The organism is Kitasatospora sp. NPDC043949 (assembly GCF_056435365.1).
Genome location: NZ_JBWKEQ010000018.1, coordinates 115457 through 155837, shown reverse-complemented (window position 1 = coordinate 155837; position 40381 = coordinate 115457). Strand labels below are relative to the sequence as shown.

The following is a 40381-nucleotide window of genomic DNA, read 5'->3' as shown; positions in this document are numbered from 1 at the left end:
CCCCTCAAACGCTCCCAACACCGCAACTGGCCGCAACCAGAACCGGCGACAGTCACCATCACCCAGCCAGGAGCAACCTAAAGTCACCGGCATTGCTCCTAGGCCAGGAACTGCTCGGTCCAGGGGAGGTCCAGCCGCTTTCGGACGCGCTGCCAGACCTGTCGCTCCTCCTGGTCCCCGATGAGGGCGGGCACCCGTCCCGCGTGTTCGGCGAGCGTCCGGTGCGCGAGGGCGTTCACGGTAGTCACATCGACCCGGGCGAGCTGCTCGTCATCGCCGTCGAGGAGGAACGCCAGGTTCTCCCGCAGGGCCGCGGCCAGCGCGTTGGTGTAGGTGGTGAGTAGGACGCGGGTGTCCGGGGAACGGGACAACAGGTGCTTGACGCGGTGCAGGGCCACCACCGTCTTGCCCGTTCCGGGGCCGCCGGTGACCTGGACGGAGCCGCGGTAGGAGGTCCGGTAGGCGACCCGCCGCTGCGAGGGATGTAGGAAGACCCGCCAGGCCGCGAACGGCTTCTCCAGGATGTCGGCCAGCTCGTCCGGGCCGGAGACGAGCGTGATCCGGCTGGTGCTGTTGGCGATGGCCGTGGCCAGGCTCTGCTCGGACTCCGGGAGCGGAGACACCGGGCGCCGTTCGACCACGACGTCCTGGTACACATCCTCTGGTGTGAAGCCCTCCGCCAGGAACTGCAGGACCTCGAACTGGTCTTCCGGCAGGAGCGTACCGAACGCCTCCAGCTGCGGCCGGTCGACCACAGTACGCACGGCCCGCAGCACCTGGTCGTCGATGCCGAGGTCGCGCAGCACCGTGTCGGAGTACTCAGCGAACAACAGCGTCGGCGCGATCGTCGCCGCCTTCTCAAGAGCCGGGGTCAGCTGCTCGATGGCGACGACGTTGCGGACCTCCAAAGCACGGGTGGCCGTGTTGACGGTGTAAAGCCGCTTGGCCGCCCAGGTGTACGCGTCGTCGTGCGGCACGACGTTGATGAGCAGGAAGACGTCACTGCCGTCATCGGGGGCGAGAACAACGCCGCGCCAGAAGTCGTTGATCCTGATCGTGCGCATCCGCGGGTCGCGTGCCTTGTCCACGGACTCCAGGTGCAGGCCCTTGTCCGCGTGCAGCTCGGGCACGGTGAGCTGATGGAACTTTGTCATCGCCTTCCGGACACCGGCTTTGACGGGCTTCTCCAGGACGTCGTAGCTCTCCCAGAAGCTGTTCGCGAACGCGAGCTGCGGCACCGATGGACTCCCTACCCCCTGGCGGCTGTTCCGATCGTGATCATAGCGTCGCACCTGGCGCCATCTGCCAGGCCAGTGAACGGATTTCACCGAGCAGATCGGCTGGCCCCCGGTCGAGGTCCAGCGCGTGCTGGTGGATGACGATGCCGGCGTGCCGCACCCGGTGGGCGGCGTGCGGGGAGTTGCCCTTGGCGTAGACGAGGTGCCCCGCCCGCAGGCCCAGGGCGGTGCAGTAGGCCAGCATCTGGTAGAGGTCGCCGTCGGGGTACCCACCGGACTTCTCGACCTTGTACTTGGCGTCGGCCACGGCCTGCGGCGCCCCCTCTGGGCCGTAAAGTACGAAGTCGGGCTTCATCCGAATCTCACCGGCCTCGTCGAGGTGGTGCGGGACCTGGAGCCGGCACGTTCGGTCCGTGCCCCGGAACGCCTCGCGAAGGGCGACCGTCACGAAGTCCTCGAAGAGCTTGTTCATGTTGAACAGGAAGCCGTCGATGCGCAGTTCACCAGCGGTGTGCTCGGGTGACGATCCGTCGAGGACCACGCGGGCCAGGTAGAGTGCGCGCTGGTAGCGGGCGTTGAGGCGAGTGGCGTGCCAGATGGGGAGTACCTGGCCACGTATGAGCGGGGAGACGTCCGCGAGACGTACACGCTGGTGCAGCAGGCGGCGGCGTACCTCCTGGGGAACGCCCGGTAGGCGGAGCAGGCGTTCGACGGCGGCGCGCAGGATGCGGTTCTCCGCGATGTCGGTAGTGAACTCGTCGTACGCGATCTCCACGGGCAGGGCGGCGCCGAACCGGCGGCGAATCTGCTCGGCTTCGCGGATCCGGCCTCGGACCACAAGCGCGGACTCCTCGACCGTGCGGTAGCCCTGGAGGAGACCTTGGCGCAGTGCCCGGTCCACCTGACGCTCCACGGCGTGAGCGAGGGCCGGCAGGAGTTCGTCGTGGTCGCCGACCTCGGCGTCCCCGTCCCGCCAGCCGCGCGGGTCGAGGCTGTACCCGATGAGGAAGAAGAGGCGGGCGATCGGCACCTTGGGAGTGATCCGCATGGTCACGGGATCGCCGCCCGGCACCGCCAGGCTCACCGCGCCGACCTTGCTACCGGCCCGCAGCGTCCAGTGGCCCGTCCGGTACGGATCGGGGGCCACGGTGTCGAGGATGCGGGAAGCGGCGATGGCCCGACCGGCGGCGTCCGGGAGGGGAAGGGACACCGCCGGAGCGTGCTCGGTCAGTTGGACGACAGTCACGAATCGGCCTGGGCCTGGTCGTCCCACACGATGTCGCCCGGCTGCACCACGAACCTTGAGCGCTTCGCAGCCACCTCGGCCTGCAGCGCTTCGAGGCTGTAGCGCTTCTCTATGTCGACGCCCTCGCCGTAGTGGTGCTCCTCCAGCAGCGGAAGAATCTTCGTCCGCCAGGTACGGTCCAAGCCGCCCACCCGGTAGACACCCGGCTTCATCAGGTACGAGGGGCCGATCCGGAAATCCGCGTCGTCGATCCGGGCGTTGAGGGTGTCTAGAAGATCGGCCGGCTCGCTGTCGCGCTCCTGCGCCGCGAGCCAGCGCCGCAGCAGGCCGCTAGTCGGCTCGATGCGCGGCGACAGCTCGACGAACGCGAACCGGCGCCGCATCGCCGCGTCGACCAGGGCGATGGAACGGTCGGCGGTGTTCATGGTGCCGATGATGAAGAGGTTCGGCGGGAGGGCGAAGTCGTCGCCGGAGTAGGTGAGCCGGACGGCCTTGTTGCGGTACTCCAGGAGGAAGTACAGCTCGCCGAAGACCTTCGCCAGGTTGGCCCGGTTGATCTCGTCGATGATCAGGAAGTGCGGCACGTGCCGGTTGCCCTCGCGGGAGGCGAGGTCGGCGAGTTCGCGCAGCGGGCCGGCGGTGAGGCGGAAGGCGACCTCGCGGGTCTCCAGGTCCTCCTTGGGGCGGAAGCCCTCGAAGAAGTCCTCGTAGGCGTAGGAGGGGTGGAACTGGACGAGCTTGACCTGCTCGGGGCCGCTGCCCAGGAACTCCGCGAGCTTCTGCGCGAGGTACGTCTTGCCCGTGCCGGGCGGCCCGTAGAGCACCAACTGACGCTCGTCCCAGAGGAGATCGTGGACCTCCTGAAGCCACTCCACGTCGTGGACGAGCAGTTCCTCGGCAAGCTCGGGGGTCGGCTCGGGCAGGGCCAGTTCGCGCCGGGCGATGAGGATCTCCGTACTCGGGTCACGCTCTATGGCCTCGGCTTCCTCCTCCAGCTCCTGGTCGCTCACCCCGAGCCCCTTGATCAGGGCCTGCACGGACGTGAGGTCGACGACGTCGTGCTGCACGGAGAACTTCTGCTGGAGCTCCTCGGGCAGGTCGGAGTACGGGTACCCCTCGCTCTGCCACTCGACGGGCCGGCGCAGGTTGGACCGGTCATCGTCCGAGGCCGTCTGCTCCGCCGGCCCGGTCACCTCGCCCACGTAGAGCCGGCCACCGGAGATGGTGCACACGGTGTCGCCGGGCTTGATCCGGGAGAGGAAGGCGTGCAGCGCCTCGACGAGATCCTGCTTCTGGCTGTACGTCGCCGTGGACTCGTAGTCCTCCTGGACGAACGCGCGCAGCTGCTCCTTGCTCGTGCCCTGCCCGACACCCTGCCGCAGCCGTGACGCCGCGAGGGTGACCAGGCTCTCCGGCAGCCAGAGCCGCTGGACGAGGTCGAGGCCGGAGACGTTGGAGCCGCGAACCAGCCAGGCGCGATTGGGGCCGACCCAGACGCCCGGCATGAACTCCGACAGCGGTCTGTCGTCCTTCGTCCGCCACCGCGACCACCCGTTGGCCGCGCGGCCCATCAGGATCTCGGCAGCGGCGGACGGCGAGCCGCACTCCACGTCCTCGACCAGCTCGAGGTGCCCGGGCCAGCGTTCGGAGGGCCGCAGCCTCCCGTCGTTGATCAGTTGTGTCCGAAGGCGATTCGAGGACACGTTCCGTACCGAGAAGGATGGAACCACGCTCCCCCGGGCCGGCGACCCCGCGTACACGAGGAACTTCTGGCTCCCGTTACTGCCCCGCTCCGACAGGAGCCGACCTCGCGCCACAGGCCCGCCATTGGGCAAACGCAGCCGAAACTCCTGGTACTCATCCTGCACGGACCGCTCCTGCCCCTCGTTCTCAGAGATCCTGTACGCACAATAGGTCCTGCCTCTGACAAACAGGCCTGTGGGCCAGGAGGTCGGACGACTTCCGCCCTCACCACGGCTGGTCGCCCAGCAAGCCTCGCGCCGGGCTCCAGCTCGACGTGTCGAGGATGACCTCCCTGGCGAGGTCGTTGCAGGAGTGGAGACCGCGCCCCTCGGGATCGATCGTGAAGATGAAGGCGTTCGCCTGGTCCGCGAAGGCGCAAGCAGGCTTCGTGGCAGAGCTCTCCGACAGCACCATCAGGCGTCGACCCTGGACGGCGGCCGCGCCGTACAGCCGCTGCACGTCCCCGAGGCCCATGCTCTTCGAACGGCTCCACCACTCGATGTGGAAGGTTTCCGACTCAAGTCGGCTGCACGTGTCGTCGGGTATGACGTCCGCGAATCCCATCCGGACCAACTCCCGTGCCGCACCTTCGACCAGAATCGAACTCGCCGACCGGTCGGCCACCATCGGCCGCTGCCCGGGCAGGCCGTGCCGACTGACGGACCGCTCGGCCACGGTGGGGACATGGGGAAGGCGGGCCAGCTCCGCGACGAGCCCCGCGAGCTTCGCCCGGTCGATGCGGCCGGACTCCACACCCGGGACGACGGACGGCTCACCGAACAGGAGACCGCCCAAGTCGAGCCGCTGCCAGACCCCTCCCTCGTCGGCCCGGACGCTGGCACTCCACCCCGACAACGGCTTGCTGGACACCCTGATCAAGCATCCCAGGCCCTGAACGACGACGAAGTCTCCCTGGTCGCTCCCGAAGTACTCGGCCTTCGTGCCTCGCTCCGCCTCCACCGCGCGACACCTGTTCTGCGCCACGGCCATGAGCACATCCACTCCGTGGGACGCCAGGTCGTCCGCCAGCGCCGCGATCTCACCGATCGCGGGCTCGTCCCACCTCCACGGGGTCTGCTCTTGGCCGCGTTCGAGCTCGGCGACGGCCCTGGCGTGGAGAGCGTCCACGAGGACATTGGTGTCCGTGGTGCCGTACCAGATGCGAGGCAGCTCGGAGATCTTCGGCCCAACGACCGCCCAGACCGGGAAGTAGTCGTACGGCTTGGCGAACCGCAGCTGGAAGAGGCCCACTGAACGCTCTCCGGCCAGCGACACCGACAGGTGCAACGTCGGCGATTGCGGCACCTCAAGACGCCCGGCGAGATCGGGATGCCGTGTACGGAACCTCTCGCCGAGTGCCTCGTACATGAGGAGATTCCCCATCGCTGCAAGCATGTCACTCGAAGGGAAGCCCACAGCGGCCCCACTTTCCTGATGTAGCGCCAGTATTGCTCCTGCCGAACCGGATGCTATCGCCGTCCACCGACGAACGAGGTCCATGGCAACGATCCCTGGCGGGCAGTGCCGACGCGCTCCGGCGCCGGGTCAGGCCGCTTCGGCCCGGTCGAGTACGGCGGCATCCGGCTGCGCCAACCAGACCAGCCGCGCGGTGATCCCCGGCTGCCCGCCGAAGTACCGAAGGGCACGCTCGGGCGACGTGAGGGTCATCCGGGTCCGCCCATCGACGCACATGACGTGCGCCAGCCCGTCACCATCGGCGAACCTCCACGCCACAACCCACCCGTCGGCGTCCTCGCGGCCGGCGCCGCACACCTGGACGACGGCGAACAGCCGGGGTGCGGTGTGTCGAGCACGAGCCCGCGCAGCTCCTGGTCGAAGGGCCTGGGAGCCGCCGCGAGCCCAACCTGGCGGGAGCTTTGCGAGGGCGCAGCGGTCATGGAAGTCTCCTACGTGAAGGGGAGTTGGACGCGGCGCTGCCACCATTGCGGGCAGCGAGCGGTCCTGACGCAGGATCAAAGCCAGCCAGTCAGTAGTATGTAGTCCACCGTCTTTGAGGAATCCATAGCACCGTCACCCCAAAGGGTGAACGACGCCGGCCATGGCGATCGAGGGAAGGAAACAGCGGATGCCGCCCAACAAGATCCCGCCGAGCATCCGGCAGCGGCGACTCGGCTCAGAGTTGCGCAGACTGCGCGAGCAGGCAGGGCTGTCAGTCACCCGGGCCGGGGAACTACACGGCACCACACAGTCCCGGATCAGCAACATCGAGTCCGGGGGATACCCGGTGAGCGCGGACCGGGTGCGGACCTTGGCGCATCTCTACGGTTGCGCGGACGAAGCCCTGATCGACGCGCTGACCCGCATGACTGGCGGCCGCACTCGGGGCTGGTGGGAGGAGTACCGCGAGGTCCTTCCGGCCGGAGCTCTCGACCTGGCCGAACTCGAGCACCACGCGCAATCGATGCGCATCGCCTCCGCGATTCACATCCCTGGGCTCCTCCAGACCCCTGAACACGCTCGCGCGCTTTTTCGCGACGTCGTCCCGCCCTTCTCGCCACCGGAGGTGGAACACCTCGTCTCCCATCGCATCAAACGGCAAGCGGTTCTCTACCGCGAGCAGCCGATCCCGCTCTCTGCCGTTGTCCACGAGGCCGCCTTGCGAATTGACTTCGGCGGTCCGAAGGTTGCGCGCGAGCAGCTGGAATATTTGCTGACCGCAAGCGATCACCCACACATCGACCTGCGGGTGATCCCGTTCGGCACTGGCAGCTACCCCAGCTCCGGCGCCGGGATTGTGTACTTCAGCGCCGAGGTCACACGATTGGACAGCGTTCAGGTTGACGGAGACAGGTCCGAGTTCATCGACACCAAGCCGCAGCTGATCAAATACAGGGCTGTGATGGATTGGCTGGCAAAGAACGCACTCAACCCCGACGCATCCCGTGACCTCATCCGCCGTATCGCGCAGAGCATCTGAGAGAGAGCCAAGTATGGCTGTCCACTGGCAGAAGTCCTCATTCAGCGGCGACGCCGCCAACTGCATCTATGTCACAATGGCCACCGACGGCACCATCAAGATCCGCGAGAGCGACGCCCCCGTCACCATCATCACCACCATGCCCGACAAACTCCGTGCCTTCATACGCGGTGTCAAGGCAGGAGAGTTCGACCACCTCATCACGTGACTCACCCGCTCGCGGGCATCAGTCCTGCCGCCGGCCGAGGCCCATGAGCAATAAGACCGCCGAGAGGACAGCCCCGAACCAGCCGATGCCAGAACCGACACCGGCCGGGTCGAGGAACCCTCGGAACGCGACCAGGGCCACGAACACGCCCCAGGTCGTCAGAGCAGAGCCAGGTGGCATGGGCTGTGCCGTACCCGCCCGCCGCCGGGGAACCCAGAGACGCAACAGCCAGACCACCATCGCCAAGGCCATCAGCCGAACGGCGACCTCCGCCCACAGCGGGCCCGCGGTCCTCCGGCCGAACCCCAGGAAGACCGTCAGCGCGAACCAGCCGACCGGCAGCAGCCAGACCAACCGGGCCCGCGGCTCCGGAGCCGCGTCTCCCGCAGCGGCAGCCGATCCGAGGTCCTGCGGCGCCGAGGACATCGGGGCACGCTGAGGCGGGACGAACGGGCGCTCCGCAGCACTCGGGTGCTGCAGCACCGGCCGCAGCACCCGAGCCTGTGCGCGGCGAAGCCGGAAGCCCGGCCGGACGCTGTCGTGCTGGTCCATGTGAAGCCGGAGTTCCGCTTGGAGGACGAGAAGACGCTCCGCCATCTCGTCGAACTCGGAACGTCGGAGAACCGCAGCCGCCTCCGCCTCCACCTCGGCTGCAGCAAGGCGGGATGTGGCCTCGGCGAGCAACTGCCCGGCCCCGGCCCGGGCCGCGTTCGCCGCCCGTTCGGCTTCCTCCTTCTCCCGCTGGAGGTGCAGCCGCTCCTCGGCGATGATCTGATCCACGCGCATGCGCTCATCCGCAGGAAGCTGCTGCGGCGCCCGGGCCTCGGCCCGGGCCATGGTCGCGTCCCGCCACTCCAGCAGGGTCCGGGCCCGGTGCTCGCCGATTCCGTTGACGTGGACCTTGCCTCCACGAGTTCGGTGGATCCACACCACCGTCCCACCACGGCCGTTGGGCGCCTTCTCGTAGCTGATGCGAGTGAAGTCGGCGGCCGTGCGGATGCCTTGAGCGGCCAGATCGCGGACGAGCCCGTCACCGATGCCGTTGACCTCCTGCGGACCCAACGGGGATTTGGCGACCGCCCGATCGATGAACTGCCGGCGCAACGCAGCGAGCGCCTCCCGCTCCCGGCTATCACGGCTCCCATCGAGCGCCGTCAGCCGGCGGGCACAGGAATCCTGTGCCCGCCGGTGCGCGTCATCAGCACACCGAACCGCCGCGTCGTGTTTCTGCTGCGCACGGGTACGCTCCCGCGCCTCCCGGTTGCGCCGCCGCAGATCCGCCCGCTCGAACGCCGACCGCCCGGCGAGCAGCCGACGATGCGCGGCCACCGCCTGGACGAGCCGCCGCCGCTCGGCACGGACCTCGGCGGGGTCCGTGCCGACGGCGGCAGCGGTCATGCTGTCGGTCAACGCGCTACCTCGGCGGCAGAGTCGGGGTGACGGGGGCCCTGTCCAGGGGGCGGGGTGAGGGTGGAGGTGAAGTTCTCGCCATCCACAAGGGGGTTGGTGAGGCTGACTCCAGCAGCGGCCATCCGGTCGTAAATAGCGAGGATCAGCTCCTTGGTGCGGTAGGTGCCGTGCTTGACCTCGTCCTTGCGCTTGACGATGGGGAAGGTGTCGAGAATGTAGTCGACGTCGTCGCGGTTGATCCCGTAGAGGTGAAAGAAGAGCGCGTCCAACTCAGCACGAATGACATCGCGTCGACCTTCATGCCACCGGAAAGGCGCATCGTCATCACCCAGGTCATGGGCGAAGGGCTCCATGTCGCACGCGGTGTAGGTGAGTTCCAGAACCCGCGGCACAATAAAGTCTGCAAAATTCTCAAGATCGCCAGGAACGGGCACGGGAACCTGCTCCGATGTGCTCTGCGGGATGCTCGGCTGACTGAAGCTGTTGCGCAGTGCATAGTCATATGGAAATGAGTTAAAGGTTGCAACCAAAAGAGCAATCCTATCAGCCGAGGGACCGGCCGCGAGAATCCAGCCATAGGAAGCCGCACCCCACGGGATGAGGGTAGAGATACACGTACGCTCATCATTGTTGCGAGCCACTCTTCGATGTCCGAGCAGCGCAGTCGTACAACCAAATTGACGCCGCGCCTGCCGGGCCGCAGTGTCCTCTTCGGAAACCCAGTATTGCGGCTTCACTACGTAGTCTGCAGTTCCGAGTTCCTCGGCGGTGGACTCATGAGACCCCAGCGAGTCGGAGAAGCGATGGGAAAACTGGTGCCCCATCCGACCTTCGTAGAGCGGCAGCATCCTGTTCTCACCGTCAGTGATGACGTTACCCTCCACGCACCAGCCGTCAGCCTCCAGATCCTCGCGAGTATGAAAGAGATGAGCATCGTTGGACATGTGGAACATCGTCATGAACGACATGTCCCAAGGGTTGCCCTTCGGGTCGCCCTCCTTGATCAGGACGGGAGCATGGCGATAGATTCCCAGGGTGATCTCGGCATCGCGTCGAGAGCGGAAGACCGGACAAGTGCCCGTATTCGGGTTGAGAAGAGTAATCTCCTCTGCCGTGAGAGTAAACGTTCGATCCGCGTTGATGAGGTCCGCTGGCTCTTTGACGAAGAATGCGAATCGGGCACCTGACTCCCGCTTGCCCCGCCCTGTCAACGACAAGATGCTGAACTTGAACGAACGGTGCACGGCCGGAAACATCGGCGCCGCGTTCTCGAAGTCGTACAATGACGCAATTGAACCATTTTGGACCAGGTCCTTAAAGAAGTATTGCGTCGTCGCATCCGTCGCGATGCCAGTCGGTACGATCACACCCATGCGTCCGAATGCCCCTGTTAGCATCCGGTCCGTCTCCGAGAAAACGGCGTATGTGTTGATGTCACCCCGACCCGTCAGTGGATAGCGCCCACTGTTCCGCAGGAAGTGGCTCTCACCTTCCGCCTTACGCTTGGCATTCGCAAACTCGGCGTACAGCCGGGCGCCTTCCGGCTCGTCCTTCAGCTTCGAAATCAACACCTTGCGAGCGGCAGCGTTTTTTGACTTGGCAATCTCCCTGTCCCTCTGAGCGAAGAACTCCTGCTCCTGAAGCTTGATACGCTCCCACGGCGGGTTCCCCAACACGCAGGCGAAGCCGCCAGCCCAGCCCGTCGCATCGTCGATGCCTGCGCCAGACTCCGGTACGGAGAATACCTCGGGGAACTCAAGGTGCCAGTGGAAGAAGCGGTACTGCTCGCGCAGACGCAGGATCTCATCATGGGTCGCCTGGGAGGCTGCGTCGGCGTCGGGATCCTGCAGGGCCCGGAAGACATCGTGCGTAAGGGCCTGCGGGGCACCCGGCACCTTCGGCCAGACGAAGGCGGCACACCACGCATCGGCGGCATGCAGCGCCCGCACGTAGACGGCGGACTCCGACCACTCCGTGAAGGCGGACTCCTGTCGGCGAACGTCGGAGAGACTGTCCGACTTGGCCGTGGTGATGCTGCGCAGCCCCGATGCGAAGACGGTGTTGGCGATCTTCGGGCCGTCGCCGAGGTTGAGCAGCATGCTCTGACCCGACCGCTCCTTGTCGTTCTGCTTCTCCAGCGACTTGGCGACCTTTTTGTCATCGCCTTCGATCGGCTTGAATGCGTCGTCCGGGATGCCGTTCAACAACAGTGCGGGGGTCGCACCAATGAGGCCGTTCCCGTGCTTCACATGCGCGTCGAGGAAGCTCAGCGCCTTGCCCGGCTCCAGGGCCTCCAGCCACAGCGACACCTTGGCCAGTTCCACGGCCATCGGGTTGAGGTCCACTCCGTAGATGCAGCGGGCGACAACGTCGTGGAGGGCGGTGCGGACAGCGGCGACCGTCGGCTCCGGGTTCCGCTCGCGAACGGCCGCGACCCGCTTGGCGATGCGGCGGGCGGCGGCCACCAGGAAGTGGCCGGAGCCGCAAGCGGGGTCGCAGACCGTCAGGGCCAGCAACTCGTCGACGATGTCCTTCGCCGCATCGGGTCGACCGGCAGCAGCGGCCTTCTGCTCGCCGCGCTTGACGGCGTCGTCGATGACCGGGTCGAGTGCCGAGTCGAGCAGGCAGTCGATCAGTGAGGACGGGGTGTAGTAGGAACCCGTCGTCTTCCTCGTATTGCCGGCCAGCTGCACCAACTCGAACGTCCGGTCGGCCGCACTGTGCTGCGGGACGAGTTCGAGCAGGGACTCGTAGATGGAGCCCAGTTCCTCGGCGTCAAGGTGCCGGTAGTCGACCGCGCGCCAGCGCTTGGAGCCCGCATCCCGCACCTGCGACAGGTGGCGAACCGCCGTCAGCAGGTACTCGTTCGACAGGGAAAGGCTGTCCAGCGGGACGTCCGCGTCACGGTGCGTGAACAGGCCGCCGAGGCCCGGCAGTCCGAGCTCCGGGCGCCCGTTCTCGTCGCCCAGCGCGTCGAGAACGACCCGCAGGGCCTGCCACCGGTCGCCGTGCGCGGTACCGCGCCTGCGCCGCGCGTGTTCGCGGAGCCGGGCCGAGGAGAAGTACGTGGCGTACCGCTCGCGTTCCTGCTCCCCCACCTCGGGCGCGTGCAGGACGCCACGGTCCTCGGCGACGAACAGGAAGAGCAGCCGATAGGCCAGGCGCAGCAACGCATTGTGCAGATCCTGGGCCTTGAGGTTCTCGCGCAGGGCAGCGTTGTCCGGATGGCGGAGGAAGCCCGTGCCCAGGGTCGTGATGGCATCCTGAACACCCTTACGGAGCTGGTCCAGGGCCCTGGTACCGGAGGCAATGGCCTCCGTACGCCACTTCTCCAGTCGGCAGGCCGAAGCCGCCACGCCCTCCGCCACCTCGAACCGCGAGACGTGCAGCAGCCGGTAGAGCAGCACGAACTCGCTGAACAGCTCGCCGTCGAAGATCGCCTCAAGGTCGAACTCCACGTACGACGCCGTCGCCAGCGCGCTGGAGTCGCGAAGGAGCCGAAGCCGGCGCCCGTTGGAGAGCACGCCCCACAGGTGCGCCTCGGTGCGGTTGAGGCATTCCTGGAGCATCGACTGCGGCGGGACGGTGCCGGCCCCACCGGGGCGCTTGTCGAGGTCGGTGTTCCAGGGCGTGAGGTGGATCAGCGCGTGCTGCCAGCGGTGGCTGACGTCGAAGGTCTTCGCCGCGTCGCTGTCGGCGGTGATACCGGCAGCCCCCACCCCCGTCAGCCGCCCGAAGCCCAGCTCCGCGAAGAGCGGCTCCAGCCACTGCGCAACCGCGAGTCCCGTCGGGTCGGCAGCAGGAGCGCCCGTCTCGGCGTCCTCGGGGAGGCGCTTCCGAAGCTCGCGCCAGACTCCCTTGAGGTAATCCCAGTGGCGTTCGGCGTCGTCCCGCACCGACCGCGAGCCGATGACACCGTAGTCGGCGGGTTTGGCGCCGGAGACGTCCTTGCCCTCGGCGATGCGGACCAGTATGTCGGCGGGCAGCAGCCCGCCCACCGTGTGGACGGCGGAGAAGACCTGGTTGCGGGTAGTGGCGGACATCAGGCGCTCTCTCCGGTCGACGTGTTCGCGGGCAGGTAGACGTAGGCGCCGAGTACGTCGGCGGGCTGCTGCGCACGCACGCGCAGGCCTCGGACGATCTCGCCGGTGGCCTCACGGACGCGGCGGTGGGAGGCGTCGAGATCGGCGGCGAGCTGCTCGCCGTGCGACTCCAGGTAGCCCTGGACGTCCGGGAGTTGCCCCAGGATGCGGGTCATCGTCCGCTCGCCGAAGTGCACGTCGGTGTTGAGGGTGGCCTGGGCCCCGAGCAGGGCGAGAGCGTCCCCGTCCGGCAGCCAGACGGCGTTCTTCGGCGCGCCCTGGAAGGCGAGCAGCCGGGCGTCCTCGGCGACGATCTGCTTGTCCCCACTCCGCGAGGGCAGCGTCAGGTGGAACCGGTAGCGCACCAGCAGCAGCGTCGTCCGAACCGAAACCGCGTCCGTCGTCACGACGCCGCAGCGGCGGGCCGGCCGGCTACCCTCGGCCAGCGTGTCGAGGGCGGCGTTGAGGACGTGGCCGGCCAGGGCTCCCACAACCGGGTCGGTGCGGACGAGCGCGGCCTCGCCTCGCGCGACCGCCGGGTCAGTGCGGAACGGAATCGGACGCCCGGTCTCGACGGCGTCACCACCCACGACCGGCGCCAAGGCGTCGCGCAGCCCGGCCGGAGCACCCGAGACCTCCGCCGTGAAGTCCCCGCCCCCGGTGTCCCGCAGGACGGCGCCGAGCGCGTTGAGGGAGTCCCGCACGAAGGTGCGGATCTCCCCCGCGCTCCCCAAGGCGTCACGGATCGCGGCGACCTCTCGCGCCACGTCCTGCGGGTGGATGGACCGCTGGGCGAAACGGGACCGCGAGGTCTTCTCCCGCTCGGCGGCCGAGTTCCAGTCCTTCTCCAGCTCCGCTGCCTTCGCGTCGACCAGGTCGTCGACCGCGAACAGCCCCTCCTGCTGCCCTTCCCTCCCCCGCATCAGCAGCCACTCGACGATCGCGTCCGTCACACCTGCCGAGGTCTCGTCCGGCACGGAGACCGAGATGCCCAGGTCCTTCCTGATCTGCCGGTACTTCTTGATGAGGACTTCGAGCACCTTGCCGTCGATGCCGTTGTCCGCACCGTAGAGCGTTATGACGCGGACTTCGTCACGCTTCTGCCCGTACCGGTCGACGCGCCCTTCGCGCTGGTCATGCCTGGTCGGGTTCCACGCGAGGTCGTAGTGGACGACCGCGTCGAAGTGGTGCTGGAGGTTGACGCCTTCCGACAGGCAGTCGGTGGCGACCAGGACGCGGCGGGCGGCGAGGCTGTCCCCCGCCTCCTCGGCGAGCCTCTCGATGCGCTCGATGCGCTGCTGTGGCGAGAGAGTGCCCGTCACAGCGGCCACCGCGGCCTTGACACCGCCCTTCCCCTGGAGCGCCTCGGCGACGTACTCCGCCGTCGGGATGTAGCGGCAGAAGACGATCGGGTTGTAGCCGTCGGCCAGCAGCGCCTTGAGGTGCTTGATCAGCGCCTTGAGCTTGAGGTCGTGTTCCGTCCTCTCCAGCCCCGCGGCCCGCTCCGCGAGCGCCGCCAGCCGGGCGCCCGCGTCGTCCGTCTCGGCGCCGGGCGCGACGTCCAGGCCCTCCAGGGTGTCGCTGTCGGCGGAGTCGCTGGTGAGCGGCGCGCCGAGCCGGTCCGCCTCCTCCGCGCTCACGGCGGCGGCGGTGGCGGAACGGGTGGTCAGGGTCTGCGAGGCGGCGCGCGGCGAGGAGACGAGCGAGCGCAGCAGGGCGATCGCGGACCACCAGGCGATGCGCGCCTCGCGCTTGCCCTTCACCCCGGCCGCCTCGACGCGGTCGCTCGCGTAGGCGATGGCGTCGTCGAGGAGGGCGCGGTAGGCCGGGGAGAGCTTGTAGGTCTCGTCCTTGAAGTACCGGTCCGCCGGGAAGGCGGTCTTCTCGGCGAGGCTGTCGTCGCTGAGGCCGTCCTCCTTGGTCAGGTACTGCCTGATGTCGGCGCGCTTGCGCTGGACGAAGTGTCGAGCCAGGAGTTCACGCCCGCGCTTACTGTCCAGGTCGACGGTGGCCAGCTCGGGCTTCACCAGGCCGAGCAAGTTGCGGAAGGCGGACTCCTTGCCGCTGTGCGGGGTGGCGGTGACCAGCAGCAGATGGGTGTCGGCCTTCTCCGCAACTCGGCGCAGCAGCTCGTACCGCAGCTGGTTCTGCGAGGAGCGGCTGCTGGGGCCCGAAGCGTCATCGGCGGCGACGCACGTGTGGGCCTCGTCGACGATGACCAGCTCAGGGCAGTGGCGGACGAAGTCGTCGCGGTGGCGCGGGGACTTGATGAAGTCGGTGGAAACGACGACGTTCGGGTATCGGTCGAAGATCGACTGTCCGAGGTCCAGGCCCCGCTCGAGGCGTGAAACCGTGGAGGAGAGTACGAGTTCGGCGTCGATGCCGAACTTGCTACGCAGCTCCGCCTGCCACTGCTCGGCCAGCGCCGGCGAGCAGAGCACGGCCAGGCCCTTGGCCTCCCCCTGGGCGAGAAGTTCGCTCGCGATCAGGCCTGCCTCGACAGTCTTGCCGATGCCGACGTCATCGGAGATCAGCAGCCGGACAGTCTGCTGCCGAAGGGCCATCAGCAGCGGCACCAGCTGGTACGCGCGCGGCTCGACGGCGATCCCGGCGAGGGAGCGGAACGGCCCGGCGCCGGAGCGGAAGCCGATCCGCAGGGCGGAGCGGAGCAGGCCGGCGGCGCGCTGGTCGCCGAGGTCGGCCGGCGAGGGGGGAGCGAACTCGGCGCCCTTGACGTCCTCGAAGGCCGGGAAGACGGCGGCGATATCGTCGTCGGAGCCGCCGAGGGGGCGCAGCACGAGCATGTCCGCGGCGCTCTCGGGCAGCACGACCCATTCGCGGCCGCGGGCGGTGACCAGGGAACCGGCGGAGTAGGTGGGTGTCATCAGGTGGATCCTCGTCGAGTGGTTCGTCGGTTCCGTGGGTCAGCTGGTCGGGTGGGCGGTGCCAAAGTACCGGGGGTGTCGCGCGACGATGGCGTCCCAGTCGCCGTCGGCTGGGAAGCGGATCACGTCCCAGGTGGCGTCGTAGAGGCGTTCCTCGGCGTCTTCGTCTCGCAGGGCCGTGGTCTCGGTGTCGCGGCCGTCGACGAAGACTGCGAGGTTGACCCCGGGGATCCAGTAGACGAAGTCCGCCATGGCGTTGGCCTCGGTGATCAGGGTCTGGGTCTCGTCGGGGAGCCGCAGGCCGCGGTCCTTCAGCCACGTGACGAAGTCGCGCTCGAACGGGGTCAGTGCGTCGGCGGGCTCCGCGGGCTCTGCCGCCTCGTCCGGCCGATCCGCCGGCTCCGGGCTCTGCTCCGCGACCAGCCGACGGAACTGCTCGCTGCGGGACTCACCGCGCTCGTCGCGCTTCGCGACGGCGGAGGCGAACCGCAGCAGCAGGGCAGCAATCGTACGGCGGTCGATCAGCGCGTGGTTGAGCTGGTTGCCGTAGGTCAGCAGGCACTCGTAGCAGCCGCGCGCACACTTGCGGTCCGGGTGGGGACCGCCCTGGTCGACCCCGTCCTCGTCGAAGTGGCAGATCTCCAGCGCCTGGCGGGCAGCCTTGGCGAGCGCGTCCTTCTCGGACTGCAGGCGACGGAGCACACCGGCCCCACCCTCCGCTGCCTCCGTGAACAGGAAGCGGTTGCGCGGGCCGTCGTTCGGCGGCAGGAGTTCGCTGTTGAGCTCGGAGTCCTCCAGTTCGAAGGCGGCCTCGATGCCGCGCTCCAGCGCGTACATCAGGGTGAGCGCGATCGGCTCGGGCAGCGGCTCGTCGAGGGTGAGGACGAGGATGTTGCGGCGGTCCTCGACGTACGGGATGACGCGCTTCTTGCGGCGCTTCTCGTTGCCGTCGGCGTCGACGACCGGCAGCTCGCTGGAGTCACCGGAGGCGTCGGCCGCGTCGCGGTCGTTCATCCAGCGGCCGTCCGCGACGTCGAGCCAGTAGCCGGCCGGGTCGTCCTTCTTTGTGCGCAGCCGGCCCACGTTGGTGATCCGGACGGTCGCGGAGTCGCCGTAGGCCACCGCCGCGAGCGGGCCGGTGCCGTCGGTGAGCCTGGCGTCCTGGCGGCCCTTGCGGGTGCCGTGGTCCTGGAAGGCGTAGGAGGTCTCCAGCTTGTAGCCGGCCCGGCGGCGCTCCTCCTCGTCCGAGGAGATGCGTTCGCGGCGCTGGGTGTAGACGGTGTGCAGCTGGAGCAGGCCGTAGGTGGCCGCGCCGAGCGGCTCGTCGCACATCTGGCAGCGGTCGGCGCGCTCACGCGGGTCGTGGTGGTAGCCGCAGTGGTCGCAGCGGCGGGCCTCGCTGGTGGTGATGTCTCCGGAGGCGTCCGGCGGGAGCTGGATGCGGGTGACCTGGTAGCGGGCACCTTCGTGGTAGATCAGCGCCCCGGGGCCGAACTCGCGGATGGCGAGGAAGCGGGGGCGCTGCAGGTAGTCGCCCTCGCCCCGGCGGCGGCCGGTGGTGGGGATGTACGCGGCGAGCGGCAGGCGGGGGAAGGAGTACCCCGGCAGGAAGCCCTCGGAGGCGAGGTAGCGGTAGGGGTTGAAGTCGGAGAGGACGGACTTGCTCTCCGCGCTCTCGTTCTTCAGCAGGTTGAGCTGGGTCTCGGCCTCCCGCCGCCGGCCGACCGCGCGCCTGCGGTCGCCCTCGGTGAGGCTGTGGTCGAGGACCCGCTTGTTCTGGACGTACTGGTCGTCCAGCGCGGCCCGGTAGAGCTCACGCCAGCGGTCGAAGGCGCGGTCGAACCGCTCGGCGACGGTACGCACCCGGTCCTCGATCCACCGCTCGTCCCACCAGGTGGTCCGGGCGAACTCGGGCAGCAGGGGGCCGAGCACCTGGTAGGCGGCGGCGACGGTACGGGTCTGGGCATCGGCGTCCCGCGAGGCGGCGTGGAGGTCGGGGTGCAGTTCGAGGGCCGGCTCGGGGCGGTCGCCGGTATCGGGGTGGGAGATGTCCAGGACCTCGGTGATGGCCCGGCCGAGCTTCAGGCCGGCCTCGGCCAGCCAGATGCCCTGGACGTGGGAGAGGACGAGGTCCTCGTTGGCGAGGTCCAGGCGCGGCGGCGCCACGGCGCCCGCCACCATGCGGTCGGAGTGGCGGAAGTAATACTGGTCATGGCTGTTCCCGGTGGAACAGTAGGTGGTGACCAGGGCGGGCTGCCCACTGCGGCCCGCGCGCCCGGAGCGCTGCGCGTAGTTGGCGGGTGTCGGCGGGACGTTGCGCATCATGACGGCGTTGAGCGAGGAGATGTCGACGCCCAGCTCCATCGTCGGCGAGCAGTAGAGGAGCTTCAACTCGGCCTTGCGGAAGGCCTCTTCGCGGTTCTCGCGCTCGGTCGGATCGACCTGGGCGGTGTGCTCGCGGGCGAAGAGCCCGGCCAGCTCCGTGGCCGCGTTGCGGTAGAGGTCACGGAAGAAGGTATTGACCCGGGGGCCATCACCACTGGCGTAGGTGCGGGTGAGCGGGTCGTGGGCGCCCCGCTCGCCCTTGCCGGCGCGCCAGACCAGCGTCTGCGCGGCGACTCGGTAGCCGGTGACGGCCGGCCCGACGGAGTGACGGAAACGGCCGGAGCGCTGAGGGGCCTGCGAGACCTCGCGGACCAGACCGGCCTTGGTCAGCACCTTCAGCAGCTGCTCGATGACGAGCTGGAGGTCGCCCTTGTCCAGCTCGCGGAAGGCCTTGTCCGTCCGGCGCAGGTACTTGCCGAACTTGCCCGCGGCGGACAGGAACAGGCCGGAGCGGTCCAGGCCGGGGCGGGAGGGCTGGGGATAGGCGGTGCCGACCTTGGGGCTGTCGGACTTCGTCAGCACCCACGGGTCGATGAGGCGTTCCTCGCTGGCGCGCTGGAGGGAGTCGAAGTCGTCCCGGAAGTATTGCACGTCGATGGCGAGGGCGCGGCGCATCTCGTCGAGGAGCGCCTTGGTGATCTCGGCTCGCAGGGCCGGGTCGGCGTCGCGCAGCGCCTGGTGGGCGCCCTCCCACCGCTCCTGACGCTCGGCGACCCACTGGAGGTCCTGGTAGCCGATCTCCAGCAAGCCGGTCTGCTCCAGGTTGGGCATGGTGATGCGCCAGCCGCGTTCGAGATCGAGGTAGAGCCGGAAGGCGATCACGTCGCACATGGTCTTCGCCGCGCTGCGGGCGAGGGCCGGCGGCAGGTCGGCCGCGTCGCCGGCGTAGTCGACCGGGTCCAGCGCGAGGGCGTTGGCGACCGCCGAGGCCAGGTCCTCGTGGTGGATGCCCTCTTCGCCGGCCTCGACGGCGGCCCGGTAGAGGGCACCGCGCACCTGGGTGATCTGCACGAAGTCGTTGAAGTGGCCGGCCTGCAGGGAGGCGTCCTGCCGGTTGTCGACGAAGGTGAGCAGCTTGCGCGCCTCCCTGTCCAGGGCCTCCTCCGGCACCGACTTCAACGAGCGGACCACGGAGGCGGAGATCAACGAGGTCGCCGAGGAGCGTCCCTCCTGACCGAGGGTGGCGAGCTTGGCGAAGTCCCGGCCGCGGGTCTGCTCGTAGGAGACGCCGCAGTGCACGCAGAACAGGAACGGGGAGGGGATGAACGCGGCCTTCAGGTCGCCGTACCCCTCGGTGCCGTACGGGTCGATGGTGACGGCTCGCGGCACCCGGTCGCGGTGCGACTTGCGGACGACCTCCTGGCCCCGGTCGTCGATCTCCAGCCAGGATTCGGGGAGTCGGCGGTCCGCGATGGCGGCCTCGGTGTCGTGGGGCCAGGGCCGGTCGTGGTCGACGTAGAGGTAGCCGTCGCCGTGACGGCCGCCGGTCGCCGAGGTGTCGCGGCGCGCCTCGTACCGGACCTCGCCGTCCTTCTCGGTGCGCCACACCGTCAGGTACTCCTGGCCGCATTCGCGGCAGAAGGCGAGTGGCATCAGCAACTTGCCACCAGAGTCCGGCTGTTCGAGCTGGTAGCCACGGGTGAGGTGACGGGAGAGCTTGTCCTCCAGAGTGGTGTAGACGGTGTCGCCCTTGGAGAGGAACTGGTGCAGGCGGAAGGCGAAGATCGGCCGCTCGGTGACCGGATGCTTGGCCTGTGAACCTCCCTCCAGGGTGGCCCGGATCGCGGCGGCACACTGCTCCGCCGAGACACCACTCTGCTCCGCCAACTCTGCCGCGGCGACCTCGATCTTGGCGGGCTTCTGGCGGATGAGACGACCGTTGTGCGCGTCGGTGGCGAGTCCGAAGCGGGTCTCGATCCAGCGCGCGAGCGGGTCGCGGACGAGATCGCCATAGGCTCGCGGCGCGGCCGGGGCCCGAAGGCGCTCGGGCGACACGGTCGGCGGCGCGGCGTCGGTAGCCCGGACCAGGGTCTCGCCGATGACGTGCCGAGGGTCGACCTCGACGCCGAAGAGGGTCGAGGCGACGTTCGCGACGACCGTCCGCTGGTCCTCGGTCGTACCTTCGGTCGACATGGTCGCCGAGGTTCCGACGCACTGGAGCCGGCTCGCCTGGCACGCCTCACGGACCCGGCGGATCAGCAGGGCGACATCTGCACCCTGCCGGCCGCGGTAGGTGTGCAGTTCATCGAAGACCAGGAACTCCAGCCCCTTGGCCATCTTGACGAGGCTCTTGCGGTCATCAGGCCGCGTGAGCATCAACTCCAGCATCACGTAGTTGGTGAGCAGGATGTCTGGCGGGTTGTCGCGGATCTCCTTACGGGCCGCGTCGTCCTCTTGACCGGTGTAGCGCGCGAAAGTGACGGGCTCGCGGCCCTTGCCGTAGCCGTCACGAAGGTACTTCTCAAGCTCCTTGAGCTGGCTGTTGGCGAGGGCGTTCATCGGGTAGACGATGATTGCGCGAACCCGCTTGACGGCCGCCGGGCCCTCGGCCTTGCGGTCCTTCAGGACCTTGTCGACGATCGGCACGATATATCCGAGCGACTTGCCGGATCCGGTTCCGGTGGTCAGCACGTAGGAGGCACCCGACTGTGCCGCTTCGAGCGCCTCGCGCTGGTGCTGGTGCAGGGTCAGCGGACGGCCGTCGCAGACCGTGCCGCGCTCCGTCTTGTTCGCCTGGAAGATGCGCGCGCACTCTTCGTCCAGCACGTCCTGGCCCGCGAGCTCCAGGACGGTGCCACCACCGGCGAAGAACGGGTTCAACGACAACCACGGGTCGGGCCACTGGGACTTGGCATCCAGGTCGTCCTCGACGAACGCGGCGATCCGATCGTCGCGAATGACCGTCCCGCCCTCGGTGAAGGAGCGATAATCCTTGATGAGCTCGCGGTGGACGCCGAAGACGTCCATACCCGTGATGGTCGCGGGAGTTGTGGGTGCCTCAGCAGCGGACGCCGTGGGCAGCGCGGGCCGTACGGCACGCAGGGCCAGAACGGGATCGAACGCGCTCCAGGTGGGGAACTGCGGGGCACCACCGTCCCGGTCGACGAGCGGGAGGAGGGCGTCGCGGACGGCGACGGCGTCGGCGGGGCGGTCAACGGGCTGCTTCGCCAGGAGACGATCGACCAGGCGGGCCAGCTCCGCGGGCACGTCCTGCCGGATCAGGCGCACCGGCGTCGGGCTGTCCTCGGTGTGCTTGCGCATCAGCTCGTAGGCCGCCTCGCCGACGAACGGCGCGACACCGGTGAGCATTTCGAAGAGCAGACAGCCCAGGGCGTAGAGGTCGGCGGCCTGCGTCACCGGCTCGGCCTTGAACTGCTCAGGTGCCATGTACCGGGCGGTGCCGACCGCGACGCCGGTGCTGGTGAGCTTGGCGTCCTCGGGGTCGTCGACGATCCGGCCCATGCCGAAGTCGAGGACCTTGACGATGCCTCCCCTGGCGAGCATCACGTTGGCGGGCTTGAGGTCGCGGTGCACGATGCCGGCCGCGTGCGCGGCGGAGAGCCCGTCGGCGATCTGGGCACCGATCGCAGCGACCCAGGCGACGGGAAGCTGCCCCTCCTCCCCGATCAGGTCGCGCAGGACCTCACCGTCGAGGTACTCCATCGCGAGGTAGGGCAGGCCACCGTGCTCTTCATCCACGCCGCCGTCGATGAGGCGACTGAGATGGGGGTGGTCCAGACGGCGCATGATGCGCACCTCACGGGCGAAGCGCTCGACCGCCTTGGTGTCCGCATGGATGTCCACGGCGGCACCGGACCGGCGGCGGAGGATCGTCTTGACCGCAACCACTCGGTCCAGACCATCCGCGGGCGACATCAGGTCCTCGGCTTTGTGAACTTCCCCCATGTTGCCGGCACCGATCGCCCCCAAGAGACGGAACCGGCCACCGATCAGCTCCAGGCCCACTGCCACTCCTCCACACCCCTGATTTCGGACGCTCCCCGCCACGCGCCGCTCCCGCACGTCGACGAAGGTCACGGGCAGACGAGGCAGGGCAGCGCCAAGAGAAACCGTACACGATTCCCAGGTGAACGTACACTACATGTTTTATGTGTTGACGACGCTAACAAGCTTCTACTAACCTCTGCGTGTACGCCGGGTTCGCAGCCCGCGTCATCCGCACTTCCGGGGCCGCTGCGCCTCGCCTCCGTGCGAAGGGGTGGAAAAGTTGGACCACCAGGTCCCGAGCCTGAAGGCCGCCCTCGGCAGGCCGTACGCCGATCTTCAGACGAAACAGGTACGCGGAATCGTGCCCTACCAGGTCTTCCTCAGCGGGACCGAAGCACTCGGGCTGAGCGAGGAGGCACGCGGCCGGCTCGCCGATGCCCTCACCACGATGAAACTCCCGATCGGCGAACCTCCCCGCCCGGAAGCCGAACAGGCATCTGTATAGCAGCGGGCCGCTTCCCCGCGCACGGACACGACACGCCGGTTACTGGAGCGGTTCGCCGACAGCGCGGGGACCGTCGACGCCCGGGCGCTGGAGGGCGTCGCCCGGCTGGCTGGCCTCTCCATGGCCGAGGCCGAGGAGCTCCGGTCCGGTGTCCACGTGATCCCACCGCCCGGCAGCAACGCGCCCGTCCCGGATCCGCGCGACACCGTCGGGGGAGTTTCGCAGTCGATCCCCGCCAAGGCGGCGCCGGTCGCCGAGGGCAGCTTGGGGCGCGCCGTGACTGCGGCCCGCCGCGTACTGACCGATGACCGCTTCCTCCTCCGTCCGGCCAAGCGCATCCTCAGCTCAGACGAAGAGGTAGGCCTGGCCGTGCTCCTGCGCGGCGGAGTGCGAAACGTGAGCATCGAACCGACCGATGAGGAACTGGCCGGTCTCTCACCGGCGGACGAGCGACGACGGGCCCGGGAGTGTCTGGTCCTGCACAACCTGGGCCTCGCCCATTCCCTAGCACGGCAGTTCACCGACCAGGGGCTGGAGTACGAGGACCTCGTCCAAAGCGGCACGCTCGGGCTGATGCGGGCCACCCGGAAGTTCGACCCGAGCATGGGCAACAAGTTCTCCACCTATGCCACCACCTGGGTCCGCCAGATGATCGGCCGGGCCATCGCCGACGAGGGCAGCACCATCCCATCCGCCAAGCACAGACCGTGCTTCCGTTCGGGGCCGGCGCCGTCCTGGAGATCCAGGGCGAGTCGTTCGTCGCCACCGGCATCGGGGACTGGCCACGGATCCGGCAACCCGTCGAGTCCCCGCGGCTCGCCGCCAAACTCGGCGTCACCGGCTTCTACGCGGCCCCGGCCGCGACGGACGACCGCTACGACCGGCAGGACGCAGCGGGTGCGCCCTACATTCGCTTCCCGGCCTGGCTGTTCTGCGGGTCGTGCCGACGCATGGTGCGCTGGCGCATCGCCGACGAGAAGCACGGCGTCCCACCACGCTGTCCCTCGTGTTCGCCGGTGCGGCAGCTCACACCGATGCGTTTCGTGCAGATCTGCGCCGCCGGCCATCTGGGAGACGTCGACTGGTGGTTCTGGACCCACTCACGGCTCGACGCCGCCAGGCGTCAGGCCTGCACCTCCCGCGAGCAGCTGCGGTTCCGGGTCTCCGAGCGGGCGGCCGGCTTGGAGGCACTCTCGGTCAAGTGCCGGGCGAAGGATTGTGGCGCTTCCCGGAACCTCCTGGACGTCCTCGGCACCCACGGCTTGCGCTGTTCGGGGCGCAACCCGTGGCAGCGGATCGGCGAGGCCACCTCCTGCGTGAAGCCCGTACAGATCGTGCAGCGTACGGCAGGCAACCTCTACTACCCCGTCACGCACTCATCCCTCGACATCCCGAAGTTCGACACCTCGCCCGTGACCGACCAGAACCTCGCCGCCAAGGTGCTGGCGAACGATCTGTGGGTCCCGCTGTGCCGGGCCTCCGAGGGGTCTGTTCCGCGAGATGATCAAGGAGGACACCGGCGCCGACGACGCGCTCCTGGACGCCCTCCTGGCGGAGGAGACGGGCGCCGCCCCGCCTCCGTCCGGTGAAGGTGCCGGCGCCTCGGCGCGCCCGGACCTCAGCCGCGAGGAGTGGGCCGCGTTCACTTCTCCGGCACGCCCCGCCACCCGCGACTTCACGATCGCGACACCACCCTCGGCCTCGCCCACGAGACGGGCGGGCGCTGGGCCGAACTCCACCACCGGATCGGGCGAGTCGTGCTTGCGGACCGGTTGCGCGAGGTCCGCGCCCTTCTCGGGTTCAGCCGGGTGTCACCGGACGCAGCCTTCGTACCCGCCGACACCGCACGACGGCTCAAATGGCTACCTGCCGTCGAGGTCTTCGGCGAGGGCGTCTTCCTCACCCTCGACAAAACCTGCCTCACGGAGTGGGAGCAAAACGAGAGGTCCGCCGACGAGTCACCGGGATGAGTGCGGACCTGGACGGATCCTTCCGCAAGGACCAGCTGGCCGGACTTACCGGAACGGCCCTGTCCCCCCGCTTCGTGCTCCTGCACACGCTCGCCCACCTGCTCGTCCGCCAGCTCGCCTTCGAATCCGGATACACGACGGCGAGCCTGCGTGAACGCGTGTACGCACGGCCCGAACACGACCAGCACGTCATCCTCATCTACACCGGAGCCGGCGACGCCGAGGGCACCCTCGGCTGGCTCGTCCAGCAAGGAGCGGCGCCCCACCTCTCCGAGACCCTGCTACGTATGATCGAGGCCACCGCCTGGTGCTCCGCGGACCCGCTCTGCGCAGAACACACCGGCCAGGGCTTCGGCAACCTCAACAGAGCTGCCTGCCAAGCCTGTTCCCTGCTCCCGGAGACCAGCTGCGAGAACGGCGGCACCCTTCTCGACCGAGCGCTTCTCGTCGGGGGCGAACAGGTTCCCGGCTACTTCGAATCCGTCGTCTCCGCCGCACACGCCACTGCGGCCGCCGCACTGGAGTAGGCACCCTGCCATGACGATCACCTATCTCGACCTCAGCCCCGCCCAGCGGGCCTCGCTGGACACCCTGCCGTTCGAGGGCAACCATCTGGTCAGCGGCCCGCCTGGCAGCGGGAAAAGCCTGCTCGCAGCCCAGCGCGCCCTCATGCTCGCACTCACCGGCACACCGGCCGTGCTCCTCACCCGTTCCAACCTGCTGCGCCAAACACTCGCGCCGGTCGTCTCCGCCCTCGGCGCCGAGGGCCACGGTGTACGCGTTGCCACGGCCCACGCCTGGCTCGCCCACTGGTTCGGAGACGACGCACCACGAACCGACGACGGCTGGTTCGACTGGGCCTCTTTTTACGAGCGCGCCGCTACCACCGACCACCACCCTGGCCCCACCCTCGTGGTCGACGAAGGGCAGGACCTTCCGATCGGATTTTACCGGCTCTGCCGCATTCTCGGCAGCCGTACGACGGTGTACGCCGACGAGTACCAGCGCCTCACCACCACCAACTCCACAGTCTCCGAGATCTCCGGCGGCCTCGGCGGCTGCACTCGCCACGAACTCATGGGGAACCACCGGAACACTCGCCAGATCGCCGAGCTCGCCGCCCACTTCCACACCGGCACCACTGCACCGCCAATTCCCGACCGGCCAGGCCCGACACCCCGCCTGCACCGCCTCGGCCGTCCCGATGCCGCGACCGATCTGCTCATCGCCCTCGCCACCCGCCACCCCCGGCACAGCATCGGCGTCATCCTCGGCTCCACCCGGGCACAGTCCGACCTACTGACCCGCCTGGACGCAAAGCCCCCCGCCTGCGCCCCCAGCTCTACACCTCCCAGGCCACACAGGGTCGTTACCACACGATCGACCTCACCCGCCCGGGCATCGTCATCGTCAACCGCGCCAGCGCCAAGGGGCTCGGTTTCGATACCGTCGTCGTCCCCGATACCCACACCGACAACGCCACCGACCCCAGCACCGCAGCACCGCGTATGACGTACTACGTGTTGGCAACCCGAGCGCGGCAGGAACTGCACTTCGGCTACGAAGGGAACACCGAGCCATTGATGCTCTCGCCCGTAAGTACGACCCTACTGCTACGTGCTTGAACGCTCTCCTCAGCGCACGCGCCCCCGCGCCTTCAGCGGAAGGGCGGGGAGCTCCGGCGCCCGCAGCCGGTCGCCGGCGTAGCCGTGGACGTCACCGAAGCGGGCGGTGGACATCCAGTCCTCGCGGGCCCGGGTGATCTCCTCGCCGGACCGGCCGATGAAGTTCCACCACATGAGGATCTGCTCGTCGAAGGGTTCGCCGCCGAGGAGGAGGACGGCGGCGTCGGTGCGGGCGTGGAGGGGGAGTTCGGGGCGGCCGCAGCCGAGGTAGAGCATGGAGCCGGGTTCGACGCGGACGCCGTCGACGTCGACGCTGCCGGACATGGAGAGGACGGCGTACTCGAAGTCGGGGACGAGCGGGAGCTTGAGGTCGGCGCCCTCGGTGAGGGCGAGGTCGGCGCCGACGAGGGGGGTGTAGGCGGTGCCGGGCGAGGTGGCGGTGTCGAGGGTGCCGAGGATGACGGTGCCGTGCAGGCCGGGGGCGGTGACGACGGGCAGGTCGCCGTGGTGCTCGAAGGTGGGGGCGGTGTGCCGGTGGGCGTCCGGGAGGGCGACCCAGAGCTGGGCGCCGTGCAGGTAGCGGGCGTGCGGGCGCGGGGATTCCTCGGAGTGGGAGATCGCCCGGCCGGAGGTCATCAGGCCCAGTTCGTACGGGCGGACGGTCTGGAGGCTGCCGAGGCTGTCGCGGTGCAGCACCTCGCCCTGGTGGAGCCAGCTGACCGTCTGGAGGCCCATGTGGGGGTGGGGCGGGACCTGCATGCCGGGTTCGTCGGCGATGTCGTCGGGTCCGTAGTGGTCGACGAAGCACCAGGCGCCGACCATCCGGCGGCCCAGGTTGGGGAGCAGTCGGCGGACCATCGTGCTCTCGCCGAGCTGGACCTGACGTCCGGTCAACAGATCCTTGACCGGTCCGGTGTCGGCCTCGCGGCCGCAGGTGGTCGGGGAGGGCTTGCGGTCGAGGTTGCTCATGTGCGGTTCCACCACCGTGCGGAGAGGGGCCGGGCGAGGGGCGTTCGCCAACGATCATCCCTGACGACCGCTGGATCCTCCACCCCTCGCCGGGCGGGCCAGGCCGGCCGGGCCCCTGGATGACGGCCGGCCCGGCCCCTGAACAGCCCCGTCTCTGAACGGCCCGGCCCCTGAACGGCTCCGTCTCTGAACGGCTCCGCCCGGGCTCAGTGCCCGCAGGCCCACCAGGCGTCCGCCGAGGCCTTGGTCGCGAGCTCCCGCAGCTTGCGCACGGCCTCGGCCGGGTCCTCGGCCCCGTACACCGCCGAGCCGGCCACGAACACGTCGGCGCCGGCCTCGGCGCAGCGCTCGATGGTGCCGGCGGAGACGCCGCCGTCGACCTGGAGCCACAGTTCCAGGTCGTGCTTGGCGATCAGCTCCCGGGTGCGGCGGATCTTCGGCAGCATGATGTCGAGGAACGCCTGGCCGCCGAAGCCGGGCTCGACGGTCATGATCAGCAGCATGTCGAGCTCGGGCAGCAGGTCCTCGTACGGCTCGATGGGCGTGCCCGGCTTGAGGGCCATGGAGGCGCGGGCGCCCTTGGCGCGGATCTCGCGGGCGAGGCGGACGGGCGCGGCGGCGGCCTCGACGTGGAAGGTGACGGAGCCGGCGCCGGCCTCGACGTACTGGGGGGCCCAGCGGTCCGGGTCCTCGATCATCAGGTGGCAGTCGAGCGGGATGTCGGTGGCGCGGGCGAGCGACTCGACGATCGGGATGCCGAGGGTGAGGTTGGGGACGAAGTGGTTGTCCATCACGTCGACGTGCAGCCAGTCCGAGCCCCTGACGGCCTCGGCCTCGTCGGCGAGCCGGGCGAAGTCCGCGGACAGGATGCTGGGGTTGATCTGCGCCATTACCGACTACCTTCACACGAGGGTTCACTGGAGGGCTGCGGCGTCCCGGGAGCGGGCACCTCGTCCCATCATCTCGCGCCGCCGCCCCGCCGGGCGCACACCGGGACCTCCCCGTGACCGTCATCACACCCGGTCCGGGATTACCGTGGCCGCCGCCGTGGTCATCAGCACTGAAGCGGCCCGCGCGCGCCCGATCCGTCGGCGCCCGCCGAGCCGCCCCGTCCGGCCGGGTTCGCCCCGCCCCTCTCCGAGGAAGGTCCTTCGATGGCCGATCTCGTCCACCCCGCCCGTGCCCTGTGGTGGCTCTTCGAACCGGTGCACTCCGTCACCTACTTCCTGCCCGAGAGCCGCGAGGCCTACGAGGCGGCCGGACTGCACGGCGGCTGGCGCGGCTACTTCGCCAGCCGGTCGGCGCCGCTGGGTGCGGTGGACGCGCCGCCGGTGATCGCCGCGTTCTTCAGCTTCTCCCCGGCGATGGTCGAGCGCGCGCTGCCGGAGGTGTGGACGCACGCCAGCCCGGAGGAGGCGCTGGCCGCCCGGCTGAAGGGCTCGGCGGGGGCGCTGGCCCGGCTGCTGGAGCACGTGGACCCGGCGCAGGTCGAACTGGTGGTGGAGGCCCTGGAGCGGGCCGCTGGCCGGCTCGACTGCGTCGGCCGGGTGCTGGCCGCCGCCAACGCCGCGCTGCCCCGCCCCTCCGGCCTGTACGAACGGCTGTGGCAGGCCGCCACGGTGATGCGCGAGCACCGCGGGGACGGCCACGTGGCGGCCCTGGTGGCGGCCGGCCTGGACGGGTGCGAGGCGCTGGTGGTCCGGTGCGCGATGGATGTCCGGCGCGAGATGCTCCAGCCGATGCGCGGCTGGACGGACGAGGAGTGGGACGCGGCCGCGGCGCGCCTGGTCGAGCGGGGCTGGCTGACCACGGCGGGCTCGGTGACCGAACTCGGCCGGATCCGGCACCAGTCCCTGGAGGCCGCCACCGACCTGGCCGCCGCGCGGGTCTGGGAGGACTACCCGCGCGCCGAACTCGACCGCCTGGCCGCCGCGTTGAAGCCGATATCGGCGCTCTGTCGCAGCCAGCTCCCGGTCAACCCGGCCGGCCTGCCGGACAACCCCTGATCAGCCCCTGATCAGCCCCCGATCAGCTCCTGATCAGGGGCTGATCAGGTCCCGACCAGCCGCCGGTCAGCTCCCGACCGGTTGCTGGTCGGGAACCGATCGGGCGCCACCCGCGCCACCCGCGCCCGGCGGGCCGAGGACGATCCCCCGCCCGGCGTAGAAGCGCTCGAACGACCGCCACGGCACGTGCGCGAAGGACTGCGACTCCCCCGGGAATCCGGACGGGTTGTGGATCACCACCGCCGTGTCCGTGGCGCCCACCACCAGCACCAGGTGTCCGCCCCGCCGCACCGGTGCCGGACCGGCCGGCTCCCGGATCGCGGGATGCACCGACACCATCACCAGCCGCCCGCCGGCCACCTCGGCCGCCAGCTCCGCGGGCGCCAACTCCCGTGCCTGCGCGGCCAGTCCCCACCGCCGCCGGACGTAGTCGGCGAACGGCGTGTGGATCAGTCCGCGCAGGCTCTCGCCGTCCCGGACGTAGGCCCCCGCCGCCACGCACTCCCCGGCCAGCGTGAGCGCCGGCGGCGCCAGGCCCCACCAGTGGTCGAGCGCCATCCGCAGGCAGGCCACCCCGCACAGCCGCCACGACCACCACGCGTACTCCTCCGGGGTGGCCGCACCGGACTGCCCCCACCGAGGGTCCTCGGCCGCGTCGACCTGCCCGTCGATGATCACCCGCACCAGTTCGGCCGACTCCCACTGCGCGTGGTACGGCACCTCGTGCACCACCGGCCCGCCCGTGGGTGCGCCGCCCGCCTGTGCGCCCGCCGGTGCCCCGGTCGATGCGCCGGTCGGCGCGCCCGCCCGTACACCTCTCGGCGCGCCCGCCGGCATCCCGCCCTGCTCCTCCGCCATCCCCCGACGCTCTCACGCCGCAGCGCCCGGGCCGACCCGCGACACTCCCTGAGCGCCCGGTGAGCACCCCTACTCGGGCACCCGCTCCCCCGAGACCTCCTTCGCACCCTCCTTCAAGCCCTCCTGCCGGCCCTCCTTCGAGCCCTCCCGCCGGCCCTCCTTCGAGCCCTCCTGCGGGCCCTCCCCCGACCGGTAGGCCAGCCGCTGCGACGCGCGGCGCCCGCGCGCCTCGAGCGGCAGGGAGCCGGTGGCGCCCGCGAGACCGAACGGCGGCATGTCGAAGTAGATCGACTCGTACCCGCCCTCCGGCACCACGTACGTCTCGTGCCACAGCCCGACGTGCCGACGGGCCTTCCCCTCCCGCATTTTGCGGTTGACGATGCCCCAGACGCTGTGGTGGAAGCCGTCCGGCGCGCTCGCGTAGCCGTACAGCTTCTCCTTCGACTCCCAGTACTGGACGACGTAGTACGTGCGCGGCGAGGCGGTGAGCAGGATCCGTCCGCGCAGGCCGCGTTCGGGGCTGCGCCCCAGTTCGTACAGCATCCGGAACATCGCGAACATCACCGGGCCCCAGTGGTGGACGGCCCAGAAGCGGTTGATCCGCATGCCGATCAGCAGCACCACGGTGTCGCCGGTGGCGCCCGCGGTGGTGTAGCCCGGCGTCGGCTTGGCGAACATCGATCGGACGAACGTCGTTCCCATGGACATCTCAGCCTCCCGCACCCCATGTAATCGGTGATTACATCAGGGCCGGGAAACCCGGTCAAGGCTCACTGCACGCACAAATCGGTTACTGCGAAGGAAGGTTGGCGATTCCCTGACCGAAGGTGTCGAGCACCTTCCCGGCCAGCTCCTCCGCCTCCTCCTCCGGCAGGTAGCCGTCCACGATCATCTGCGCCAGCCCGAACACCAGCGCCTGCCCGGCCAGCCCCATCAGCCCCGGATCCCCCGGGCGCAACCGGCCCGCCTCCTGGTCCGCCACGATCAGACCGGTGAACGCCCTGTCCATGCCGTCCAGTTGATCCCGCAGCTCCGGCTCCCGCGAGGCCACGAACACCCGCGAACGCACCAGATCGAACCGGTGCGGATGGTGCAGCGCGTACCGGACGAACCCGAGCCCGACCGCCCGCATCACCGACCCCCCGGCCGACCCCCCGGCCGGATCCACCGCCGCCACCTCGGCCTCCTGGCACCGCGCGAAGTCCGCCAGCACCCGGTCCGCCAGCGCCGTCAACAACGCCTGCCGGTCCGCGAAGTGGCGAAACGGCGCCCCCGCCGACACCCCGGCCCGCCGCGCCACCTCCCGCATGCTCACCTTCTCCTGCCCGTACTCGTCCAGCAGCTCGAACGCCGCGGCGACCAGCGCCTCCGGCAGCGATCCGTGGTGGTACGAGCTGCGCCCGCCAGGCCGTTCCGTCATGCCTGCCTTGCTACCACAGCAGGCCGCCCCACCAGGAAACCGTCACCCCACCGATCGGAGCCCCATGCCCACGCCCGCACCTACGCCCATGCCTATGCCCACGCCGGCCTCCACCCCCCAACCCGCCTCCCGCGCCGCCGCCTTCGCCGCCGCCTACGCCCTCCTCCGCGCCTCCGCCACCCTCGCCGACCACTGGATCCAGACCGACCACCAGGCCGGCACCAAGGGCCGGCCCACCCCGGCCGGCCGCCGCGCCTGCACCGCACACGTCGCCGCCTACACCGCCACCCAGGCCGCCGCCCTCCTCCTCGGCACCCGCGCCCTCGGCCTCCGCCCCAAACCCCGCCGCCTCCTCGCCGCCCTCGCGCTGTCCGCCGCCACCCACTACCTCGCCGACCGCCGCGAACCCCTCCGCCGGGCGGCCGACTTCACCCGGCGGGGAGACTTCGTGCGGCTCGCCGACCACGGCATGAACGGCGCCTACCTCCTGGACCAGGCCTGGCACCACGTGTTCGAGACCGGCGCCGCCCTGATCGCCGCGACGTGACAACGGCCGTCAACCGCTCACGACAGTCCGCCGAGCCGCGCGGCGGCGGCGCGCAGACCCTCGGGGTCCTCGACCACGAGCCGCCCCCGCCGACCGGCCAGCGTCCCGCCGAACGGCGTCACCGACACGACCTGCCGTACCTGCTTGGCGCCGATGCCCAGGCAACTTGCGAGATCCCTTTGGACAACCGGAAGTTGGACGTCATTCGCCACACTCCGCGTAATCCCCTCCTCGTGGTCGAGCAGCGGCACAAGGACCCATGCGACCCGGGCCCGGTTGTCGCCGGGCTGCGCCAGCATCTGGGCCTCCCAGTGTCGGCCGGCGATGTACGACGAGATCGCCAAGCCGTAGTCGCGCTGGAAACCGGGGCTCCGAAACGTCTCCCCGGGCACGATCGCCACCTCACAGTCGGTGTACGCCGTCACCGTGGCCGTCCGCACGCCGAAACCGAGCACGGCGAGGTCCCCGATGAGGTCGCCGCCACGCCGGAAGGCAAGCAGCCGCTTACCGGCACCGGCACGACCCCCGATCTGGTCGACCCTCACCACACCTCTGATCACGACGATCACGAAGGCGCCCACGTCGCCCTGCCCCACCAGCTTCCGGCCCGCCGGAAGCTTCCTCCGCTCGGTGCCCTTGAGGACGCCGTTCCACGCGGCCGGGCCCACGAGCGCCTGAAAGGTCCGGTTCGGGCCCATGAGCAGCCCCGACGAGGAGTTGTTGCACAAGTTCATGGCGGGAGATTAGGGGAGCGATCGCCAACCAAGGCCCGGGTAGGACGAGTTGGCGCATGAGGCGCGATCCGCCCGGCACCGGCTGCTACCCTGCCGCGCCCCTTCGCCGGCCACGAACGAGGTGTGGCGCAGGACACACCGCTAAGGGGTCGCGGGCCCCCTAATCCTCGCCGGCCGACCGCAGACTCTTCGTCGTCAGCCCGGCGACCGCCGAACCTTGCGTTCCTGGAGACCGCCATGCCCGAACCCCCGTCACTCCCCGGCATCGTCAGTCGGCCCCTGCCGCCGCTCTCCGGCCTGCTCTGCGTCGACCTGAAGGGCTTCACCAGTTTGCCCGGCGCCGTCCACGCGCCGGTCAGTGCCTACCTTGAGGAGATCCTGGACGCCGCCCTCACCGCAGCCGGCCTCGACGACCTCCGGACCACAAAGCGGTTCACCGTCAACTCCGGCGACGGGGTCACGTTCGGCTTCGATCCCACACTGCTGGGATTCGTCGTCCACCCCTTCCTCGACCGCCTCGACGAGAAACTCGCCAAGCACAACGCCGATTCGGGCCACGTCCGACTGCGGATGCGGGTCAGCGTCCACTCCGGCCACGTGGCGCCCGAAGGCGTACCCGGCGAGGGGAACGGGCCCGCGAGGAACGAACTGCACCGACTGCTCGACTCCCAGGAGGTCAAGGCCGTCCTGGCCAAGGCCAGCGAGGAGACGACGCACCTGGTGGCGATCGTCTCCGACCGGGTGTACGAGGACGCGGTCGTGTCCCGGCACACCGGCCTGCACCCCGACCGGTTCCGCCGCATCCTGGCGACCGTCCCCGACAAGGAGTTCGCCCGTCGGGCGTGGCTGTACATCCCCACCCCCTCAGGCAACCTCCTCATCGCCCCCGACAGCGCCCCACACCAGCCGCCCAGGGAAGTCGGAAGGCTTTCCCGAGCGATCAACCGCTTTCACTCGGCGCTCAAGCCCTACATCGACCCGCACCGTTCGACTGGAGGAACCGCCCCATGGCTCTGATCACGTACAACAGTGTGCTCGACGTCATCCACCAGCGGGTGACCAGCGCCACCCATTTGCGGCCGAACGCTCTCCAGGTCGAGGTCGGCGGAGCAACCCGCCTCCTCGAGCTGCCGCAGGCGCGCGCAGCCCTGTACGAGCAGCCGGTTGACGAGTCGCTGCGCCGCGAGATCTGGCGTCGTGCCGTCGCACTCGCTCAGCACGACTCGCTGGCCATGGCCATCGGTTCGACGGAGGTAGCCGGGTGGGTCGAGGCCGTGGTCTGGCTCGCCCTGCCTCGGCTTCAGCGGGTCGCCCGCCAGGCCTCCGCCCGGCTGGGCGCGGACCGGCGCGATGTCGAATCCGAGGTCATGCTCGCCCTGATCGAACGGCTGGCCGAGGTCTCCCCGGACGACCCCGACGTCGGCCCGCAGCTGCTCAAGGCTGCGGGCCGCCGGGGATGGGACTTCGCCCGCCGCTCGGCCTCGGGCGGACGGCCGGTCGAGGACATCGTCGCGGTGGCCGACGCCCGCACCTCGGAGTCGACCGAGGACCTGTGGGATCTCGCGATCACCTCGCCGGACCGCCCGGACGGCCTGACCGCACCGCTGCGCCTCTCCTCCCGCTCGGCGATCGAGGGCGCGCGGCTCGGCGAACTCGCCGACCATCTCGGCCTGCGCGAGGTCGTCCAGCACGCCCATCGGCGCCGCCGGGGCCCGCGGCTCGGGACGCTCCCCCTCCGCCCGGCGGGGGCCGACCGATGACCACCCACGCCCAGGGGGCACTCACCTTCCCCGAGCTGTTCGGGCTCCCGCTGGCCGTCGACCTGCGGACCGCCGCGCGCGCGTTCGGCATCTGTCTGGGCACCGCTTACAACCTCGTTCACCGCGGAGTCTTCCCCTGCCCGGTGGTCCGCGCCGGGCACCGCTACCGGGTGCCCACCGTCGGACTGCTCAGCGCCCTCGGCATCGATGAACTCCCCATCTATGAGGATGACTTGTCCCACCTGACAATTGCGCCACCGCTCCCGGGGCTCAGCTGGAAGGACCTCGCATGATCGCTGCGGCCACGGTACCCAAGCCCAGTGTCCCGGAGCCTTCCCAGGGCCACCTGACCTGTGTCGTGATCGGTCCCGCCGGGGACCGCAACGCGTACGACGCCGGCCTGGAGGTCTACCAGCGGATCGTCCGCCCCGCCTGTGCCGCCCTCGGTCTCCGGCCACTCCGCTCGGACCCTGCCCAGCCGGACGAGCTGCGCTACCGGCAGGTACTCGGGGCCGATATCGTCATCGCCGACGTGACCGACGGCAGGCCGTCCGTCATGTACGAGCTCGGCCTGCGCCACACCACCGGGCGGCCCACCCTCCAGATCGGTGAACGCAATCGGCAACCGCCCGGCCTTCCACGCACTGGCAGGGTCGTGTTCGAGCGATCCGAGACCGGTCTCGCACACGCCCGCCGGGATCTCCAGGGCGCACTGGTCCGAGCCCTCCGGGACGGCTTCACGCCGTTCCTCCCCGTGCGGATCCTGCTCGGCCTCCGTTCCCGGCAGGAGCCGACGCCGACCGCCGTCACCACCCCGACCAACCTCTTCGCCACGTTCCAGACGACCATGCCCCCACTGACCGAGGGCCTCAAGGCGGTCACCGGGCTGGTGAACGACATCGCCGCGCTCGCCGAGGAGCTCGTGCCGGACCTGGCCACCGCACCGGACGGCACGGCAGCCGAACGCCTCAGCACCGCGATCGCCCGCCCCGCCGTGGAACTCAGGTCCTGCGCTGCGGAGTTCGCCGCACTGATCCCCGACATCGATGCCGCCGTACACACCGCGCTCAGCAGACTCGACCACCATCCACAGACCCGCGACAACATCCAGAACCGTGACGTCGCACGCCAGCTCACCGACATGTCCCGGTTCGCCCGCGAGGCTCTCGAAACCCTCCGGCTCCTCCGCATCACCCTGGACTGGCTCACCACCACCGCTCCCACTCTCCACGGGCCGGGCCGAGACATCGCCGCCGCGCTCGACCTCGTCACCGATGCCATGGCCCAGGTCGAGACCTGGGACCGCATCGCCCGTTCTCTGGCGTGACCTGAGGCGCGGGGGCCGTCGGTTCCCCGCGCCGTCCCCCTCCACAGGCCAAGCTCCGCGGAAAGGACTGCGAATTGCCTCTCGGAGTAGATCTCACCCGGCTCCGTAGCGACCTCGGGGCCGCACCGGCCCAGGTGTTCGAGAAGCTCTGCGTCCATCTCTTCCCCGCGATCCTCGAACGCGACTTCGCCCCCGCCATCGCCGGGACGCTGCTGGCTCTCCGGCCCCCGGACGGCGGACTGGAGGCCTGCGCGCGGCTCGCGGACGGTCGGATGGTCGGGATCCAGGCGAAGTACCACGGAAAACTGAGCTCCGCGCTCGGTGCCGTGGACGAGTCCATCAAATCGGCCCTCACCCACCACCCTGACCTCACCGACCTCCTGGTCTTCCTCCCGCAGGACCTCACCGCCGGGGGAGGCGCCGCACCTGGCACGAAGCAGTGGCGGGCCGCGGCCGAGCGGTGGGCGGCGCAGGTCGACCGTGCGCGCCCCGGTTCGCCCATGCGGTTCCTCGCCTACACCAGAAGCGATATCGAGCGCGCCCTCGTATCGCTCGCCGAGGAGGCCATTCCGGCGTACTTCGACCCCGCCTACCTGCGGCTGTCCGACCTTCACCGGCACGCCGCGGCCGCCGCCCGCACCGTTCGCCGCCATCGGGGACGGGTCGACATCCAGCCTCCGCCGCTCGCCACCTTCCTGTCCGACGCCCTCGCCGAGCTCGACGACCCTTCGGCACTCGCGAACCGGCTTGCCGAGACCGCATCCGTCCTTCGGGTATGGGATGGCTGGCGCCCGGCGCTCGACGACCTGCCCGCACCGTCCGCCGGTCCGGCAGCGCAGGCCGGCCGGAGATGGACCCGTTCCGACAGCGACCGCGCCCTCTGCGCCGAACAGCTGGACGCGACCGCGAACCTGCTCAACACGGAGGGCCGAACCGACCCGCAGTCCGTTCGCAGACAGATCGACCAGGTGCTCCAACTCTGCGGCCGGGTGACCGAGAGCATCACCGCCATGTACGACGAGCTGCTGGCCGCCGTGTGCGCCGCCAAACCGTTCGACTCGCTCCCGTACGTGCAACGCGCTTCCGTGGGCCGTCTGCTCGCCGCGCTCGACGACCTCCAGACCTGCGGGCACCGGCTCCGGACCGTATGCGACGACCCCGCCCTCGCGGCCCGACAGACCGGCGCCCTCCTCGTCGGCGGCGGTTGGGGAACCGGCAAGTCCTACGGGCTGGGCGGCTGGGTCCAGGAACGCATCACGGACGGCGCGCCCACGGCCTTCGTCTGTGGACACGAGTTCGGTCCGGACGAGGCTTTCGAGGCCCAACTCCCCCATCGGGTCTCACCCGGCACCCGGGCCCACGGCCTGCGCGACCTGCTCGCGGCCCTCCAACAACAGGCCCTGCTGACCGGCCGTCGCGCCGTGCTCGCAATCGACGCGTTGAACGAGGTCCGCTGCCTGCACGGGGACGTCCGGACGGCGTTCGCCTCCCTGGCCGAACTGGTGCGGCGCTACCCACTGGTGACACTGGTCGGCACCGTCCGGATGGACACCCGGCCGGCCGGCCCCGTGGGCACCTCGGAGGCGGCCGTCACCCGGGTTCATGGCTTCCTCTGGAATCCCGGGATCTCCCGCCCAGGCCAGGCCTGGCGGGTGTACCAGGACATGTACGGGCTCCCGGAACTGCTGCTCCCGCCGGACGTCTCCGAACTGCGCCGACCGCTGATGCTCGCCGTGCTGGCCTGGTGCCTGCACCGCTCCCCTCAGCCGGCCCCTGGGCCGATCGTCACACCGACCGTCGGCGACCTCTTCCAGTCCTGGCTGCTCATCCTCGACGGCGACTACGCCGCACACCTGGACGCGGCGCACGCGCTCCGCGCCGGTCCGTCGCCGACCCCGGCGCCCCTGGTCACCCTCGCCTGCGAGGTCCTGTCCGAGCAGGTCGGAGAGGAGGGCACCCTCGAATACCGCGCAGCCTGCCAGGTGCTGGCAGACACTCCCGGATTGAGCGATCCGGCCGTGCTCCTGCGCTGGCTGGAGAACGCGGGCGTACTGGCCCTGGATCCGAACACCCGGCACGTCCGCTTCGCGATCCAGCGGTTCGCCGAACACGTCCGAGCCGTGAACCTGCTTCGTGGCCGACGTCCCTCCAGGGCCGTCGCCCGGATCGTTCACGCGGCGCACCGGGCGCGCGACGGCGATCCGGAGTCCGGCCAACGTGCCGACCACCAAAGGATGCTGGAGGCGCTGGCAGGTGCGACACCGCATGTCGTCGAGGGCGCCGAGCTGTCGGACCTGGTGCCCCGTCGACATCGGTCCCTCGTCGCCGGCGCGGTTCTGGAGTCACTGGAGGGCCGGGACCCGAAGCGGGCCGGCCGCTCATCCCGGGCCTTCCTGATCCGGCAGCTTCGCGACCCCGGGTCCGCCCCGAATGCGCTGTACTCCATCCTGGTGAACGCGACCTGCCACAAGCACCCGCTGGGCGTGGAGTTCCTGCAGGATCAGCTGACCGCCTGGCGCCGTAGCCGGTTTGAGCGCCGATTCGCGGGGCCCATCGTCGACCTCCTCGCCGATCCGAACGGAATCGCCCTTCTCCGAAGGCTCGTCCACTGGGCCGAATCCATCGGCCCTCGGGGCGACGCAGTGGTCGAAGAGGTCACCTCTCTGCTGCTCTGGCTCTCCGGCGTCGGCCACCACAGCTTCCGCGACGCCTGCATTCGCACGGCGGCGGACCTCTGGGTGAACCGGCCGGAACTGATCGGCCGACAGCTCACCCGATCGGGCCACCACCGGGACGAACTCGTGGCGGAGGCGACTTGGCTCGCCGCATACGGGGCCCTCGCCCGCAGCTCGCCCACGGGCTCGGACCACCGGATCACGGATCCGATCACAGCTGCGATCACGCGTGCGATCGCTTGGCCGCACCTGCGCATCCACGACGCGGTCCTCGCCGTCCGGGGGGTGCTCCGCCCGGACGCCATCGCAGACAGCACCTTCCCCGCCGTCCCTCTGCGCCGCCCGCGTGTAGCGGTCCTCCCCTTCGGCAGCCGAATCATCGCGCGGGCGGCCTCGACGCTCTCCTGGTGTCCGTTCGAGGAAGAAAGCCCGAGGCCCCGTCAGTCCTGGCTGGCCTCTCGGGCGTGGTTCCTCACCCTCGGACTGCCCAGCCGACTTCTCCACAGAACCGACGCCGGGGAGTTCGACACCTCCAGCCCCGCCGTGGCCAAGGCCCTCCAGCGTGCTCAACAGGAGTGGTTCGCCGAACAGGCCACCCGTGTCCTGCAGACGGCGTCCCCGCCGGATCCGGAAGAACAGGAGGAGGCCCGATACTGTCGGCGCGCCGTCGATCCGACTCTTGGCGCAAGGTGGAGAACCCGTCTCAACACCCTTGCACGATCAGAGAACTGGTGGACACCGCCATTCTCGGCCGCCGAGGCGCGGGCCTCGACGGTCGGACCTCCGGCAGCTCTGACAGAAGTGCTCATCCGTTCCGATCCCACCGGCGCACCATGGCTGCTGCTCAACGGCCTCCACCACCTGCGCAGCGAGGAGGACCAGCCGAAGGAGGATCTGCCACGTCTGCATCTACCGCCGCACATCATCCGCCTCACCGACTCCTGGCGGCATGCCTCGCCCGCGCACCGGATCCCCCGGATCCCTCCCGTGCTGCGGGTCGAGTCACACCTGGTGCCACGGAGCGCACTCAGCGGGGCGTTGACGCAGGGCGACGGCGTGCCGAGGCGGCTGCGGCCCCTGGAGAGCTGGCCGGGCCACAGCTTCCTGGCGGAGTACTACACCCGACCCGAGTTCGGCGTGCCGCGCGTCGACTGGTCTGCCCCGCTGCCGACCGTCGTCAATCACCCGGGGAGCCAAGCCGGGCCGCCGGCGTACGGGCGCTTCGCCGACCCGGTCTCCCAGCCCGTCCCAAGCCGCCGGCTCACGGAGGCGCTCAGGGGTCACTGGACCGGCCACCATCTGGACTTCACCGACCCGTCCACAGGTGGCCTCCTACTGACCGATCCCGGGTTCGCCGGCGGAGGGCCCAATGCCATCCTCCTCGCAGGATCCGCCGTCGACCGCCTGCCCGGGGACGACAGCGTGCTGCTCTGGGCCGTGACGCTGGTCGACCCAGGTGAGGCGCGGGCAGCGAGCTGGTCGTCGTACTGCGTCCTCGACTCGGGTTCGGTCCACACACTGCCGTGCCCCGGGCCATCGACTAACCGGAGGGTACCGGCGACGAGATGGCCGCAGCTGGGCCTGACCGACTGGCCCGACGCCTCCTCGAACGGCGCCGGTTGACCTCGCCGATGTCCTGCCCCGCTGTCCTGCCCCGGTCGTACCGCCGGGGCAGGACAGCGCCCGTGCGCGGCTACCAGGCGTAGTCCTCCGGGGCCGGCTGGTGGCCGGGGAAGAGTTCGTCGAGGCGGTCGAGGGTCTTCTGGTCGAGCTTCAGGTCGAGGGCGGCGACGGCGGCGTCGAGGTGGGCGGGGGTGCGGGGGCCGATGATGGGGGCGGTGACGGCGGGGCGGGTGAGGAGCCAGGCTAGGGCGAGGTCGGCGGGCTCGGTGCCGAGGTCGG

Annotated in this window: 29 protein-coding genes and 2 pseudogenes (1 of these 31 only partly in view); 15 read left to right on the top strand and 16 right to left on the bottom strand. The window is 69.9% G+C overall.

Features of this window, described 5'->3' with window-relative positions; all coding sequences use genetic code 11:
• Window positions 1-101 precede the first annotated feature (101 nt).
• The 5 genes and pseudogenes from AC07AL_RS17635 to AC07AL_RS17615 all read right to left on the bottom strand — a co-directional run.
• Window positions 102-1238: pseudogene (locus AC07AL_RS17635) on the bottom strand (UvrD-helicase domain-containing protein); the annotation flags it as partial.
• Between the two features lie 40 nt (window positions 1239-1278).
• On the bottom strand, window positions 1279-2484 hold the full coding sequence (locus tag AC07AL_RS17630; RefSeq protein WP_478317764.1) for an McrC family protein: 1206 nt from the start codon (window positions 2482-2484) through the stop codon (window positions 1279-1281).
• On the bottom strand, window positions 2481-4352 hold the full coding sequence (locus AC07AL_RS17625; protein ID WP_478317763.1) for a DUF4357 domain-containing protein: 1872 nt from the start codon (window positions 4350-4352) through the stop codon (window positions 2481-2483). Before AC07AL_RS17625 ends, AC07AL_RS17630 begins: the two co-directional genes overlap by 4 nt.
• 100 nt (window positions 4353-4452) lie before the next feature.
• On the bottom strand, window positions 4453-5727 hold the full coding sequence (locus tag AC07AL_RS17620) for a hypothetical protein (protein WP_478317762.1): 1275 nt from the start codon (window positions 5725-5727) through the stop codon (window positions 4453-4455).
• Between the two features lie 45 nt (window positions 5728-5772).
• A complete protein-coding gene (locus AC07AL_RS17615) occupies window positions 5773-5895 on the bottom strand; it encodes a hypothetical protein (RefSeq protein WP_478317761.1) in 123 nt (40 codons plus the stop codon).
• Between the two features lie 391 nt (window positions 5896-6286).
• On the opposite strand from AC07AL_RS17615, the gene AC07AL_RS17610 reads away from it, so the two are divergent.
• The gene (locus AC07AL_RS17610) at window positions 6287-7165 is read left to right on the top strand and encodes a helix-turn-helix domain-containing protein (protein WP_478317760.1); all 879 of its coding nucleotides are present in this window, start codon (window positions 6287-6289) and stop codon (window positions 7163-7165) included.
• Window positions 7166-7178: 13 nt separating this feature from the next.
• Window positions 7179-7373, top strand: coding sequence for a DUF397 domain-containing protein (locus tag AC07AL_RS17605; protein ID WP_478317759.1), 195 nt, complete (start codon window positions 7179-7181; stop codon window positions 7371-7373).
• Between the two features lie 18 nt (window positions 7374-7391).
• Here the strand turns inward: AC07AL_RS17605 and AC07AL_RS17600 are convergent, their stop codons facing one another.
• The 4 genes from AC07AL_RS17600 to AC07AL_RS17585 are packed head-to-tail and all read right to left on the bottom strand — an operon-like array spanning window position 7392 to window position 22041.
• A complete protein-coding gene (locus AC07AL_RS17600; RefSeq protein ID WP_478317758.1) occupies window positions 7392-8783 on the bottom strand; it encodes a hypothetical protein in 1392 nt (463 codons plus the stop codon).
• Window positions 8780-12826 (bottom strand): Eco57I restriction-modification methylase domain-containing protein, encoded by a 4047-nt coding sequence (locus tag AC07AL_RS17595; protein ID WP_478317757.1) that lies wholly within the window; start codon window positions 12824-12826, stop codon window positions 8780-8782. Before AC07AL_RS17595 ends, AC07AL_RS17600 begins: the two co-directional genes overlap by 4 nt.
• Window positions 12826-15750, bottom strand: a complete 2925-nt coding sequence (locus AC07AL_RS17590; protein ID WP_478317756.1) for a helicase-related protein — start codon at window positions 15748-15750, stop codon at window positions 12826-12828. Before AC07AL_RS17590 ends, AC07AL_RS17595 begins: the two co-directional genes overlap by 1 nt.
• A gap of 39 nt (window positions 15751-15789) precedes the next feature.
• Window positions 15790-22041: a protein kinase domain-containing protein gene (locus AC07AL_RS17585; RefSeq protein ID WP_478317755.1), complete on the bottom strand. Its 6252-nt coding sequence runs from the start codon at window positions 22039-22041 to the stop codon at window positions 15790-15792.
• Window positions 22042-22363: 322 nt separating this feature from the next.
• On the opposite strand from AC07AL_RS17585, the gene AC07AL_RS17580 reads away from it, so the two are divergent.
• The 6 genes and pseudogenes from AC07AL_RS17580 (at window position 22364) to AC07AL_RS17555 (ending at window position 26070) form a co-directional block, all read left to right on the top strand.
• The gene (locus tag AC07AL_RS17580) at window positions 22364-22588 is read left to right on the top strand and encodes a hypothetical protein (protein WP_478317754.1); all 225 of its coding nucleotides are present in this window, start codon (window positions 22364-22366) and stop codon (window positions 22586-22588) included.
• A 120-nt stretch (window positions 22589-22708) separates the two neighbouring features.
• A pseudogene (locus AC07AL_RS17575) lies at window positions 22709-23254 on the top strand (sigma-70 family RNA polymerase sigma factor); the annotation flags it as partial.
• Between the two features lie 41 nt (window positions 23255-23295).
• Window positions 23296-24177, top strand: coding sequence for a hypothetical protein (locus tag AC07AL_RS17570; protein ID WP_478317767.1), 882 nt, complete (start codon window positions 23296-23298; stop codon window positions 24175-24177).
• 42 nt (window positions 24178-24219) lie between these two features.
• Entirely contained in the window at window positions 24220-24558 is a 339-nt protein-coding gene (locus AC07AL_RS17565) for a hypothetical protein (protein WP_478317753.1), read from the top strand.
• Entirely contained in the window at window positions 24555-25085 is a 531-nt protein-coding gene (locus tag AC07AL_RS17560) for a Zn-binding domain-containing protein (RefSeq protein ID WP_478317752.1), read from the top strand. Before AC07AL_RS17565 ends, AC07AL_RS17560 begins: the two co-directional genes overlap by 4 nt.
• Before the next feature lie 10 nt (window positions 25086-25095).
• Window positions 25096-26070: a DEAD/DEAH box helicase gene (locus tag AC07AL_RS17555; RefSeq protein ID WP_478317751.1), complete on the top strand. Its 975-nt coding sequence runs from the start codon at window positions 25096-25098 to the stop codon at window positions 26068-26070.
• 122 nt (window positions 26071-26192) lie between these two features.
• Here AC07AL_RS17555 and AC07AL_RS17550 read toward each other — a convergent pair whose 3' ends face one another.
• Together AC07AL_RS17550 and rpe are read right to left on the bottom strand one after the other, a co-directional pair.
• Complete coding sequence (locus AC07AL_RS17550) at window positions 26193-27152, bottom strand: pirin family protein (RefSeq protein WP_363627503.1); 960 nt, start codon at window positions 27150-27152, stop codon at window positions 26193-26195.
• Window positions 27153-27358: 206 nt separating this feature from the next.
• On the bottom strand, window positions 27359-28042 hold the full coding sequence (gene rpe, locus AC07AL_RS17545) for a ribulose-phosphate 3-epimerase (protein WP_363583217.1): 684 nt from the start codon (window positions 28040-28042) through the stop codon (window positions 27359-27361).
• A 264-nt stretch (window positions 28043-28306) separates the two neighbouring features.
• Between rpe and AC07AL_RS17540 the strand changes: the two genes are divergently transcribed.
• On the top strand, window positions 28307-29158 hold the full coding sequence (locus tag AC07AL_RS17540) for an SCO6745 family protein (protein WP_363583215.1): 852 nt from the start codon (window positions 28307-28309) through the stop codon (window positions 29156-29158).
• A 66-nt stretch (window positions 29159-29224) separates the two neighbouring features.
• On the opposite strand, the gene AC07AL_RS17535 is transcribed toward AC07AL_RS17540, so the two are convergent.
• The 3 genes from AC07AL_RS17535 to AC07AL_RS17525 form a co-directional block, all read right to left on the bottom strand.
• Entirely contained in the window at window positions 29225-30016 is a 792-nt protein-coding gene (locus tag AC07AL_RS17535; RefSeq protein ID WP_363583213.1) for a C39 family peptidase, read from the bottom strand.
• Window positions 30017-30085: 69 nt separating this feature from the next.
• The gene (locus AC07AL_RS17530) at window positions 30086-30694 is read right to left on the bottom strand and encodes a DUF4188 domain-containing protein (protein ID WP_478317766.1); all 609 of its coding nucleotides are present in this window, start codon (window positions 30692-30694) and stop codon (window positions 30086-30088) included.
• Window positions 30695-30806: 112 nt separating this feature from the next.
• Window positions 30807-31436, bottom strand: coding sequence for a TetR/AcrR family transcriptional regulator (locus tag AC07AL_RS17525; RefSeq protein WP_363583211.1), 630 nt, complete (start codon window positions 31434-31436; stop codon window positions 30807-30809).
• A gap of 88 nt (window positions 31437-31524) precedes the next feature.
• On the opposite strand from AC07AL_RS17525, the gene AC07AL_RS17520 reads away from it, so the two are divergent.
• The gene (locus AC07AL_RS17520) at window positions 31525-31983 is read left to right on the top strand and encodes a hypothetical protein (RefSeq protein WP_478317750.1); all 459 of its coding nucleotides are present in this window, start codon (window positions 31525-31527) and stop codon (window positions 31981-31983) included.
• A gap of 17 nt (window positions 31984-32000) precedes the next feature.
• Here AC07AL_RS17520 and AC07AL_RS17515 read toward each other — a convergent pair whose 3' ends face one another.
• Complete coding sequence (locus AC07AL_RS17515) at window positions 32001-32717, bottom strand: Crp/Fnr family transcriptional regulator (RefSeq protein WP_363583207.1); 717 nt, start codon at window positions 32715-32717, stop codon at window positions 32001-32003.
• Window positions 32718-32954: 237 nt separating this feature from the next.
• Between AC07AL_RS17515 and AC07AL_RS17510 the strand changes: the two genes are divergently transcribed.
• From AC07AL_RS17510 to AC07AL_RS17490, 5 genes are all read left to right on the top strand, one after another.
• Window positions 32955-33734, top strand: coding sequence for a hypothetical protein (locus tag AC07AL_RS17510; protein WP_478317749.1), 780 nt, complete (start codon window positions 32955-32957; stop codon window positions 33732-33734).
• Complete coding sequence (locus AC07AL_RS17505; RefSeq protein WP_478317748.1) at window positions 33725-34477, top strand: hypothetical protein; 753 nt, start codon at window positions 33725-33727, stop codon at window positions 34475-34477. Before AC07AL_RS17510 ends, AC07AL_RS17505 begins: the two co-directional genes overlap by 10 nt.
• A complete protein-coding gene (locus AC07AL_RS17500) occupies window positions 34474-34770 on the top strand; it encodes a DNA-binding protein (RefSeq protein WP_363583201.1) in 297 nt (98 codons plus the stop codon). Before AC07AL_RS17505 ends, AC07AL_RS17500 begins: the two co-directional genes overlap by 4 nt.
• Window positions 34767-35804 carry a hypothetical protein gene (locus tag AC07AL_RS17495; protein WP_478317747.1) on the top strand — a complete coding sequence of 346 codons (1038 nt, stop codon included), beginning with the start codon at window positions 34767-34769 and terminating at the stop codon, window positions 35802-35804. The genes AC07AL_RS17500 and AC07AL_RS17495 overlap by 4 nt, the downstream gene beginning before the upstream one ends.
• Window positions 35805-35878: 74 nt before the next feature.
• Window positions 35879-40102, top strand: coding sequence for a hypothetical protein (locus tag AC07AL_RS17490; RefSeq protein ID WP_478317746.1), 4224 nt, complete (start codon window positions 35879-35881; stop codon window positions 40100-40102).
• Window positions 40103-40172: 70 nt separating this feature from the next.
• On the opposite strand, the gene AC07AL_RS17485 is transcribed toward AC07AL_RS17490, so the two are convergent.
• On the bottom strand, window positions 40173-40381 hold the end of the coding sequence (locus tag AC07AL_RS17485; RefSeq protein WP_363583196.1) for an aldo/keto reductase. Its footprint extends 778 nt past the window's final position; the window shows 209 of its 987 coding nt (coding positions 779-987); its start codon lies beyond the right edge, outside the window; its stop codon occupies window positions 40173-40175.

What these genes read in the sequence shown, in the direction of transcription:
- AC07AL_RS17560 (WP_478317752.1), top strand. Translation starts at nt 24,555, where the DNA reads ATGAGTGCGGACCTGGACGGATCCTTCCGCAAGGACCAGCTGGCCGGA.
- AC07AL_RS17510 (WP_478317749.1), top strand. Translation starts at nt 32,955, where the DNA reads ATGCCCGAACCCCCGTCACTCCCCGGCATCGTCAGTCGGCCCCTGCCG.
- AC07AL_RS17525 (WP_363583211.1), bottom strand. Translation starts at nt 31,436, where the DNA reads ATGACGGAACGGCCTGGCGGGCGCAGCTCGTACCACCACGGATCGCTG.
- AC07AL_RS17585 (WP_478317755.1), bottom strand. Translation starts at nt 22,041, where the DNA reads ATGGGGGAAGTTCACAAAGCCGAGGACCTGATGTCGCCCGCGGATGGT.
- AC07AL_RS17620 (WP_478317762.1), bottom strand. Translation starts at nt 5,727, where the DNA reads ATGGACCTCGTTCGTCGGTGGACGGCGATAGCATCCGGTTCGGCAGGA.
- AC07AL_RS17515 (WP_363583207.1), bottom strand. Translation starts at nt 32,717, where the DNA reads ATGAACTTGTGCAACAACTCCTCGTCGGGGCTGCTCATGGGCCCGAAC.
- AC07AL_RS17615 (WP_478317761.1), bottom strand. Translation starts at nt 5,895, where the DNA reads ATGACCCTCACGTCGCCCGAGCGTGCCCTTCGGTACTTCGGCGGGCAG.
- AC07AL_RS17520 (WP_478317750.1), top strand. Translation starts at nt 31,525, where the DNA reads ATGCCTATGCCCACGCCGGCCTCCACCCCCCAACCCGCCTCCCGCGCC.
- AC07AL_RS17550 (WP_363627503.1), bottom strand. Translation starts at nt 27,152, where the DNA reads ATGAGCAACCTCGACCGCAAGCCCTCCCCGACCACCTGCGGCCGCGAG.
- AC07AL_RS17590 (WP_478317756.1), bottom strand. Translation starts at nt 15,750, where the DNA reads ATGACACCCACCTACTCCGCCGGTTCCCTGGTCACCGCCCGCGGCCGC.
- AC07AL_RS17605 (WP_478317759.1), top strand. Translation starts at nt 7,179, where the DNA reads ATGGCTGTCCACTGGCAGAAGTCCTCATTCAGCGGCGACGCCGCCAAC.
- AC07AL_RS17595 (WP_478317757.1), bottom strand. Translation starts at nt 12,826, where the DNA reads ATGTCCGCCACTACCCGCAACCAGGTCTTCTCCGCCGTCCACACGGTG.
- AC07AL_RS17540 (WP_363583215.1), top strand. Translation starts at nt 28,307, where the DNA reads ATGGCCGATCTCGTCCACCCCGCCCGTGCCCTGTGGTGGCTCTTCGAA.
- AC07AL_RS17500 (WP_363583201.1), top strand. Translation starts at nt 34,474, where the DNA reads ATGACCACCCACGCCCAGGGGGCACTCACCTTCCCCGAGCTGTTCGGG.
- AC07AL_RS17555 (WP_478317751.1), top strand. Translation starts at nt 25,096, where the DNA reads ATGACGATCACCTATCTCGACCTCAGCCCCGCCCAGCGGGCCTCGCTG.
- AC07AL_RS17610 (WP_478317760.1), top strand. Translation starts at nt 6,287, where the DNA reads ATGGCGATCGAGGGAAGGAAACAGCGGATGCCGCCCAACAAGATCCCG.
- AC07AL_RS17535 (WP_363583213.1), bottom strand. Translation starts at nt 30,016, where the DNA reads ATGGCGGAGGAGCAGGGCGGGATGCCGGCGGGCGCGCCGAGAGGTGTA.
- AC07AL_RS17495 (WP_478317747.1), top strand. Translation starts at nt 34,767, where the DNA reads ATGATCGCTGCGGCCACGGTACCCAAGCCCAGTGTCCCGGAGCCTTCC.
- AC07AL_RS17530 (WP_478317766.1), bottom strand. Translation starts at nt 30,694, where the DNA reads ATGTTCGCCAAGCCGACGCCGGGCTACACCACCGCGGGCGCCACCGGC.
- rpe (WP_363583217.1), bottom strand. Translation starts at nt 28,042, where the DNA reads ATGGCGCAGATCAACCCCAGCATCCTGTCCGCGGACTTCGCCCGGCTC.
- AC07AL_RS17505 (WP_478317748.1), top strand. Translation starts at nt 33,725, where the DNA reads ATGGCTCTGATCACGTACAACAGTGTGCTCGACGTCATCCACCAGCGG.